The sequence below is a fragment of the Salsuginibacillus halophilus genome, from assembly GCF_003014715.1.
Lineage (GTDB): Bacteria > Bacillota > Bacilli > Bacillales > Marinococcaceae > Salsuginibacillus > Salsuginibacillus halophilus.
The window spans coordinates 115,344-172,399 of sequence record NZ_PYAV01000003.1 but is presented as its reverse complement, the minus strand read 5'-3'; the positions used below and the strand labels follow the sequence as shown (position 1 = coordinate 172,399).

Here is a 57,056-nt window from a genome sequence, read left to right as displayed (position 1 = left end):
GAAAAGCAGAAAGCGCCCCTTAGACGGCAAATCGTACAAGAAGCGACGCTGATTGCGGTTCATGATATAATAAATACATGAAGATTCAACGGTTTAAGAAGGAGGATTACGAGTGAGTGAGCTTGATAAGCAAGCAGAACAAGAAGCGATGAAGGTTGACACAAACATCCCCGAAGACGTTAAAGAAGCATCTAAGTCTGAAGCAGCTTCATACTTTTCGAAATTACACGAAGAAGGCGGTACAAATAAGCTTCTCGACCAACTCGGCGGACTCGGTGAACTTGAACAAGAACAAGCCGGTGAATCACTGGAAGCTTTAAAACGTCCGGTTCGCGATATGATGAATCAAAATGACAATGAACTGCCTGATAAATTGTACGAACTAAAGCAAGTTGTTAGTGAGCTTGAACCTAACCATCTGCAGGAAAGCGGTTGGAAAAAAACAATGAACAAACTGCTTAGACGCAGCCCAATGGAACAATACGCAAAAAAATACGAAACAGTTGAAGCGCAAGTAGAAAACATTATTGAAACGCTCCTCGCAGGACGGGACAAGCTGCAAGAAGATAATGTGATGCTCGATCAGTTAAAAACAACTGCGATTGACAGGATTCAGGAGCTTGAACAACAAATTGAAACCGGAAAAGAATTAAACGAAATGCTTGAAGCTGAACAACAAAAAGAAGAGTGGAAAGATAATCCTGCTCCTTTGCAAAAGGCCCAGCAAAAAGTCATCACCCGCATTAAAAATATGGCTCAAGCTGTCATGGTTCTACAACAGTCACTTGCATCAGTAGATATTATTAAAGAAAATAACGAAAAACTTGAAGAAGCGATCTTTAATGCCATTACGATGACGAAAAACATCATTACGGTTACAGCTTCTATTCAAATGGCCTTAGGCAACCAGCGAAACGTAATTTCAGCTGTGCAGCACGTGAATGAAACGACAGAACAAATGATTTTATCAAACGCTGAAACATTAAAATCTAATACTGAAGAAACATTAAAAACGCTTGAGGAACCTGCGGTGGCGATTGAGACGTTTCGTAAAGCTTATGAGGACGTTAAAGCTGCAATCGAAATGACCGAATCATCAAATGAGCGCATTATCCAATCCGGGAAATCCTTTATTGCTGAACTTGATGAACTGAATCAAGAAATCCGGCGGGAACGCTTAGAATAGTTGTAAGCTAAAGAAGGTGAGATCTATGAAGTCGTGGATTCAGCACGGTTGGCTGCAGCCGTTTTTACCAGATCATTTAAAGCCGGTAGATGATCACATTTTCACCGACCGGCATGGTACTCGTTTAATTGAAGATGTCGAGCACGCCCTTGAGCAGGCAGTAGAACATGCTTCTACTAAACCAACTGGACGTCAATATTATACATTTAAACGAAATCGTCAAACAATGCGCTTTAAATTAAAAGTAAACAAAAAACGAATGAAACTTACCGCTTATGAAACCCAGCATGCTGAAGCAGCTGTAACAAAACGTATTGTGATCGATTACACCCGTAAATACTACGAACCAAAAAACCAGTCGAAGCGTTTAAAAGAAGCGTCCATTCATTACATTAAAAACGGCCGCACTTACGCCCGCAGTATTCAACATTCCGAGCGGTTCACGACCGTGTTTTTATTGATTGAACAGCTGGATGAAATGCTGCTTGGGACACTTTCACCTGAAACAAGAAAGGCTGGAACACCGACGCAGACCCCGGCTGCTGAAACTGAACAACCATTAAAACGAAGTCATGAACTTGATGAAAAGCTATATGCTTGTGAACGGATTGTCAAAACCTATAATGAACGCATCCCTGCACCTGTCAGTGAGCGATTGCGGCGTTTTTTAAAGGCAGCTTCCGATTTAAGCCCATTATACGAACAACTTGATGTTGAAGAACGTTACAACCTCCGCCGCATGCTTGATAAAGATATACCCGAGTTGCTCTCAACATTTAATGAGTTAACCGAGCAAACGCAGCAGGAAGAAACTGAAAACTTATATGCAGCCCTGGTGCAAATGGAACTCACTGTGCAACGAATGCAGGAGCGTATGAAAACGGATTATGCAGAGCGGTGGGAACAGCTGATGAAACTAAACGAACTCCGCTACCGTAAACCTTAATTTAGGAGTGAGTTTTCATGGAAACGAACGTTTATGAGCTTGATAAACAAACACATCTAATTGACGGATTTGATATGAAAGTCCCCGGCCGAACCGGCACCTACGTATTAAGTGGAGGAGATTTAACGTTAATTGAGACCGGCCCAAGTCTATCTATACCTTATGTAAAACAAGGGCTTGAAGAAATAGGTTATCAATTAGAAGATATTCGTTATATCATATTAACCCATGTCCACTTGGATCATGCAGGTGGCGCCGGACTATTATTACAAGACTGCCCTAACGCTGTTGTACTCGCCCACGACAAAGCCATTAAACACCTGAACGATCCAAGTCGTTTAACTGCCGGGGCCCGCGCAGTTTATAGAGATTGGTTTGAAGAGTTGTTTGCTCCTGTTATTCCAATTCCTGAGCAACGCTTGCAACCTGTCAAAGATATGGAATCTTTAGAACTGGGCGGGCGCAAACTGACTTTTTACAACAGCCCTGGGCACGCTTATCACCACATTAGTATTTATGACAATTTAACAAATGGAATTTTCACAGGAGACACAGCCGGCATCCGCTACCCTGCACTTGAACATTACGGCGTAGAACTATACCTGCCCTCAACTTCGCCTAACCAATTTGACGAAGAGGCAATGCGTACAAGTATGAAGCGGCTGTTCTCTTTAAAACCGAGCACAGTATTTTTTGGCCATTTCGGCGAATCACGTGAACCTGAAGAAGTTTTCGCCGCTGTTAATGATCGTTTAAGCCGGTTTGTTGCCTTCGCTGAAGAAACAGCAAAAAACGGAGGAACCAACGAACACCTCGCTGCAACCCTTGAAAATGACCTGCAAAAATCACAGGCATTGCAGACAGTCCCAGATGATCATCCGATTCGAAAAATCATCCGGCTTGATCTTGATATTTCTGCTATGGGGTTAATGCACCGGCTCCGTCAGGATTGATGCTTGCAGAATCCCCTTTTTTTTCAGTATAATCAATGCTGAACGATGAGATATTGACAGTTTGGCGTTCACCGACTTTTTATGTACAGGCGTCGAACGATTACAGCTCGATGCAGACAACTATGGATATCGATCAAGTGGAGGTTTCAAAATTATGGACCGGAAACAAGCATTAGAACATCAAGGTGGTTACGTCATCGCAGACACCGGCGGAGCTGCCCGTTATATAGGGAAACTTTTAGAAGTAGAGACTCCGCCGCGAAAGACTTGGCAGGGACGGGTGGAAATTCTAGGCGTTCATTCGCTGCACGATATCGTTTCGCTGCAAGAGCTTACGTATCAAGGTAAAGATGAAGTGACCCTTTCCGGTGCGAAGATCTCGCCGGCTGACGAACAATCAATCGATGCAAACCGTTCTTTTCAAAATAGCTTTTATGATGCCCTGGGCGATTACCGCGTTTTAATTGCCTCTGAACTTGAAAACACTGAAGCGCGCCTACAACAAATTGACCACGAACTTTATCCTGGTCAACCTGCAAAGCAAGCAAAAACAGAAACAGATGAAGCATATGTTTACTATCAACTCGGCACGCTACATCAAAAGCCAGCCTTAATTGATAACGACAGCGGTGAACCTATGGACCTTGAGGGCTGCCCTTTTGAACTTGAGGTTTTGCAAAATGATAACGAGTGGCTCCGGGTATACCATCAATCCGGCTACAAGTTCCAAGCCGAAGATGGTTCACTTGTTGAACCAGCAAAAGGTGACACCTTGCGTATTCACCGCCGTCATTTTGACCCTTATCAAATTTTATTAAACGAACTTGAAGTTCCTGCACGTCAGACGTTAAGTAATGCTTTAGGTTCGTTTGGATTCACTGAAGAAGACTTAACAACATGCCATAACCAATTGCTGCACCAACTGCTTGCCTCTAGTAATGAAGATCGTTTCTCCGGTGTTAACTTTTTAATGTATCAAAAACAAGGAACGACGTTACTTGTTCAACATCAATATGAGCGTGAATTGAAAAACACAGAAGACGATATTGTATTTGATCGATTTGAGTGCACAACCGATAAAAATAAACGCTCAATTGTCACGTATACAAATCAATTTGCCGCAGGAAAATAAAAGCCTTTTTTGTTCATAATAAAAAACCTCCGCTAGTCAAAGCGGAGGTTTTAGACTATCGACCAACTTTCTAGAAAGCGGGGGCTGACGTCGCTTTTCGGCGGACGCTTGCCCCAGCCACGACCTCAACTCCCTCGGCAGAAAGTCACTGCCTGCGGGATTTTTGGCTCGCGCTGTTCCTGGTGGCGTCGCCGCCGATGCTTGTCAGCCTTACGTCATTTGATGGTCATGAATGGTAGCAATCTTTTCGATCGAGCAATCGAGCAATAGTTATATGAATCAGTTTCATCATGATGCTTCATGAACGATCAAGTGAACCATACACAAAAGACAAATGTAACAGTGACCGAAACGAAAGACGGCGACTCCCGGAGGATTAAGCGCAGGCTGAAGATCCACTTGTTCGATTAGCAATTAAATCGAACAAGTTAGCTGAAGCCAAGCCCTCGGGAAAGCGTCCGTCTGGCGTGAAGGTTACGTTTATGGTTCGGTTTTTTATTCTCTTATGCGGCAGCCCGCGGCTCGGAGCAGTAAGCTGTCCGTGAATCTTAGGTTTTGTACTTTGTCGACAGTCTGAAGCCTCCGCTACTCAAAGCGGAGGTTTTTTAGTGTAGATATAAATCGTTATCATGCTGTAGCCGGTTATGATAAGAGTACCATGCTAAAAGGTGTGAAGCTTCACCTTCGTCCAAATCCCTAACGGAAAAAGCTCGACCGCTTGTCGTGTTCTGCACAGAGACAGTATACGTGTTAAGCTTCATCTGCCGCTGTAAAAGTGACTGACTTGCTGTTGCATCCTGTACTTTATGTCGAGGTATAATAACGAGCGAAAGCTGCAGCACCCGGCGTTGTAAAAAGACGTAATGATTCGTCGATGCTGAACCACTATCCTTAAACTGACGCCAACCTAACAACGCAAACAACCCGCTTAATCCAAGCAGCCAAAACGATGCTGGGGTGAAATAAGCAAGCAGCCCGAGAATTAGAAGGGGCAGAACTGTCATACGAATGAGAAAGCGCGGCAACGCTCGTTGTGGAAGCGCCGTTTGTTCATGCTCAAACTGAAATTGTGGTAATAGCCGCTCTAAATGAGCTACAACAGTGGCGCGCTTTGCCATCGGCAAGAGCACCGTCGACTGTTGCTCGTCTTCTGAACCCCCACCAGCGCTTTCTACATAAACCGTACAAAAACCAAATAATTGTCGTACCGGGTTTTGCACAATGCGCACAGCCGTAATTCGGTGTTCTTTTAAGGTTAACTGTCGGCGCTCAAGCAAGCCGCGTTGCAGAAGAATCTCATCGGCACGCTTTTCTGCACTAAAACGGCCATATTTCACAGCTGTCATGGCTATTGATATGATCCATGCCGCAAGAAATACAAACACAGCTATACCTGCTAAAAATAAAATACTTGAGGTTATAATAACGCCGATCGCTTGATCGAACAATGTTTCCCGCCAAGCCATCGGTATCAATTGTTCCACTTGAGAAAGCAAAGCAAGTAAAGCTGAAAAAACGATTCCAATACTGCTTGATGTGGCAGCCATTAACATTAACCAGCCCACAGGGAGGTGCCAACGGAAACTCGGAAGTTCTTCATCTGTACGCGCCTGAAGGTTTTCTTCCTCCAAATTTTCTTCATCACCGCTGTTTATCCCCTCTTTTAACAACAACCGGCGGATCCGCTCAGCTTCATCCTTTTGCAGAGCTACAATCTCAACTTCAGGCGCCTGCCCGCCGCCTGCCGTTTCAACTTTCACTTTTACCAAGCCGAACATCCGCTGGAGTACCCCAGCAGTCCGGTCAAAACTTTGAATCCGTTCGCGCCTTATGTATCGGTGCTTTTTAATAAAATAACCCTGCTGGACTTCAAGCTCCTGTTCACGTGCATCGTAACGATAAACAAACCACTGCCAAACGCTCGTTACAAGGATAAATACAAAGAAAGCGCCAAAAATCCAGAGCGCATAATTATTAAAACCACCTGTGAAAAAGAAAACAATGACAAGTGGTAACAATAACTCACGGATACGGCTTAAAAACAAAATGAGCATCGCTGCCGGATGCATGCGTCTACCTTGGTTCATTCGTATCGTCATCCTCTGCAGTTTCTGCTAAATTTGAAATCCGGTCGCGAATACCTGCGGCTACTTCTTCTGTTAAAGCAGGAATTTGATGAATTGTAGCTGCTGTTGAAATCGTGACGGCTGATAATTTATAGCGCCTGTAGATCGGTCCCTGCTCAGTGTCTACGTGCTGGACCCGCGACATTGGAATTAATGTGCGGCGAACAATTATCACTCCATACTGCAAGTCAACTTCTTCCTCTAAAATTTCGTAACGCCACCGTCGCCACCTCACTGCAGGAATAATAAAAGTTAAACTTACCGCCCAAAGAACCCAGGCGGCGCTAAGCACATACATAAGCCACAGTGGATACTGAAAAGCATTCATTAAAAAGTAATAACCAACAGGTACAGCTAAAAAGAACAAACTCTCAAGTCCGCCTTTAAAGCGCCAAACCGGCAGCGCTTTTTTTGATATGCGTTCTTTCGGTGCTGCCCGCATGGCGCCGCCGGTATGATCATTATTCATCATCGTCGACATAAATGATATCCACCTCATAAGCTTCAAGCAGCTTTAATACTTCAGCGTTTAATGTTTCGTCACGCAAAAGGCCAAGTGGTTTTGCAAGCTCAAGTTCTCCAAGCTCTCCGGTTTTTGCTTCTTTAATCAATTCTAAAACTTCTTCTAGTCCACTACTTTCTAGAGCTTCAATTATTTCTTGTTCAGTCATGAATAATTCCTCCTTTAGATCATTTATTTTAATTAGATTATTCACGATTTTGTACAGCTTCTGTCATCTGTTTCCAAATCGACCCTTTAGCTTCTTCTCCGCGCTCAATACGTTCTTTAGCGATCTTTGCCTGCATCGCTACTTCAAATGCACTATCTTCTTCAGCTTTCTCAAGTGCCAGTACAGCACGTTCATCTCCAGCTTCATATAAAAACATCGCCGCGCGCCAGCGTACAAGTTTATTTTTATCTTCAAGCGCATGAATCATTTCATCCATTGCTGAAGGATCACCAATATCTGAAACACAGTCACCAGCTGTGCGACGTACGGTAACTGAACTGTCCTTCAAAGCTTTGTACAAATAAGGAAGTACAACTGGCTTTTCGATCATGCCTAAATATGCCACAGCTAAACGACGGACCGCTGGCTTTTCATCTTGCAGAGCTTTCTCAAGCACTGGCAAATCCTCTTCACCTGGGTCCATCCGATCAAGGGCTGCATAACGATTTTTCCAATCCGGGTCATCGAGCATCTCTTTTGTGACTTTCATGTAACGTTCTTGCTTTTGCACTGCTGCTTCTTTTTCAGTACGGCCAAGTTCAGCAAGCGTCTGCAGCCGCTCTTCACTGTAAGCAGCCGTTATTTCTTCATAAACTTCAGCAGCAATCTCTTCTAAATCACTGCCGTAACGAACGCCACGCTCTTCCCACTTTCGCTGCATGACGACATTATCCTCATCAGTTTGCGCCGCAAAAGCTGCATTAGAAAATCGCTCCGGCAAGCCGACACGCTTTTCTTCTTCACCGGAAGTAAGTTTAATCTGCATCGGGATACCTTTAAACACTTGCTGATGGACTTGGACTTCACCAAAATTGTCACCTGTTGCTGATGCATCATTCACCGTTTCTTCACCGCTGCCAAAGAGTGAGCGAACATTTTGTAAAACAACTTGCCAGTCAGCTTTGGGATGCCGTTCTAAGGCAATAAAATCAGCAACATGATAAACACCTTTAATGCCTTCAATGTCAAATAAGCGCTGAACCATCTCAGGCGCTTCATGTTTTGTTTCATGGGTATAATTATTTGCCTGTCCCGCCGGCAGTGCTGAATCCAAATTCAATTTCATTGTATTCGGGCTTGGGGTCGGCTCAATTGAAACGATATTCATGATTATCCCTCCAGTTTAATTTATCAAAAAACAACAATTCGAGCACATTTAAATTTTAACATACAAAAACGGACAAAAGCAGAGCTTCCTGCTTAGGGTTAGTGAACTCGGTGAAACTTTTAGCGAAAACTTGGATGTAAGCCTTCTCCTACGTTTATGAAGGTCTAAAACATTACGCTTGGTTTGAAAATTCGATGCATGGCGTAAAGGTTGTTTTTCGAGAATTTTCATTCTTTCGTGTATAATAGGCATAGAAGTTACATAAAAAGGGAGAGTGAAACATATGAAAATTGCATGGCTTTCTGATATTCACGGAAACGCTCGAGCTTTAAAAGCAGTACTTAACGACATTGAAAAGCAGCAAGTGAATGAAATAAATGTCCTTGGCGACCTTGTATTCCGTGGTCCTGAGCCGAAAAATGCTTTAGAAACAGTTCGTTCGCTCCCTGCCGGGGTTATTCAAGGCAATGCGGACTTATGGGTCGTGCGCGGTATTCAAAACGGTGAAGTTCCTGATAAAGCACGCCCTTTAATGCAGCAGGAAAATGAATGGACTGTGGAGCGCTTAACAGAAGACGACTTGAATTATTTAGAAAGACTACCGCATTCAATAACGAAAGATGTGCATCACTTAAAATTTCATGCTTTCCACGCAATTCCGGGAGATTTATTTCATCCGGTAAAACGTGAAGACTCAACAGATGAAAAGCGGAAGTTCATTCTTGAACAAGCTGACGCTGATGTCTACATTTACGGTCATGTTCATACACCTTACGTCGAAACCATTGATGATAAAACATTAATCAATACCGGAAGCGTAGGCTTGCCATTCGACGGGGATTCGCGTCCCTCTTACGTTATTACAGACTTAAGTGACGGGAAACTAACGACTGAAATCCGCCGGGTAGATTACGATTATAATAAAGTGCTGCTGCAGTATGATGCCAATGATTACCCAAATAGCGAACAAATGAAATCCATTATATCCACCGGACGAATCAATTAAAAGAACGGCAGGATTTTTCCTGCCGCTTTTTATGCTTCTTCAATCAGTTCATGAATCCCCTGTAATATATGATAAAACGAGCTTTTATCATGATAAGTGTTAAGGATTTCACCATTTCGCTTAATTAGAACCGTTGTCGGTACGCCCATTGCCCGGTACGCATCATACGTTTTTGTTCCTTCATCAAGAAGAACGGTAAACGGTATGCTTTCGTTTTCAGCATACCGTTTACCATCACCCTCTTCTCGTTCCCTTCCAGTGACGTTAATGGCAACAAATGTCAAATCAGAATGATTCATTTGTTCAAAAAGGGCTTTTTTCTTATTTAAATCAGCTTGAGCATCCGGACACCATGAAGCAAAAAATGTTAATACAACTGGAGATCCGGTAAAGTTAGAAAGTTTTTCCTCGGTCATAGTTTTAATATTGTAAAGTGAAAATTCTGGAGCCTGCATGAAACTCACCTCATCTAAGAAACTGTGCATACAGTATCTCAGATTGCTCTAGATCGTTGCAAATTAATCACCTTGTTCTTGGCAAGATTTGTTATAATACATCACCGCATACATTGCTCCTTCATCAAGCATACGGCTTTCTTCATGAACAACTGGATCGAGCACCCAGCTCATCACCATCGGACAAGCAAGTGGAAGTGGTGTTTTCGCACTTTCAGGCTCGGCCATGTAATATTGAATAGTATACAGTGCTCCTTCTTCGATCATCCGGCTATCTTCTTCCTGTTCCGGCCATAATGCACGAACTCGAGTCATTGAGGCATGCGTTTGTTGATTTTTTTCTAATTCTTTATGATTAAAACGCATGGGCACAACCTCCTTTATAAATGTTACTTTATCATTACCCGAAATCTGAATTTTCTAAACTTATGTAAGTGTTCCACACCCAGTTGATTACATCATTTACAGGAGACATTCTGTAGCGCGTATGTAAAACTTCACCTTCATTGATCACGAGAAGAGCCGGCACACTCTGCACCTGAATAAGGTCACTTACATAATTAATATCAACTGTATCAATTGTCATCTGATAATAAACTTCAATTCCTTGCAGCACTTTTGCAGCTGCTTGACACGTCCCGCAAAACGAACTTTGCACAAATAATAAAAATGCAGTTTCTTCCTCAAGTTTTGCGTTTAACGTTTCACGCTCTAAAACCTCCATAATAAGTGCACTCCTTCCTCAAAGAAAAACGGAAAGCAGCGATAATGAAATCAGCTTGCTTTCCGTAAATTTGAGCCTTGAGCAATCATTTTACAGCATCTCGCCATTTCATAATATCATCAACAACTTCTGTCAATTCTTTATCAAATGGAAACTGTCGTTTATAATTTTCTTTCTCAAGCTCGGTTAATCCAAGCCAAGCTTTCTTTAACTCTGCAGCTGCCTGTGTAAACTCATCGATTTCCCTATGAAGGTTTCCCATATGAATCCGCTCCTTTCTACACTCGAAACTTCCCCGAGTTTTAAAGAGCTAAACGTCATTACTTCTTCTTCTGCGCAGCAAAACCTTCAACAAGCGCCCGACCATAAGCCGGAATATCCGGTGGACGACGACTGGAAATGATATGACCGTCGACAGTCACTTCTTCGTCATGCCAAACAGCACCAGCATTGATTAAATCATCTTTAATTCCAGGCGTGCTTGTTACATTAACTCCTTTTAAAATATCGGCAGAAGCAAGCACCCAGCCGGCATGACAAATTTGACCAATAACTTTTTTGTTCTCATCCATGTGCTTTACAGCATCGAGCACTTCCTGGAAACGTCGCAGTTTATCCGGTGCCCAGCCCCCCGGTACGAGAATGCCGTCATAGTCTTCTGGTTTCATCTCTGTAAATGAAATGTCACTTTCAACAGGTACACCATACTTCCCTATATACGTTTTACCTTTTTCCTGTCCGGCAACTTCAACAGTTGCTCCTGCTTCATGCAGCCGGTAAATCGGATACATTAACTCTAAATCTTCAAATTCGTGATCTGTTACTGTAAGTACCTTTAAACCTGTTAAATCCATGATAAGCCTCCTTTCACTTCGTTCATCCATCATAACATAAAAAAATTTATCCTACATTGAATGAGAACCACAAAACCTTAAACGACGTTGACCGGGTACGGCTTCTCGTAGCGCCTGCTCTTGCGAATAGCTCGCGATTTCACGATTCACATGCAGCACATCAATATGAGCATCAACCGGAGCGGAGAATGGAAACGGAGACAGCTGAATCGTCCAGCGATTACACCATTTCGCTTGAATAGTTTGATGTTGTAAAAACGAAAATACTTGTCTAAACCCATGCTTAAACCATGGCCACTCGCCTGCTTTATCTATACCTGGAATATTTAATAGCGCATACAAAGACAGATCATCACAAAACTGTAAAAGATCTAAATGAGCTTGTAACGAAGCATTTCCAGCAAGGCGGTACTGCCGCCTTTGTTCAACCGACTTAAACTGCGCCGCCGGAGAAGGTAGCTCCCCTTTTAAAAAAGACGTATAATGCAAGCTTACGAGCGCAGCACTGTATCCATTTTCTTCTTCAAGTGCTGTAACACCACGCTTATAAGCCTTAAGCTTCTCATCCAATGGATATTCGTAAAAAGATAGAAACGTCTGCTTTTCATCATCCCATCGCGGCTGTTGATCGAGCGGGAGCCAGCTTTTATCATGATCATATACGGCTTTGATGACTGCCTCCCGCTGTCTGTCCTGCAAAAAATCTTTGTCTCCCCAAGCTTGAGCCAGCTTACCGGCAAGACGCCCATGATCGTGTTGTGCAATCAATTCAAAAGTATTCAACCAGGAGTTCACAATCACTAGCAGCCCTCCCTCTCTTTAATAATAAAAGCTGCCCGAAATATTACGGACAGCTTTTGCAGATTTAAATCAAGAAATTGAACATGCTTTTATCTTTTGTGATTTCTTCGTAATGAAAACCTTTGTCTTTCATGTTTTGAATTAACTGTTGATACGACTCATTTGAGTGCGTTTCAATCCCTACAAGCGCTGGACCAACCGATTTGTTGTTTTTCTTATTGTATTCAAACCGGGTAATATCATCATCAAGCCCGAGAACTTCATCTAAAAATTCCCGTAAAGCACCAGCACGTTGCGGAAATGTAATAATAAAGTAATGCTGCAAGCCTTCGTAAATCATCGAACGCTCCCTCATTTCCTCCATGCGGCCGATATCGTTATTTCCACCGCTAATGACACATACCACAGTTTTTCCTTTAATTTCATCTTGGTAAAAATCAAGTGCAGAAATCGGCATAGCTCCTGCAGGTTCAGCAACGATCGCGTTTTGATTATAAAGTTCTAAAATGGTTGTACAAATTTTCCCTTCCGGTACCAGCACGATATCATCAAGCACGTTACGGCAGATATCATATGTAACGTCACCAACTTTTTTAACTGCAGCGCCATCAACAAATTTTTCGATTTCATCAAGCTCAACAACTTCTTGTTTTTCCAAAGATTCGCGCATTCCTGGTGCACCAAGGGGTTCAGTACCAATAATTTTTGTGGATGGGCTAATGGATTTAACATACGTACCAACACCGGAGACTAAACCTCCACCACCAATCGAAGAGAATAAATAATCAATTCGCTCTTCGATATCATTCATAATTTCCATACCTACGGTCCCTTGCCCAGCGATAATTTTTTCATGATTAAAAGGATGAATAAACGTACGCCCTTCTTCTTCACAACACTCCATCGCTTCATTGTAGGCATCATCGAACGTATCACCGGTAATGATAACTTCGATGTAGTCTTTACCGAACAACTTCACTTGATCCACTTTTTGCCGCGGCGTGGTTGTCGGCATAAAAATCTTGCCATGCACCTTTAGTTCCTGGCACGAATAAGCAACACCTTGAGCGTGGTTGCCCGCTGAAGCACAAACCACACCGTTTTCAAGTTTTTCTTTCGGAAGGCTGTGCATTAAATGAAACGCACCGCGAATTTTAAAGGAGCGTACAACCTGCAAGTCCTCACGTTTTAAGTAAATGTTCGCTTCATACCGCTCAGATAGCACTTGGTTTCGCTGTAACGGCGTGTGATGAACTACATCTTTTAATGTTTGATTTGCAATAATAATATCTTCAATTTGAATACGACCCATCATACATAAGTCCTTTCGTCTCTCATTTCAAGCCTTTTTTATTATAACACGATTTTGACTGCGTGAAAGCCGTTCAATTTGACTTATGATAAACAAGTATTTCGGTATTAATTTCAAAGTAAGCCAAAAAAACTTTGACAGCGGTGGATTCAATTGATTTTGAATTGAAAAAAGCGTTTGGAAACTCTATAATGATGAGTGACACATACATTGTTTGAACGGCTCATTCATATTTATCCGCCGTCCTACGTACCTATAGAGAGGAGGCAGTACAATGTTAACATCATTTCGCGCAGCAATTGCCGCATTTCTTCTGTTTGTTGTTCCGGCAGCAACTGCAGCAGCTGATAACGGAAACTCAGATCCGGACGCTTTATTGGTTTGGTCACTTGGTGCTCTTTCGTTTCTCACCCTCGCCTTTTTAACTTACGCAATGTTTAAAGACAATGGTTAATGTAGCTAAAACACGGTTCCTGTGCAGGTGCCGTGTTTTTTGTCACTGCAGGACACGTTTAAGTCTCCGTGAATTAGGGAAAATATTGTAGCGTGAAATGAAAGTATTTAAGGAGGGGCTGTAATAATGAATGATGTATTAAAAAAAGGTTTTTTTCTTGGCATTGGTGCTGCCGCAGCCGGGCGTGAAAAAGTAGAACAATACGTAAATGACTTAGTTTACAAAGGCCGTTTAACCCCGAAAGAAGCCGAAGAATGGGTCGAAATGATGGTTGCAAAAGGGGAAGAAACTGAGCAGGAATGGACAGAAGCGAACCGCGAACGCCTCCAGGAGATGCTTAAGGATGCTGGTTTTGCTACTCAAAAAGAAGTAAGCCAGCTTGAAACAAGGATTGCTGAACTCGAAGCTAAACTTAATGAAAACAGCTCTTCCGAAAAAACGGATTCATAATTAAAGGTAGCTGTTTAAAATGAAAATTACAAAAGGTTTCCGCCATGCGAATCACTACCGAAAAATTGCTACAGTCCTTGCACGCCATGGATTTGGTTATATTTTAAAAGAGGTCGGACTTTTTCATGTTCTTTCCTTACCTAAACGCATTGCTACAGATCCGACAGAGTTTGATAATCGCTCAGTCGGGACACGTATACGCAATGCAATGGAAGAGCTAGGTCCGACCTTTATTAAACTCGGACAGATGATCAGCACACGTAAAGATGTGTTTCCACCATCCATCGTTCGTGAAATTGAAAAATTACAGGATGACGTTGCTCCCTTTTCATTTGAAAAGGCTAAGGCAATGATCGAAGAAGACTTAGAATCACCGCTTGAGAAGCTTTTTTCTCGCTTTGACGAAGAGCCACTCGCTGCAGCGTCAATCGGCCAAGTGCATTACGCAGAACTCCATGATGGCACAAAAGCAGCAGTTAAAATTGCCCGTCCTAATATTAAAGAAATTATCGAAAAAGATATTGAAGTGCTCCGGGATCTTGCCCGGTTATTAACACAAAGATTCCACTGGGCCCAATATTACAAACTTGAAGGTATGGTTGAAGAGTTTGCTGAAGCAATCAGAGCCGAAGCAGACTACGATACTGAATGGCGCAATACCGATAAATTGCAAAAGAATATGGAGAAGTTTCGAAACATTCACGTCCCTGACGTTTATGAAACATACTCCAGCCGACGCATTTTAACGATGGAGATGGTCGAAGGTGAGAAATTTTCTTCGTTACATAAATTAGATTTCAACCTTAACCGTAAAAAGCTTGCCCGCTCTTTAGCTGATGCTTTTTTACACCAAGTTTTAATCGATGGCTTTTTCCACAGTGATCCCCATCCAGGCAATATTTTCATTACCGGACCTGAAGAAGCTGCCTTTATAGATTGCGGGCAGATCGGCCGGTTAAATCAAGAAATGCAGCGGCAATTTGTCGACTACGTGATCGCTTTGACACGTAGAGATCCAGAAGCAATTGCAAAAGCGATTTACAATATGGCCGAGATCCCAAAAGATATGGATGAGGATAGATTTGCTGACGATGTAGAACATTTATTGTTTAAGTATTACAACCGCCCATTTAAAGAAATTCGTCTCGGTGAAGCGATCAATGATATTTTTTCCACGGCACACCGTTACCAAATCTTTATATACAAAGAGTATACCCTGCTTGCAAAGGCGATTATTACGATGGAAAGTGTCTGCGCTCAGCTTGATCCGGAGCTTAGCATTGTTGAAGTTGCTGAGCCGTATGGTAAAGAACTTGCTAAACAACGATTGAAACCGCAATTTTGGATGTCAGAGATTCAAGAGGAACTTAAAGCCCAGCAGCAAGTCATGCGTGATATTCCAACTGAGTTTCGTGACGCTTTAAAACGGTTGAATGAATCTCATGTTGGCGTGGAAATGAAAATTCCGAAAATCGATATCTTCTTAAACAAGTTAGACCGCATTTCTAATCGAATTTCATTCAGTATCACATTGCTTGCTTTCAGTATTATTATGGTCGGCTTAATCATTGGCTCTTCCTTTGGTGCGCCTTCTTCATTTCTTGTGAACCTGCCTGTCATTGAAATCAGCTTTGTTGTGGCGTTTTTTATGTTCCTATGGTTGTTTTTTGCAATCTTCAAATCAGGCAGATTTTAAAAAATGTTGTTTTTAAAAAAGCCAGCTTCTCGTTTAAGAAGCTGGCTTTAGCGTGTAGACAAACTTTTTAGATAAGCGTGGACTGACGCCGCTTTTCGACGGACGCTTGCACCCGGAGGGCACAAGTGCGACATCGGTTTGATCTACGCTTACGCTTGATCTCACCGTGTCTTCCCACCCCCGTGACGGCCTCAACTTCGGCAGAAAGTCACTGCCTGCGGGATTTTTGGCTCGCGCTTTTCCTGGTGGCGTCGCCGCCGATGCTTGTCAGCCTTGTGTCATTTGATGGTCATGAATTGTAGAGATCTTTTCGATCAAGCAATAGCTACATGAATAAGTTTCATCATGATGCTTCATGAACGATCAAGCGAACCATTCACAGAAGACAAATGTAAAAGTGACCGAAACGAAAGACGGCGACTCTCAAAGGATTAAGCGCAGGCTGAAGATTCACTTGTTCGAATGGCAATCAAATCGAACAAGTTAGCTGAAGCCAATCCCTCGGGAAAGCGTCCATCTGTCGTGAAGGTTACGTTCATGATTCGGTTTTTATCCTCTTCATGCGGCAGCCCGCGGATCGGAGCAATAAGCTGTCCATGAATGTTTGGTTTTGTACTTTGTCGAAAGTCTGAAGCCAGCTTCTCGTTTAAGAAGCTGGCTTTTTATTTAGAACCTTGATGTTTTTGTAAAGCGATCCATTCACTCCAGCTGCCTGGATACAGGTATACATCCTCTAATCCTGCTTCTCTTTGTGCAAGTACATTTACACAGGCAGTAACCCCGGAGCCACAATAGTTCATGAGTTTCTGGTCTTGCCGGTGCTGTAATTGTTTTTTCAAGCTGGCAGCATCAAGGAGACGTCCACGATCAGTTAACATCTGTAAGAACGGCTCGTTTACTGCGCCGGGAATATGCCCGGCCACTTGATCAATAGGCTCATCTTCCCCTTGATAGCGTTCCGGTGTACGAGCATCGATGAGCACCACTTCCTGATCCTCATGCTCACGTTCAATATCATCTGCAGACACAGGTTGCTCAAGTGGCTCCCTTAATTCGTAATTTACAGGAGCATCCTTGCGAGCTTCACGCTCAACTGGTAAACCTGCAGCTACCCAATCTGAAAATGAAGCATTCATAACATAAACATGGCGGTGACCGAGATAACGCAGCACCCACCATGCTCGAGCAGCCATCGCTAAATTTTGATCATCATAGACGACCACTGCTTCATCGCTACTTATGCCGTATTTACCGAGCTTCTCAGCCGTTTTTGCACGATTTGGCTGCGGGTGACGTCCACTTTCGATTGTTACCGGAGCAGACAAGTCTTTTTCTAAATCCAAATGCACAGCTCCAGGTAAGTGGGCTTGCTCAAAAGCGGCAAGCCCTGCCTCTGGTTGACCAAGTACAAACCGGCAGTCAAGAGGTTTCAGTTCACCGTCATTGATGCGTGCTTTTGTTTCCTGCATGCTCAACAAAAAGCTCATGTGCCATTTTCCTCCTCAACTTCTTCGACAGCTTGAAGGAGGCTGTTTAACACATACTCCACCGATTGCACCATCTCTTTAAAGCGGCGCTCTTTCGTGTCGTGCTGAAAAGCTTTAACAGCAAGAATTGTTATATTTTCATGGGTATCATTAAGTTGGGATGGATAAACCTCACGGGGCTGATGCGTCTTCACCCACTGCTCGGCTGATTCCAGCCACTGGTCAGCAGCTGCTTGGACACGATCAACAAAAGGCTTAACTTCTACAAAAAAATCAACTTCTCTTTCAGAATTTCGAATTTCATTAAACGCACTCGCCGCCTCTTCATTGTAAGCCTTCAACGTATTCGTTTGTTGCTTTAAATTCTCTGCCGGAGGTGACATGTTATTACCCTCCCTTTCTATTACCCTTTTAATTCGAGCGTCATTAATCCGTTATTTTCCGTTCGGCTTACCGTCATTTCAGATTCAAGCACTTGAACAGCCTTTTTTAAATCTTCAATGTCATGCCGGTGTTTAAGCAGCTGAAATGTTACAACCTCATCTGCTTTCGACTCAACTAAACGTTCTACATGAGCTAGGCGGATCAGAACGTATTCCAGTTTTTCTTCGAGCCGGTCTGTATGTTCTAAACCATGATCATTTCGTGCTGGTTTTTCTGTACGTAACGTCTTCTCATCATGTAATGCCGCTTCGATGCTTTGAATATCTTGATCACTGAACTGATAGTGACCAGAAGCATTGTGTTGAATATTTAAATTAAATCGTTTAATCCAACTTTGCACCGTCCGAGCGGAAACTGAGAAATGATCAGCCACTTCTTTTGTTTTGTACATACAGTACTCTCCCCTTTCAGTGATTCCTCACTATGCAAGATTAGGGAAGAAAAGGAAAACTCCTGCATGCCTGACAAAAGTCGTGTCTATCAGTGTAAGTTTTCACGCCCGGCACATCTTTATTGAAAGCGCCAAATGAAGACAACGCGTCATTCTATATATGTTATTCTTCCTCGTCTGTTGTATGAAGCCGTTGTGCTACAGTTTCAGGCTGAATCGCAGAGAGGATGACATGATCGCTGTCAGCTAAAATAATGCTGCGCGTTTTCCGGCCGTTTGTCACATCAATCAACATCTTCCGGTCGCGCGCTTCTTGAATCAATCTTTTTGTCGGTGCAGAATCTGAGTTGACAATTGATACAATCCGTCCTGGCGGCATCATATTGCCAAAACCTAAATTAATTGGCTTTTCATTCATTCTATCCCTCACTTTCTCGAACTAATAATATCATAACACGTACCTACCTAACGTTGTCTATGACAAGGGTTTTGCTTGCAGCATAGGTCAATCGAAGGTTCTTTTTGTCGAAACGATATGCTAGTATATACGATTGAGGTTGCACATATATTGACATGATAAAGGTGATGCTATGGCATTTCGGTATCCTAACGGCAGACGTTACAATCAAAGCAGCCAGCAAGGACGTAAAAAAGAAAACTATAACAATCGCGGCATGCGGTTTGAAGAAGACATTAATTCTTCAATTAACTATTACCGTGAAACCGGACGCGCGCTTATTCACAAAAAGCCAACACCTGTGCAGATTGTATCTGTTGATTATCCAAAACGAAGCGCTGCCAAAATCACAGAGGCCTACTTCCGACAGCCTTCAACGACAGATTATCAAGGGATTTATCGCGGTATGCCTGTTGACTTTGAAGCAAAAGAAACGAGATCACATACCTCTTTTCCGTTAAAAAACTTGCATTTGCATCAAGTAAAACACCTTGAAGAAGTAAAAGCGCATGGTGGGCTGGCATTTTTACTGCTTCGCTTCGGTGGTGAACAAGCAATGTACGTCATTGATGCAGCCCATGTTATACCGTGGTATTATGATCAATCTGAACGAAAATCTTTAACAAAACGTTATGTGGCTTCTCATAGTTGTATCGTGCCTGAAAAACTCCAGCCGCGCTATCCATTTCTTGATGCGGTTGACGAACTTTATTTTACAAATGATTCATAAAGCGTAAAGCAATGTGTAACCTTTTTAAAGCTCTGGCGTCTAACAAGTTGGAAAGTGTAAATATAGAAAGGACGAATGACAATGGCGAACGAGTATAACAGCCGGACAGAACGCCGGCGAGCTCAAGAATCTGGAAAATCAAAACAGAAAAAAACGAACAATACATCAAATAAACGAGGCTGGCTTAAGAAAACACTGATCGCTTTTCTTATTCTTGGCATCATCGGCATCGTCGCCGGTGGAGTTACCGCTTTTGCCATCATCCGTGATGCACCACCATTAGATGAAGACGAACTCGTTTTCTCTGAAGCTGCCGAATTTTATGATGCAAACAATGAATTTGTTACACAGCTTGAAGGAACAGAAAACCGAAGTCTTGTTGATATTGAAGAAGTACCTGAAGATGTAAAAAATGCATTTATTGCGGTCGAAGATGAACGGTTTTACAGCCACAGTGGTGTCGATGTACGCCGTGTATTTGGCGCAGTATTTGCTAATATAAGTGAAGGCTTTGGTGCTGAAGGCGCCTCCACCATTACGCAGCAGCTCGTAAAGCATGCTTTCTTGTCACCTGAGCAGACGATGAGTCGAAAACTTCAGGAGCAGTGGCTTGCCATTCAGCTTGAACGTGAATATTCAAAAGATGAAATATTAGAGATGTATTTAAACGCCATCTGGCTCGGCAATGGTGCTTACGGTATTGAAAAAGCTGGAGAAACTTACTTTTCTAAGTCTGTTGAGGAGCTTTCAGTCGAAGATGCTGCGGTGCTCGCTGCGATCCCTCGACGCCCTAGTTATTACGATCCGATTGCAAACACCGAAAACGCTGAACAACGCCGCAATTTAATTTTAAATATGATGCACGAGCAGGAGCTAATTGACAGTACTTCACTTGAAGAAGCACAAGCAGTCTCTTTAGAAGAACAGCTCAACGTTGATACTTCCGAGGAGGGTATGGTATATCAATCATTTATCGAGCATGTACAAAATGAACTTGAAGACATTCCAGATATAGAGTCTTCTGATTTATACAATGCCGGACTTGAAGTATATACCACCTTGGACCCAAATGTGCAGGAAACAGCGGAAACCGTTATTCAAACAGATCAATATATTCAAAATTACCCTGATCATGAGAACCACCAAATCGGGATGACGTTGATGGATACGAATAGCGGTGCAGTCCGGGCGATTGTTGGCGGTCGTGAGCCATCCGAAGTTCAACGGGGAACGAACTATGCAACGGCCCCGGTCGGTCAACCTGGCTCAACTGCGAAACCTTTAATCAGTTATGCACCTGCCATTGAAACTGAACAAATGCCTTCAACCGGTACAATTATCGCCGATGAAGAAATGACTTATGAAACGCAAGACGATGTACCTGTGACCAACTTTGATAACAATTACCTAGGCGATATGACGATGCGCGAAGCTTTAATTCGTTCGCGCAACGTACCAGCAGTAAAAGCCATGAATGCAGCAGGCCGCGAAGAAGCTGAAAGGTTTGCAGAAGATATTGGATTTTCTTTTGAATCCTTTAACGAATCGTATGCCCTTGGTGGATTTGATAGTTACGTGTCTACAAAACAAATGGCTGGCGCCTACGCTACCCTTGGTAACGGCGGACGTTATAATGAACCTTACGCCGTTCGTAAAATTGTCTTTCCTGATGGCAGAGAAATGACACTTGAACACGACAGCGAACCCGCTATGCAAGATCATACCGCTTATATGGTTACGGATATGTTGAAAGATGTTTTCCAATCTCCTGGCACAGGTACAGCGGCAAATGTTCCTGGACTCCCGATGGCAGGAAAGACTGGAACGACAAACTTTAGTCAAGATGAACGTCAAGCAAATAACATTCCAGCTGGTGTTGCGCCGGAGACGTGGTTTGCCGGCTACACAACCGAGTACACGGCTGCTGTATGGAATGGCTTCTCGCAACGTGGTTCCGGCTATTTAGAACGAGGTGCACAGCGACAAATTCCACAGGACATTTTCCGGCATGTGATGGAGGACATTCACCAAAACCAACAAACCGAAGATTTTGCTCGCCCTGATTCAGTTGTTGAGCTTGAAATAGACAGTTCAACCGGTTTGCTGCCAGGTCCACTTACGCCATCAGATAATGTCATCAGCGAGCTGTTCATCCGTGGTCACGAGCCTTCCGAAGAAACCGAGGCAGCAGAACTTGATCCAGTCAGCGGTTTAACCGGGAGCTTCGATGAAGATACGGATCAAATTACAGTCACCTGGGATTATGATGCTGCAGTAGAAGATGTTGAATTCCGTATCTCACACAGCACTAATGGCGATGAACCGCAACAGATTGATGAACAGTCAGAGATGCAGTTCTTGCTTGAGGAACCTGAACTTGATACGACCCACACATTTGAAGTTACTGCCTTTCTTCCAGGCGAAAATTTAGAAAGCAGTCCGGCATCTGTTGAGATTTCAACACCTGATGAAGACGCCATCGAAGAAGACGACGAGGATGATGAAGATGAAGATGAAGATGAGGATGAAGATGCGACTGAAGAAGAGGATGAAGATGGTGTAGAAGAAGAAGAACCAGATCCTGAAGAAGCACCAGGTGAAGCTGAAGAAGAGAATAACAATGGCGCAGAAAACGGAAATGGCCCTCCTGAAGACACACCAGGAGAAGGTCCGCCTGAAGATGATGAAGATGATACCGAGGATGAAAATGACGAAGGTGAGAATAGCCTAGAAGATGAAAATGAAGAATAAATGAAGCGCAGCATTAAAAAGAAGGGACTCTCCCAACAGAAAGAACCGATCATCTTTTTTTGATGATCGGTTCTTTTTGTTTTGTATGTCAATGTTATATAAGCATACATATAACAAGTTGACCCTTAATTGCTTCACTTTTGTAAATGAACCACTTGCGTCTTTTCTTCAAGAAAGCGCTCATGTGCATCTGCATTGTGCATCGCTTGCAGCTGGGTACGTTTATGATTCCAGGCTGAAAGCATTTTTTCTTTTTCATGCTGTAAAACGTATTGTTCAAGCGCTTCTAGCGACTGCAGGAGTTGATGACTAACTTGTTGCAGCCAAGTATGCAGCCGTTTCGTTTCTGCTTCTATGACCGCATCTTTTAACGACGCACGGCCACCTTGTTCAAAAAACTGCTTCGGAGAAGCAAAATAATCAAGCCATCCATCGTTAATCATGGACGCAGGAAAGGCCGGCACATCCCGCTTTATAACATAAGCTTCTGTTCTCCCAGAGGGCGCAGGTGCTTGAAGATTTTTTAAATCTACAGCTTGCAGCATATGCTGCAAGGCGCTTACTTTTTCTTCGACGGCTGCTTCTAAACGAAGGACTGTAGCTTCAACTTCCTGACGGGCAAATTGTTCAACTGTCGTCTCCCAATCATTTAAAGCAGACCGAAGCTGGGCTTGGCCATTTTTTTTGCTTTTGGCATCGATGGCTGCAGGATTAATGGTGTAATTGTAATAGTCATTCATTACAAAGATTAAACGGTTTTCTAAATAATGCACAAGCTGAGCAGCATCTTCTTGAATTCCGCTGAACAATCCGGTAGCTGATTCGTTTTGCACGTGCGCTTCAGCAGTTTCAATTTCCTGTTCAAGAGCTTGTAAATATGCGCTGCGCTCGGCTTCAGGCTGGGTAAACAGCGGCTCTGCATCACTTAGTGCCTGCTGCCAACTCGTAAGCGATGCTTGAATCTGACGGTAGCTCGCCTGCTGCAGCTCGATTAAAAGCTCGTCTTCCATATGCGTTTCAAACTGGGCAAAATTCGAATTCGTTTTCAATTCGTTTTTCTGCTTAGCTGTTAAATGATCTTTACTCGCCACAGCAAGGACATTAGGCTGTTGTAAATCATTTGCGGAAAGCTCTTTTGTCACATGGCGCACAACTTTTTCAAGCTCTGCTTCTGTTTGTGCTAAATCTGCTGCATTGATGAAAAAATAAAACGGAAAGTGCGGACGCGTTTTTTGCACACTTGCAATTTGTTGTAAAAAATACTCATCTGCTTTTGAGAAAGCGTGATGATAATACGTGACGTAAAAGATGGCGTGTGAAGCGCGCAACTGTTCAAAGGCAACATTTGTATGCCGTCCGTTAATTGAATGAACCCCCGGCGTATCAACCCATTCAATTCCGCTTTGTGTCCAGTACGTGTCTACATACACATCGACATGCTGGAGCATACAAGCACTTAATTCATCTGCCGCAATAGTTTTCATTTCATCTAAAGCAACAACCCTGGACTCGCCCGGCATAAATACTTGTTTTGACAGCGCAGTTTTTAGTGCACGTAAATAGTCAATATACGCCTGTTCACGGGTTGTAACACCTTCAGCACGCTTTAAATCAGCTTTAAGAAGCTGTTTAATCTCCATGGGACGACCAATTGCTGTGGAGACGCTTTTCACTTCCTCCTGCAGCATTTCTTCGGGCTTTACGAACAATTCTGCTGTTCGGTCCGGTCGTTTTTCAGTAGGTGCTTTCACTGTTTGAACAACTGCAGTCGTCGGATGCGGTGAAACCGGAAGGACATCTTCGCCGAGCAGTGCATTAATAAAACTAGATTTCCCGGCACTAAAAGCACCAAAGAGCGAAATGGTATACGTTTCTTCTTCGAACTGTCGGATCGTTTGATAAGCCTCTTCTGCTTCTTCGGGTAATAATCCGTTTGTTTTATATGTCTCTGCAGCTTGCTTTACTTGCTCAATCCATAAACGGTCAATCTTTTCATAAGCACTTCGTTCAAAACGAGGTTGTTGTACTTCTTCTTCAACAACCATTTCTTTTGTTTCAATGTGTTCAGGCATCCAACCATCACTCACCTGAAAAACGTACGCAGGTACTTTCGTGTTCATAGCTTCGCGAAGGCGCTCAGGAAATTGAGAAGCATCTTGTGCTTTTAGCCACTCGGAAACTGCAGCCTGTTTTTCATGAATCTGTTGCCGCGCAGATTCAACTTGAGCTTCAAGCGAAGCACGCTCAGTCTCATCAAGCTGAGCTTCATACAACGGCGCCAAATCTTTTTCAAAAAGGGTTTCCCACTGTTTCAAAGCTTCTTCGGCAATTGGTTCTACTTGCTGTTTGACCGCACGAATGATTTGTTGCCTAAGCTCATCCAAAAACGTATAAACAAACTGACGACTAATTTGATCTGTGTTTACAAGTGGTGCCAACCACGTTTGATCCACTTGTACGTTTACTTCGTTCATTTCTGTCTCAATTTCTTTTTCTTGTTCAGGATGTTGTTGAAAAGGCGCTTTTAACAAACTTCGCAAATGATACAACAGCTCCCGGTCAATATGGTGCTGCAACTCTTGAAGCAGTAAGTTTTCACGCCGGTCTTTTTCTTCAGCCGTCTTTTTTTTCTTTTGAAACCATCCACCTGTTTTAAACCCTGGCATTTGTGCTTCAAGCCAGTCACGGGCTGCTCCAGTAACTTGATTAGACATTACATTTGCATTTTGATATAAATGCTTGCGATCCTTTTCCCAGCGAGCCTTTTCTTCTTCAAATGCCGATTTTCTTTCAGCAATTTCTTTTTTCGTTTCTTCATGTGCATGAAAACGTCTAGCATCTTCAGGCGGGAGCACATCTTGAACAGCAGTTAAATGTTCTTCTTTTAATTCTTCTAGGCGAGAAGCTGCTGCACTAATTTGCTGATGAAACATCGCTTCATTCAAAAGGTTTGTCCCTTGATAAAGCAAGCGCTTTAAATCCTGTTCCAGCGCCTGCATTTGATTAGCCGGATGTGTTGGTTCATAAACAGACGTGTAATAAACTTCAAGCGGCTCAAGCTGCCACCGGTTAAGCATTTCTTTAATACCGTTATGAAAAACTTCAAACCTAAGCTCATTCTCTTGATGTTTATCAATTTGATTAATCACAAGTAGAAACGGTGTTCTTTCTCTAGCAAGCTGAGCAAGAAAGCGTAAGTTTGTTTCTGACTGCACGTGATTGTAATCGGTTACATAGACGACGAGGTCTGTTTCATTGAGTGCATCGCGTGTTAAACGTTGATGATCCGGATCGGTGGAATCCACACCCGGCGTATCCAGAAGCCGAGCCTTTTCATCTAAAAATGGCAGCGGCGCTTGAATGTAGAGATGTTCAACTGAACTGCCGTCTGTGCCAAGGTCAAATAAATTGACAGCTTCTTCTGTGTCAAAATGGTGGGTGCCTTCCTTCGTCTCAACAGCTACGTGAAAATCGCCATAAGCTAAGTGAATGACATTTGCACTTGTCGGGATCGGACTAGCAGGCAGCAGCTCGCGCCCGATAAGCTCATTTAACACAGAGGATTTCCCTGCAGAAAAATGACCGCAAAAGGCAACGCGGAACGTAGGGTCTGCAGTTTTTCTCTCGATCGCCTGCAGGCGTTCATCATCTGCAGCGAACGGTAGTTGGTGTAGCTTGTGTAACGTGTCTGCGGTTGTCATAATTCATCTCCTTCTTTAGCTGAAAACTTAAGCTTTCATCCGCTTTTGGCCTTCGCGACATAAGTGAAGCAACGGACACTCCGGACAAGCTGGATTTTTCGCTGTACAATGATACCGGCCGAAAAAGATGAGCTGGTGATGTGTTTTTGACCAGCGCGCCTCAGGAATTTTTTTCATTAATGTTTCTTCAACCTCTTTGACAGAATCTTTCCACCTACAAATACCAAGCCGCTTTGACACCCTTTCAACATGCGTATCTACAGCGACTGCCGGCACATCAAAAGCAACTGATGCTACAACGTTCGCTGTCTTTCGGCCAACACCGGCTAAAGTTTCAAGTTCTTTGACAGTCCCAGGTACTTCCCCGTGAAAGTGATCGATTAGTGAGCGACATAGTTTCTGAATATTTTTTGCTTTGCTGCGAAATAAACCAATCGAGCGAATATCTTGCTCAAGCTCTTCTTGAGAAACATCTAGAAAATCGGCCGGGGTTTGATATTTTTTAAACAAACCCGGAGTAACTTTATTTACAAGCGCATCTGTACACTGAGCAGACAATACCACCGCAATAAGCAATTCAAAAGCGTTATTATGGTGAAGTTCACACGCTGCCTCTGGATACATCTCATCGAGCGTATCGAGAACTTTATGAATTTCTTTTTTCGTAAGCATCTATTTCACGCCTTCTAAAATTAATCCTGTTCTAACCAATTGTATGTTGGGTACTTCGGTGCTGCTGCTGTCTTTTCTGACTCCGGCCGTTTCCTAGTCCGGAACTTACTGCTGTGAGCCCGGGCTTGTGCCACCGTTTGTATATTGTTTTTCTGCCACTCAAATAAAATTTTATCAATATAGCGTAAGTTTAGCTTACCCGAAATGACCGCTTCTTTTAAAGCTTCTTGAATCAATTGAAAATCGTAACGATCCTGGTCTATCCACATCGAGATCGTTTCACATTCCATTGGTGATAAAGGGCGGCTGAATTCTTTTTCAAACATCTCATACAACTCGCGTTCACCGGCTGCTGCAGCTTCATCTTCTGCTGTGTTTGTCTCAAAAGTCATTGCAGCAGCTATTTGTTCGTATAACCCATCAAGCGTGTAATATTCGTATCTGACGCCGCGTTCATCCTGCTTTTCTTCGATCGATAAGTAACCGCGTTGCATCAGGCGTCGCAGTTGATGCATACACGTTTCCACAGAGACTGCCATGCAGCTGCTGATCTCTTCCGGCGTCGGGAAGTTTCTTCCCTCATCTTGAAACCGGTATACATGTAAAAGCAGCATCATCTCCTCATCTTTTAAGCCGATCGTTTTATAATAATCCAGCATAAACTTTGGCACAGCGAGTGCTTCCTGCTTTAGTAGATTCACAATTTCTTGTTGTTTCATTTCGACAACACCTCGACTGCCATTATATCATGAATCATTTCTAAGATTGATCCCTGCCGAATGAAAAAACGGATGCAGATGTTGGATATCTGCATCCGCTTTCCCACCTAATATTTACGGATATAACCGGTTTAAAAGGCGTGGAAAAGGTATCGTTTCGCGAACATGTTCTGTTCCTGACAGCCAGGCGATCGTACGTTCAAGTCCGAGCCCAAAACCTGAGTGCGGCACAGATCCGTAACGGCGCAAATCAAGGTACCAAGCATAAGCTTCTGAAGATAAACCTTCCTTCTCAAGGTTTGCTTCCAACAAGCTTTCATCTGCGATCCGCTGACTTCCTCCAATAACTTCACCGTAACCTTCTGGTGCAATTAAGTCAGCACAAAGAACAACTTCGTCATTTTCAGGGTCCGGCTCCATATAAAACGGTTTAATTGCTTTTGGATAATGTGTAATAAACACCGGCTTACTGTAATGCTCTGCAATCGCAGTTTCTTCAGGACTGCCGAAGTCATCTCCCCATGTCACATCAAAACCCTGCTCCTGCAGCCAGGCGACTGCATCTGTATATGTGATCCGTGGAAACGGGGCTTGAATGTTTTCGAGCTTGGATGTATCACGTTCAAGCGCAGCCAGGGCCTGCGGGCAGTTTCTCAAGACGCTTTCTGCAATATATGTGACATATTGTTCTTGAATTTGTAAGTTTTCTTCGTGCTCAACAAACGCCATTTCCGGCTCAATCATCCAAAACTCAATTAAATGACGGCGCGTTTTTGATTTTTCCGCGCGAAACGTTGGGCCGAATGAGAAGACACGGTTGAAAGCAAGCGCTGCAGCTTCCATATACAACTGACCAGACTGAGACAAATAAGCATCCTCATCAAAATATTGCGTGTGAAACAAATTTGTTGTTCCTTCCGGGGAACTGCCGGTTAAAATTGGCGGGTCAACTTTTGTGAATCCTTCTTGATGGAAGAATTCATATGTGGCGCGGATCACTTCATGTCTAATCGTTAAAATCGCGTGCTGTCTCGGCTGACGAATCCAAAGATGGCGGTGGTCCATTAAGAATTCTGTTCCGTGCTCTTTTGGCGTAATCGGATAATCTTTAGCTTTATGAAGCACTTTTAAACCTGTCACAGTAATTTCATAGCCTGATGGAGCCCGGTCATCTGCTTGAACAGTACCGGTGACATACAAAGCACTTTCCTGTGGAAGGCTCTTCGCTTGTTCAAATGTACTTTCATCTACTGCACTCTTCACAACAACACCTTGAATAAAGCCGGTGCCGTCTCGTAATTGTAAAAAAGCAATCTTACCACTCGAGCGCTTATTTGCAATCCAGGCACCAATTGTTACTTCTTGATCAACAAAGCGCCCGATCGTCGAAATCGTCGGTTTCACGTTTTTTCCCTCCTTGATCAGCTGTGATTATCAATAAATCGCTGGATACGTTTTAACGCTTCTTCTAAAACATCAAGCGACGTTGCGTAACTTAAGCGTACATTTTCAGGACTGCCAAAGCCAGAGCCCGGCACGAGCGCAACTTTCTCTTCTTCAAGCAACGCTGTCACCCAGTCATCAACAGATGAAAAGCCGTTCATTTCCACCGCCTTCTGTACGTTTGGGAACAAGTAAAATGCGCCTGCCGGCTTCACGCACGTTACGCCCGGCAGCGAGATGAGCTGTTCGTAGACGCGGTCAAGCCGGTCTTCAAACGCTAGACGCATCGTTTCAATTTCTTCGGTTACTTCTTCATAAGCACTAATGGCCCCAAACTGTGCCGGTGCAGTTGGGTTTGAGGTTGAGTGGCTTGCCAAGTTCGTCATTGCTTGAATGAGAAATTTCGGACCTGCTGCGTAGCCGATCCGCCAACCTGTCATTGAATGTGACTTAGAAACACCGTTAATAATCACCGTTTGATTTTTTAAAGCTTCAGACTGCTCAGCAATTGATGAATGCGCGCCACCGTGGTACACAAGTTTTTCGTAAATCTCATCAGAAACGATTAATAAGTTAAGTTTAAGTGCTGTCTCACCTAATGCTTTTAACTCTTCAGCTGTATACATCGTACCTGTCGGGTTGCTTGGCGAATTAATGATAACAGCTTTCGTATTTTCAGTTGCAGCTTCCTCAAGCTGCTGTGGGGTTAATTTAAAGTCGTTTGCTTCGCTTGCTTGTACAACAACTGGTTCACCGCCGGCTAGTTTTACCTGTTCCGGATAGCTGACCCAGTAAGGGGCCGGAATAATAACTTCTTCACCCGGGTCAAGCAGTGCTTGAAACAACGTGTAAAGGGCATGCTTTGCACCGGAACAAACAATAATCTCATCGATTGCATATGTAAGCCCTTGGTCTTGCTTGAATTTCTTTGCAATCGCTTCTCTTAGTTCCGGCAGGCCGCCTGCAGCTGTATATTTTGTATGACCTGCGTGCATCGCTTCTGCTGCACGTTGAATAATCGTTTCAGGTGTATTAAAGTCAGGCTCACCGGCACCTAGACCTAACACATCGTGACCTTCTGCTTTCAATGCTTTCGCTTTTGCTGTAATTGCAAGTGTTGACGAGGGTGTTAGCGTTGCTACGCGTTCTGCTAAGTTCAAAATCATCATCCTCCTCATCGCACAATGTGCGATTTTCTAGGTATCAAACGTTACTGCTCATACTTAAGTTTACGAAATGCGCTGAACAGTTGCAACCGGCGAGCGTAATAAATGACGAAATAACTTGTTTTCTATTCTTATGAAGACCGCTCACGATTTAACCGGTACCGTTTGATGCGTTCACCATTTTCAGCATCGTAATAATCGAACCCGTACCTTCCGTCATTTAAATCGTATGTAACTTCAAAAACCGGAACGTTGTCGTAACCGAGTCGGATTGAACGAAGGCTTGTAGTTTCATTTTGTTCAGTAAAAACCTCTCGAATTTGACTGCGTGAAAGCAGCTCGTCTTCATCAACTTCGGCGAGCACACCGTCTTCAAAAGTGAAAAAGAATAGCTGCGCTTCATTTTCATCTGAAATGGTGTAAACCGTTTCTTCACCACGGTAAACATCATGCACTTCACCATGGCTCATTTCAGTTTCAGCAAGTACTTCTCTTAAAGCTGCTTCTTCTGCTTCATACTCTTCATTAATGATTAAATAATAAAAATAAGTAAGTCCAGCTGTTGTGATTAAAGTAAATACGATTGCAAACGTTATGATCCACTTCCCCATGTACGTACCTCCATAAATTTGACTTTCGTCTTTTAACAAAAATAGGAGAAGTGCGCGGATTTTAACGGGAATGATGAACAGAAGTTTTGCCATGCTAAACATATAATCATCCACCGCAGCACCTGTGTTGAGCCATCCGGTCTACAGGCAGTCTGAGGGCATTATTTTCTGCCTATTGCCCGCTACTGATCAACCTGGATGGCTTTTTTTTATGACGATTGTGCCGTTTCAACAGGCGGCAGCGTAAACGACTCATAACTTGTGCCCTTCCATTTAAAAGAAACAACACCTTCCCGACCTGCCTGCCGTATATCCACCCAGTGGTCCTCAAGCCGCTCAAGCAATGCTTCATCGGCTTTATGATCTTTTTGCAGAAACACGACGGCTACTTGAGGATCAACTTTCTCTAAAAACGGCGGCCATGCACCAAACGGCGTACCAAAGTCCCCTACTTTCAACAGCGTTGATTTTAAGTTCATTGACTTCGCAAGCTGCTTTTCAACTTCTGCATCGGCTGTGCCCATATATAAAAGTTGTTGCCCGCCCGCTTGAAAAGCAATCACAAGGGTGTCTTTGACCACACCTTCTTTTCCTGCAAATAATACTTCAGCTTGTAAGTCAGGAAATAACGGCCACTCATCTCCATTTTCAACTTCAACGAGATGCAGCTCTTCTCCGAACGAACCTGCTTTTAAGCGCTCGATCATACCGCCAGCAGCAGCGATTTCTTTCACATGGTATTGTTCAACAACTTGTTCAACCCCGCTTGCATAAGCTTCGCCGGGATGTGTAATGATTAAATGGTCAATCTCTTCAACATTAAAAACTTCAAGTTGATGCTCTAAGGCGGGCCAACTTGCTGGTCCGCCTGTATTAATTAATACATGACGGTGATCAGCACCTGTAAAAAGCGTCGCTTCTCCGTCAGGAAGATCAAAAAATGAAACGAGATGTTCACCTTCTTCAAGCTGAACTTGCAACGTAACCTGCTCAAGTCCTGCTTGTTGAACTGCTTCATCCCCACAACTAACTAAAAGTATAAGTCCGATAAACCATACACATGCACGCAAGCTGAAGCCCTCCTTTAACATTACAGCTATAGCGTACGTCCATGGTTTTCGTTTTATGATTGTCTATGCTTATGCAAAAAATCCTCTGCATCGTGAAGTACTTCATCTGTTGTGGCTGCTTTCACCGACACATTTGACAGGGAGCGGAGAAAATCCCGGCCATAGCGCGCTGTCGTAATTCTGTGATCGAGTACAAACACGACACCAAAGTCATCAGCCCGGCGAATTAACCTGCCAAAGCCCTGTCGGAAGCGGAGAATCGCCTGTGGGAGCGATAACTCACGGAAAGGGTGACCTCCGGCAGCTTTAATTTCAGCAGCGCGTGCTTCCATTACCGGATCGTTTGGCGGGCTGAATGGCAGGCGTACAATTAACAACCCTGTTACGTACTCACCAGGTAAATCTACACCTTCCCAAAATGTGCTTGTACCAAGCAGGATGCCGCGCTCATGCTGCTTAAACGTTTTCAGCAGCTTTGCCCGGCTGCCGCTTGTTACTCCTTGCCCGACTGGAACGTACGGGCCTTCTTCAGCATATACTTTCAATATATCATACGTTTTTTTCAACATATCAAATGAGGTGAAAAGGACAAGCATCCGGCCGTTAACCGCTTCAGCTGCCAAGTGTATAAACTCCGCAGTCCGCTCAATAAATTCAGCCTCTTCTACATCTTTAATACCCGGCATATCAACTGGTACGTAAAGCCGCGTCTGCTCTTCATAAGCAAATGGCGACGGCAACTTGAGACAGTCTGGATCAAAATCGCTTAATCCGAGCTGCTTTTCGATATAATGAAATGAATCTTTAGCTGTCATTGTTGCTGAAGTTAAAACGACACTTTCTTTTTTACGGAAAAATGTATCTGCAAGTAAATCAGCAACCTCTACCGGACGTTCGAACAGCGCAACGGCATTTTTTGCACCGCGGCTTTCCGCTTCCATCCAACTGATATGATCTGGCTCTTTTTCTAAAATTAAGGCGTGCAGCGTCTTTTGCAGCTCCATTAAATCTTTCACAAGATTACTTACATGTGTGTACAATCGATGCTGTTTCACAGCAGCAGCTACAGCTTTTTCATAAGCCTCAGTTTCCTCACGAACGTGCAGATCAAGCCGGTGCACAAGTTCTTGAATCGGCTGCCACACATGAAGCGGCTCATTAGAAGCATCAAACGGCACGGAACGGCGGCCGATGTCTGAGTGCTTCCGTGTTGACTTTTTCATGCAAAAATCATGGAGCAGGCGAAACAACTCATTCCATTCTTGATCAAGCTTTTCTGCACCTTTCTGCCGGTTTTTCAACCAGTCTTGATCAACAGCTCCATCTTGACGAAGTGCTTCGAATACGGCAGAAGCAAAACCATCTGCCTGCTCCGGCTCAAGACGGTGCAGCCAGCGTTTAAACGCTTGATAATCAATATCGCGTCCAAAAAAGCGGCTCGCAGATTCCTCTAAATGGTGCGCCTCATCAATAACAGCGTACGCATAGGCCGGGAGTACTTGGTGCTCTTCTGTTAAGTCTGTGAGCAAAAGTGCATGGTTTGTCACGATTAAATCAGCTTTTTTAGCTCGTTCGCGGGCCCGTTGATAAAAACAACGGAAAAACCACGGACACTCCGGACCGCTGCATGAGCCAGGTTCAGATTTCACTTCATCCCAAAAACGTCCAGGACCGCCTGGTAAATTCAATTCTTCAACGTCTCCATAGTCCGTTTCAGTTAGCCAAATAACAATTTGGGCAAGGGCGAGTATATCTTCAGCTGAATGTTCAAGCGGAAACGTCAGCTTCTGTTCAAGTTTTTGTAAACATAAGTAGTGGTTGCGTCCTTTTAATAACGCACTTTTCACCGGTACAGGAAACGCTGACTGTAAAAGCGGGAGGTCTTGATACATCATCTGTTCCTGAAGCGTAATCGTTTCTGTAGCAATAACGACAGGTTCTTTACTTTCTTTTGCATGTACCGCTGATGGGTATAAATAACCAAGGGTTTTTCCGGTACCTGTTCCTGCTTCAATTAACAAGTGCTCGTTCGTTTGAAAAGATTGATACACCCGTTCAGCCATATCAACTTGTGCCGGACGGTATTCAAAAGAAGATACATTTGCAGCAAGGCTGCTTTGATCTCCGAAAAAATGAGCAGCATGAAAGTCAACTTGTTCTTCATGTTCAACAACCGAAGTGTCGGTTTTTTTTAATGCTAGCTGCCGGTAAATATCATAAGCTTTGTCATCATTTTGCCGCCAGCCGGTCAGTTTTTTACGAATTAAATCAGATACGAGCGGTTCAAGATCACTTTCAAAGCCTGCAAGCAGTTTTTCTAGCTGCTGCAGCGTAACAAGCGGCAGTTGATACATTTTTTTGCGCATTTCAATCCAAAGCTCAGCTGTGACATACGCATCACTATCCGCCTGGTGCGGTCGATCATGATCTATCGCAATATTTTCAGCAAGCATATTCAACCGGTAACCTTCAGCTGTTGGAAACAATATACGAGCGCATTCTACAGTGTCGATCACCGGACCTTGAAACGATGTGTAACCTGCGGCTTCTAATTCCTGGTTTAAAAAGCGAAGATCAAACGCCGCATTGTGCGCCACAAAACAAGCCCCATCGAGCAGCTGTAATACATCAGGTGCGATCTCTTGAAACAACGGGGCATCCGCAACATCTTCTTCTGTAATTCCGGTTAGCTCCTGAATAAACAGTGGTATCTCACTTTCAGGGCGAACGTTTGAGGCGTAAGTTTCAATTACTTCGTCATTTTGTACGACGGCCGCACCGATTTGAATAATTTGATCGCCTTTTTTCGGTGCATTGCCGGTTGTTTCTACATCAATTATCACATAACGGCGGTTCATTTTGTTCACTCCTGCCTTAAGCCTTGAACTGCGCTGTTCCTTCGTTATCCGGCCACGTAAAAATGAGATTGTCAATTAAACGTGCATGCCGAAACTTCAACGCAGCTGCAAGAATTACGGTTTTACCGGGAGCTATATCTTTTGTAAGCTCCGGATACGTTAACAGCTCAACATAATCCACCGAACCGCGCGTATGCGTCGTTAAGTGTTCGCAGGCTGCAGCTTCAATCATTTCAGCACTTATACCAACGCCAGCTTGAGCGCTCGCTGTATAAAGTGCTTGATAAAGTTCAGGCGCTTCCTTCCGCTCTTCAATTGTTAAATTTTCATTGCGGCTGCTTTTGGCTAAGCCGTCCGCTTCACGTACTGTCGGCACACGACCAATTCGTACACGGCTGTTTAAGTCATGTACCATATTTTCAACAAGGGCAAGCTGCTGGGCATCTTTTGTGCCAAAATATGCAGTGTCCGGATCAATAATATGAAACAGCTTCTGTACGACTGTGAGCACACCATCAAAGTGCCCCGGGCGGCTCCGGCCGCATAAAACATCCGTACCTTGTGCCGGTAGAACGCGGACCGACATGGAACGTGGATACATCTCATCAGCCGAAGGTGCAAAAATGACTGAACCGCCGGCTGCTTTCGCTGCTCGTTTGTCAGCTGATAAATCGCGCGGATACGTTTCATAATCCTCGCCGGGAGCAAACTGCAGCGGATTGACGAAAATGCTGACGACGACAATATCGTTTTCTTCTGCTGCCGTTTCAATCAGCTGCTGATGACCTGCATGAAGAAAGCCCATTGTCGGGACAAAGCCGATACGTTGTCCGGATGATTTTGCTGTTTCGGTATAGTGTGTCATTTCCTGGATCGTTTCTATCACCTTCATGATTCTACCCCTTTATACAAACGTCCGGCTACGTCTTCATTCATTTGAAATGTATGCTTCTTCTCTGGAAATGCACCGGATTTCACATCTGTGACATACGTTTCTACAGCTTCAGCCACCGTTTCATAAATGTTTGCATACGTTTTAACAAACTTTGGTACATGCCCCGTTCCGAAGCCGACCGCATCATGAAATACTAGTACCTGCCCGTCTGTATGGGCTCCAGCACCGATACCGATCACCGGAACACTCACGTGTTTTGTCACTTGTTCAGCAAGCTGCGCAGGAATGCACTCGAGTACAATAGCGAAAGCCCCGGCTGCTTCAAGCGCTTCTGCATCTTTTAGCAGCTGCCTGGCAGCCTCTTCTTCTTTCGCCTGCACTTTAAAGCCTCCAAGAACATTGGCATGCTGCGGGGTAAGACCAAGATGACCCATGACCGGAACGCCGCCTGCTGTCAAACGTTCAGTAAGCTGCATAACTTCTTGAGAGGCTCCTTCAAGCTTGATTGCATGTGCGCCGCCTTCCTGCATCACCCGATAAGCTGCACGCATGCTTTCAGCAATATCCATATGCGCTAGTAAAAACGGAATGTCTGTCACGACAAATGTATCTTTTGCTCCGCGCCGCACCGCCCGTGTATGAAGCAGCATATCCTCAAGGGTGACAGGAACAGTTGAATCGTATCCGTGAATCACCATGCCGGCTGAATCACCGACTAAAATTAAGTCAATACCGCCTGTTTCTACAACAGCAGCGCCTGGTGCGTCATAAGCTGTCATCATTGCAATCTTTTCATTGTTTTCTTTCATCGCTTTTAAGGTTACCGTGGTATGCATCGGTTCCTCCTTTTCTGTTTTAACCCGCTTGAAAAATTGTGCTAGACTGCAGCGATCATTTATCATTTCTGCGGGTGAACTTTAACTTTAATATTTCAGTGTGCTGTGCCGTTCATATAGATACAGCCGGCACACCGCGTCGGTTTCATTTTACGAATCGGAGCGGGTAATTTCAACATCAGCGCTGTAAATTTTATGAATCGTGCCTGTTTCATCACGAAGCAAGAGCATCCCCTCTTCGGTAATGCCTTCAGCCTTTCCGGTAATTGTACTTGTGGCCGACCTTGCTGTAAGTTCGCGGCCGATCGAAACAGCATAATGCTCCCACGCCGCTTTGATCGGGGCAAAACCTTCATGGATGTATGTAACATACCAGTGCTCTAGACGAGAATAGACCGCTGCTAAAACTTCTGCACGGTTATAAGTTTCCCCTGTTTCTGCCCGAAGCGATGTAGCTATATTTTGAAGCTCTTCAGAAAAATCTTGCGGTTGTTGATTAATGTTCATCCCTACGCCGATAATTACAGCTTGAATCCGGTCTGGCTCGGACTGCATCTCAGTTAAAATGCCGCATGTTTTCCGGCCGGAAAACAAAATGTCGTTCGGCCATTTAATTTCAGGCGTAACACCAGTGACATCTTGAAAAGCTTCACACATAGCGACTGCAGTGACAAGCGTAAGCTGCGGCGCTTGATACGGCATGACATCCGGCCGGAGAATGACACTTGTATAAATCCCATGTTCCGGCTCGGAATAAAACGGGCGTCCGAGGCGACCTTTCCCTTTTATCTGACGGTCACTTACAACAGCCAAGCCTTCTTTAGCCCCGGCCTGCGCTTTCGTATGAGCAATATCCTGGGTAGAACTCACTTCAGGTTCGTAAATAAGTTCACTCCCGAGCCACGCTGTTTCAAGCCGTGCATGAATTTCTTCGTGCGATAAACTGTTCGGTGATGAAATGAGCTGATAGCCTTTACGGGGCACGGCTTCAATCTCATAGCCTTGTTTGCGAAGCTCTTCGATGTGTTTCCATACCCCCGCCCTTGAGATGCCGAGCGTTTCACTTACATGCTGACCAGACAAATACTGTGGATAAGCTTGGCGCAGCAGCTTTAAAAGTTCATCCCGCTTCATGTCCATTCCTCCTGTATAAAAGCTTCAACCGCTTCTCTTTCCAACTGCAACCGGTTGTTTAGCACTTCTTTTTCAACCGAGCGCAGCACATCTTCGATCCACGCACCTCCAGAGCGGTTGCACAACTTCATCAGCCGTATTCCATCCACCGGTAAATCTGCCCTGGTTTGAATCGGAAGCTTGTGGTACATATATTTAAGCTCGCAATGGTCATAAGCAGCCCCAGGGGTTCGGACCCGAAGCCAGTGTTCAGCTGCTTCAACTAACGACCATCCCGCTTGATATAACGTTTCAGCTGTCCAATCATTTACCTCACGCCAAAGCACCCAGTCGATTAACCGAACCGTGTTTTGAACCTCCTGCGACGGTCGGGCAAGATTTTTTAGCCCGCGCCGCGTTTCTTGTGAGCTGCAGTTAAGACTCCACCAAATGCCCGGCCAGTTCGCCCAGAGGCTTAGAGATGGATCAACGCCTTCATAATACGTGAATGCGACACGCTTGTTTTGCTTTAAAAGCGAAGCAAACACACCAGAGTGCGCCATTTGTTTTAACGCCGCAACTGCATAAGGGGAAGACAATAGTTTTTTCCACTCTTCTCCCACCCGTTCGGCTGCGACTTGGTCAAACCAAGGCAGCTGCTTCTGTACAGCTGATGCAAGTTCTCTTGAGAATTGAAAATGATAAACTGCCTGAAAACGAAACGCACGCAGCAGGCGAAGTGGGTCTTCTTCTAGCCGGTCACTGCAAGCACCGGGACACGCTAACTTCCGGCTTTGAATATCAAACTTTCCATGAAACGGATCATAAATCGTGCCGTCGATGAGGATTGCCATGGCGTTCATTGTAAAATCCCGGTGCGCTAAATCATCTTTTAATGTCCCATCTCCTTTGTAAGGCGTTACTTCATAAACCGTGCCGCAAGCTTTTACGAGCAGACTTTCAGTTTGACGCCCCACCCGTCTGGCGCTTGGAAATACGTCTACTAAAGATGAAACTTCGGCTTTTGCTGCAATATCTACATCTTTTGGTGTTTGGTTCATCACTTCATCACGGACCGCACCACCGACAACCGCCGCCTCAATCCCGGCTTTTTGAAGCTTGTCAATAATGAAACGTGCGCCTGCGTCCATTATAGAGCCTCGCTGTCCACGTTAAGCTGTCGTTCATAAATCGCTTCATACTGTGAAACCACCACTTCAGCAGAAAATACGTTCACTGCACGGTCCTTTGCCCCGGCGCCCATCAATTCAGCTTTGTTAGGTGAGGTTAATAACTCCAGCGTACACCGGGCTGCTTCTTCTGCCGCCCCAAGCGGAACAATATAGCCGGTTTCTTGATCAACAATAACTTCCGGAATCCCGCCAATGTTTGTCCCGACAACCGGAACGCCTACAGCCATCGCTTCTAACGCAGCAAGCCCGAAGCTTTCTTTCTCCGACAATAAAAGCATGACATCTGCAAGTTGTAAAAGCTCAGGCACCTGGCGTTGACTGCCGAGAAACAATACGTCTTCTTCAAGGCCGCGGGCAGCCGCTTCATCCATAACAACCGAGCGCTCAGGTCCATCACCGATCAATAACAATTTCGCTTTTTGTTTCTGCCGGACCATGTGAAAGGCTTCGAGTACATCCGGGGTTCGTTTCACCGGCCGGAAGTTAGACATATGCACAATGACAGCCTCGTCATCTTGAATCCCAAACTTCGCTTTATTAAGCGGCTGCTCAGTGAAATCATATAACCGTGGATCGACGAAGTTATGCACCGTTTCAATCGGCACTTCTGTATGAAAAATATCCTTTGTTTGTAACGCTAAGCTGTCCGACACGGCCGTGACTGCATCCGAATTGTTGATCCCGTAGCGAATAACACTTTTTAAAGACGGATCATCTGCTAGTACGGTAATATCAGTCCCATGCAGCGTTGTGACAACTTTCACCGGGTGCCGGGCCATATCTTTTGCAAGCTTGGCACATACAGCGTGGGGCACAGCGTAATGAACGTGAAGTACATCTAGCGATTCGTGATCAATCACTTCCGCCATCTTACTAGCAAGTGCTAAATCATACGGCGGGTAGCGAAAAACTTGATAATGATTCACTTCAACTTCATGAAAATAAATGTTTGGGTCGACATGCTCTAAACGAAACGGCAGGCTAGAAGAAATAAAATGCACTTCGTGTCCTCGCTCTGCAAGCATTTTTCCAAGCTCTGTTGCCACAATACCGGACCCGCCGATGGTTGGGTAACAAGTAATACCGATTTTCATTAGCTCACCTACTTTCTTACAGTGAACGAAATACGATAGGGTACTCGCTCATAAATCCTTCTGCGTACGTTGTTCCTGCCTGGCGCCCGTACGCCCGCTCCCGTGCTGTAACCGCTTCAATATAACCGTCCGTTAACGGCGTTTGCACACTGTCAGCCCCGCCTTCGAACTGGCTTTGATAACAGTTTAGCGCCTGCTTTTTTGCGTGCATACTGTTTGATACATCAACAAAAAACTGTGGTTCTGGCATACCGTTGATAAAGTAATAATACAGTTTTTCAACAGTTTTTACCGCTGGTGTAGCTGTTTCGTAATGGCGAATGCGCGCATTAAAGACCGCTTCACGTACAAGCGATGCGGCCGCACCGTGGTCCGGATGCCGATCTTCGTGCCACGGTGCAAATACAAGCCGGGGCTGGTACTGACGAATCACTTCAGTTAGTTCTTCGATGATACCCATCTGCTGCACCAAGCCCCGGTCAGGTGCCTCTAACTGTATCCGCTCATCAACGCCGAGCACCGCTGCTGCAGCAGCTGCTTCTTCCTGGCGCATTGCAGGCGTGCCGTTAGACGATAGCTCTGCGCAGGTGATGCTGCAAATCGCAGTGCGGGCCCCTTCTTGTTTTTTTTGGTGAAGTGTTGCTGCCATGCCGATTTCTGCATCATCCGGGTGTGCACTAAAAGCAAGCAGGTCCACTGGTTTTGTCATGTTACCTCATCCCTTTTGTCAGCCATTTCTCAACTAACGCCTCGGCTGTTTTTTCATTTGTCGCCGCAGCCACACCGTGGACATCGCAAACACGGAGAAGCGCTGTAATATCCGGTTCATGAGGTTGAGCTGTTAATGGATCGCGGAAGAACAAAACAAGCTCAATCTCCCCTTGAGTGACAAGCGCACCAATTTCTTGATCTCCACCGAGCGGACCAGACTGTTTCCGGGTAATTTCAAGCCCGGTTTCTTCCTGCAGGCGCATGCCGGTCGTGCCTGTAGCTACAAGCGTATGACCGGTAAAAGCCGGCTGATGTTTTTTCACGAACGCGACTAAGTCGTCTTTTTTTTCATCGTGGGCGATAAGCGCGATTTCCATATGGATCACTCCATGACATTTTCTAAACCGTAAACGAGTGTATCAAGCTGCATGACAGCATCAACAGCGAGACGAACGCCGGGCATAAAGGAAGCGCGGTTCATTGAATCGTGCTGAATGGTTAACGTTTGACCTTCACCGCCAAAGACGACTTCTTGATGGGCAATTAACCCGGGCAGGCGCATGCTGTGAATGTGCATGCCTTCATAGTCTGCACCACGGGCGCCTGCAAGTTCTTCTTTTTCTTCCGGATGTCCCTGCGCTTTCTTTTCACGTACCTCATCAATTAACTTCGCTGTTTTAACAGCAGTCCCGGACGGAGCGTCAAGTTTTTGATCATGATGCTTTTCAATAATTTCAACGTCTTGAAAATACTTTGCAGCCATTTGCGAAAATTTCATCATTAAAATCGCACCAACAGCAAAGTTCGGCGCAATAATGGCGCCAAGCGCTTTTTCTTCTGCTTTTGCGCGAATACGTTCAATGTCTTCATCGGAAAAACCAGTTGTACCAATGACCGGACGAATATAATGATCAAGCGCCTTATCCATATGTACCCGGCCCACATCCGGTGTCGTTAAGTCGATCAATACATCCGCTTCAACCTCGCTAAAACATGTGTCTGCTTCACCGTAAACCGGCACGTCAAGTGACGGCATACCCTCAATGTCTTTTAATGAACTTCCGCCGTAACGGTGGTCAAGTGCTGCAACAAACGTGAAATGAGATGTATTGCTAATAAGATCCACAGCTTCACGGCCCATTTTTCCGCGCGGCCCTGCTAAAATAATACGTACATTGTTATTCATGATTCGTTTCTCCTTTCGATTTTAACGTCCAGCGGTTTTGATCACGGGTACGGAATTTATCCATCACTAAATGATAAGCTTCTTCAAGGTCGATGTTTTGTTCATTTGCAAAGCAGATTAATACAAACAATAAGTCCCCTACTTCCTGTTCAAGGCTCCGTTCACCTTCTTCAGCTTTTTTCGGTTTCTCTCCGTAATAATGATTGACTTCACGAGCAAGTTCGCCAACTTCTTCAGTCATGCGGAGCGTCATCGCAAGCGGGGAGAAATAGCCTTCTTCAAACTGACTAATAAAGCCGTGTACTTCTTTTTGCATATCTTCTGTCGTTTTCTTTGCCACAAGCTTCCCTTTCTTCTTCTATCCGTTTCACGTATAATAATCAACGTCGATTGTTTTGAAAAGGCTGGTGGAGCATTATGATTCATATCAAACGATTATTTTTTATTGCGCTCGGTTGTGCGGTCATGGCCTTTGGTCTTGTGTACTTTAACATGGAAAACAACCTCGCTGACGGAGGATTCACTGGAATTACCCTCATATTATATTTCATATTTACGATTGACCCGGCGTTATCTAATTTAGTCCTGAACATTCCGCTCTTTTTTATTGGTTATAAAATTCTCGGTCGAACATTGTTTTTCTACACCATTTTCGGCACATTCGGGTTGTCTTTCTTCCTTTGGTTTTTTCAGCAGTATCAAGTGATGCATTTACCTCTACAGGATGACATGACCCTTGCCGCCTTATTTGCCGGGCTTTTTATCGGTACAGGACTCGGCTTTGTCTTCCGTTACGGAGGGACAACCGGCGGCGTTGATATTATTGCAAAGCTTGGGCAGCGCTACCTCGGCTGGAGTGTCGGCAAGACATTATTTGCTTTTGATGCAGCTGTAATTACTTCATCTCTTGTTTACTTAAATTACCGCGAAGCCATGTACACGTTAGTTGCTGTATTTATTGCCGCTAAAGTCATTGATTTCATTCAACAAGGTGCTTACTCTGCCAAAGCTGCCTTTATTATATCAGAAAACGCTCCGGCCATCTCGGATGCTGTGCTGCGTGAAATGGAGCGGGGAGCGACTGTCCTTGAAGGCCGCGGTACCTTTACCGGTTCAAAAAAAGAAGTCCTTTACTGTGTCGTCGGACGAAATGAACAAATGCGGTTGAAAAACATTGTTACAAAAATCGATCCACTCGCATTTGTCACCTTTAGCGATGTGCAGGACGTTGCCGGTGAAGGTTTTACACTTGATGAAAATAAAAAGCCCCTCGGACCGCCTTAACTTGAACCAATGGTAAATGACTGTTTACGGAGCGTCGCCTTATTGAGGCGGCGCTCATTTACATCAACGCCGATCCCAGGCTTTTTCGGCACTTGGACACACCCTTTTTCGACTTTAATTGCCGATGTAATATCTTCTTCCCAGTACCGGCTTGATTCAGCAATCTCATTTGGAAGCGTAAAATGAGGTAAGGAAGCTAGCATGACATTATGCGCACGTCCGATCCCGGTATCAAGCATCCCGCCGATCCAAAGATCCACCTTCGTATTGCGGCTTAGCTCATGGATCTGTAACACTTCTTTCGCCCCGCCGACCCGGCCGGGCTTTACGTTAATGATGCTGCATGCACCAAGCTGTACCGCTTGATATGCATCATGAGCCGAACGTATTGATTCGTCTAAGCAAACCGGTGTTGCCAGCGTTTGCGCAAGCCGGGCGTGCTCAATGAAATCATCTTGACGAAATGGCTGTTCGATCATGGCAAGATTTAACTGATCTAGCTTTTGTAAATGCAGCATATCTTTTTCCGGCGTGTACATGCCATTGCCGTCAAACATAACAGGGGTATCTTGACCTACCATCTGACGCAATTCATTTACTGCTTCTTTTTCACGCCCCTTTTGCACTTTAACCTTTGCCCGTTGATAGCCGTTTGCATGAAATTGCTTCGCTTGTTTCTTCGGGTCATCTGTCAATGAAAATACAATACCTGCTGGCACTGATGTTTTTGTTCCCCCGTATAAACGTGCGAGGGGAACGTTTTGCTGTTTGGCATCTAAGTCGCGAACAGCTGCTTCTACGGCTGCTTTTGCCATTTGATGCCCTTGTACACCTTGGAAACGAACAATTATATCTTCCGGGGATTCCGGTGGATCACGCTGCAGCATCGGGAGCAGTACGGTTTCGAGCATCAGCCATGCAGTTGCTGTCGTTTCTTCGGTATAAAATGGTTCGCTAAACGCAGCACACTCTCCGTAGCCCACTTTACCGGATGCATCATATGCTTCTACAAGAATGACATCTCGCTGCACAACGAGGCCATTCACCGTTTGAAACGGTGTTTTTAACTTCAAAGATGCATGACGTACTGTAAACGTATCGATGTTCAAGATTGTCCTCCTTTTTGAAGCCGTTCTTTTAAGACGTGGCGCTTCAACTTACGAGCAGCCGTGCGCGGAAGCTCTTCGCAGTAAATGACCGTCTTAGGAACCTTATAGCCGGCAAGCTTCTCTTTACAAAATGATTTAACAACCTCTTCACTTACAGCCTCACGTACAACAATAAACGCAGCCGGCACTTCTCCATATACTTCATCTGCTTGCGCTGCCACCCCTGCTTCTAGCACTGCCGGATGTGCCTCAAGCACGCCTTCCACTTCCGCCGGGTATATATTTTCGCCGCCGGAGATGATCATATCACTGCGCCGGTCGGCGATATAAACGTCCCCGTCCTCATCAATCCAGCCAAGGTCTCCGGTATAAAACCAGCCATCTGCGCTGAAAGCTTTCTCGTTCGCTTCCGGGCGCCGAAAGTACCCCGGTGTAATTTGCGGACCGAACAATACAAGTTCGCCGACTTCAAACGGTTTAGCTTGTTGCCCGTCTTTTACAATTTTAAGCTCACTGAAAAATAACGGTTTACCTGCGGTGCCTGCTTTTGTATCTTTTGAAGCGGTATCTTGTGTACAAAACTGTGCTGCGGTTTCTGTCATGCCATACGTTTGTTGCACCGGTACCTGTAAATGAGCCGCCCGCTCAAGCAGCGTTTTTGACGCGGGCCCGCCGCCAAGAACAACCGAACGGATTGATGCAAGCTCATAACCCTCTGTTACATAATCGAGCATGCGGTCGAGCATAACTGCGACTGCTGACATTATAGTGATCTTTTCTTCATATACGATTTCGACTGCTTTTTCAGCATCAAAACGCGGTAGTAAATGAACCGGCATGCCGTACAGCACGCCACGGTATAATATCGACATGCCGCCGACATGAAACATCGGAAGCATTAAGAGCCAGCGGTCATCATTATGCAGCCCGAGGTTCAATACCGAACCACTTGCACTGTAATAATGATTGCCGAGGGTGTGCCGAACGCCTTTCGCGCGTCCAGTCGTCCCTGAAGTAAACATCATCGTTACTTCATCCCTTAAATGCCACTGTGAGCGCACCGGCTCAGGCTGCTCCATCTCAAGCGGGAGACCTTGCAAACAAACCGAAGAAATCTCGTTTAAAGTAGTGAGCTCTTTTCCGGCTAACGCAAGCGTTTCATCGAAAATGAGTAAAGAGACATCAGCATCATGAAGCTGCTTGTGCAGTTCTGTCACTGACAAACGTGTATTTAAGAGCACTGCTTGTACGTGCACATCATGCAGTGCCCATACACAAGCGGCATACCGAAAACTATTCGGAGCGTATACAGCTACACGCTCACCATCTGCCGGCAATAGATGCTGTATCGTATGCGCCATCGCACAAGCTGCTTCAAACAACTTCTGAAAACTCCAGCGTACACCGTATTCATCAATGACCGCTTCACGCTCCGGTGTTAACCGGGCTCGTTTTTCAAGCCAGTTCGGCATTTGTGTCATCGCCATGTTCTCCCTTCCATTCCGAACAAAATGCAGAAATAGACCGCACATTCGTGCGATCTATCGCTCTACGTTTATGGAAAACGCGGGAACTGATGAAAGTCCGGATCGCGTTTTTCTTTAAAGGCATCACGGCCTTCTTTTGCTTCGTCAGTCGTGTAATATAAAAGGGTGGCGTCTCCGCCCATTTGCTGCAGACCAGCAAGTCCATCTGTATCTGCGTTAAACGAAGCTTTCAAAAACCGGAGCGCTGTCGGTGATTTTTCAAGCATTTCAGTGCACCACTGCACCGTTTCTTTTTCAAGCTCATCCACCGGTACCACAGTGTTTACGAGCCCCATTTTTTCAGCCTCTTCTGCACTGTACTGTCGGCATAAGTACCAAATCTCGCGCGCTTTTTTATGACCAACAATTCGTGCAAGCAGTCCGGCACCGTAGCCTGCATCAAAGCTTCCAACTTTTGGGCCGGTTTGGCCAAACACGGCGTTATCCGCTGCAATCGTTAAGTCACAAACGATATGAAGCACATGCCCGCCGCCGATGGCATAACCTGAAACCATTGCAACGACCGGTTTAGGAATCGTACGAATTAAACGCTGTAAATCAAGCACGTTCAAACGCGGAACTTCATCTTCGCCGACGTAACCACCGTGACCACGCACGGACTGATCGCCGCCGGAACAAAATGCCTTCTCTCCTTCGCCGGTTAAAATAATGACACCGACATTTGAATTATCGCGGGCCCGCATAAATGCATCAATTAGCTCCTGCACAGTAAGCGGCGTAAATGCATTCCGCTTGTCCGGGCGGTTAATTGTTATTTTTGCCATACCCCCGTATGTTTCATATTTAATCTCTTCGTATTCGCGCTGGGTTACCCATTCTACTGCTGCCATATGTCTTCTCCCCTTTTCATTATAATAAAAATTGCTGAATTTCATCAGCTAATGCTTTTGGCTGCTCAAGGTGTGCCGCATGCCCTGCACCTGACACGATCACTTCGGCGGCACGGGGCAGACGCGCTGCCATCTTATGTTGAATTGCACAAAATTTCTCGTCTTCTTCACCGGCGGTAAGCAGTACAGGGTGCGTCACTGCTTCTAGTCGATGCCACAATGGCGGCATTGCACCTGTGCCCATCGTCTTTAAAGACTGAGCAAGTCCTCTCGGCGTTTGACTGCGCCGCTCATTGCGCTGGGCATGAAAAGCACCCTCATCGAGACGTGATTTTTGCGATTGAAACAACGGCAGCTCTTCCCAGTACGCTACAAAAGCGTCTATTCCCTCGCACTTAATCCAATCGGCAAGGTCATTGTCAGCTGCTTGGCGCTCATTTCTGATTTCACCTTCAAGTCCAGGGGACGCACCGATTAAAATGAGCCGCCGGACACATTCAGGCTTATGTACCGCCATCGAAAGTGCGATACGTCCCCCCATGGAATAGCCTAGCCAGTCGGCCTTTTTAAAACCCAGTGCCTCTTGAATCACAGCCAGATCAGTACAAGCTTGATCCATTGACGTCACTTTAGGTGCATTCGTTTCTCCGTGACCAGGTAGATCAACTGCAATCACCGTGAAGTTTGTTTCTAACTCACGGTGGAGGCGAGATAAAGAAGCTTTCGTTCCGCTAAAGCCGTGGAGACTCATAAGCGGCGGACCATTGCCTGTAACAGCCACTGCGTAAGTTTGACCGCGGACTTCAATATATTTTTTCATCGTCTCACCACTTCTGCAGCTGCCTGCACAGCAGCTTCACTTACCTTCTCATGCCATACCCGGTTTTCTTCGCGATCGGTGACGATCTCAATGATTTCAATGCCTTGAAGCGGTTCGCTTAAAAGAGATGTGAACTCATGAAGTGCAGCTACACGTTTGAAGCTGGCGCCACTTGCAGCGGCCAGCTCAGCCACTGGCGGCTGAAACGAGGTACTAAACACTTCTTCAAAATGGGGCGTCCCTTCTCGTTGTGGTAAAAAGGAAAATATCCCACCACCGTCATTATTTATAACAACCACACGCAAGCTTAAACCGGCTTTCTTGGCAAAAAACAACGTCGTATAGTCATGTAAAAATGCGAGATCCCCGATCAAAAGCGTCACTTCATAACCGGCTGCTGCCGCCCCGAGCGCAGTTGAAATCACCCCGTCAATCCCGTTTGCGCCACGGTTCGCCATGATACGCGTTTTTGTTTCTTCAGGGTGATAAAACGTATTTAAATCACGTACCGGCATGCTGTTACTCGTAAAAATTAAACCGTGTTTTACACTGTTTAACGCTGAAGCAGCACCAGCTTCAGTCAACCCGCCGCCGGCAAGCGGTTCCATAAATGTTTGTAACACACTCTCATGCACCTTCTGCCACGCCTCAAGCCAATCTGCTTCTAATTGATAGAGCCGGTCAGAAACTTGCTGAACGAAATGATGAGGCTGCACCGGCAATAATATTGTCTCAACGCCTGCCGGCTCACGGTAACCACCATCTGGGTCAACGACGATATGTGTGGACCAAGGGGTGCGGCTCAGCCAAGCTGCATATGACTTTGCCACCGGCATCGTCCCAAACCGAATAATCACATCCGGCGTCAGTTTTTCGGTTACTTCGCTTGATTTCAGTAACGTATCAAACGTTGAAATGACACCAGCTGTTTTGCTTTGGCCGCGCAGATTGGAAAGAACATCTGCAAAAACCGGTACCTGCCAACTTTCAGCGAGACGAAGCACAGCTGCTTCATCAGCACGGTCATCCAGCTCGCCACACACAATGATAGGACGCTTCGCTCTTGTCAGCACATGCTCAAGCGCTGTAACGTCTGCGAGCGCTCTGCCGCGAACAGAAAACTGCTGTAAATGTATCTTAGATGCCCCCCAAAGGTTCGGAAGGCTCGTCTCTGGCAAAAGCGGTTCGCGAAGCGGCACGTTTAGGTGTACAGGGCCGGGGGTGCTTGTTGCTGCTTCTTGACAGGCCCGAGCTGCTTGGCTTCTGGCGTAAGCTAGCATGCGCTCTGTCGGATCGGGCACATCAAGTTCATGAAAATATTTCACAGCATCCCCAAACATTTTTAATTGATCAATCGTTTGCGGTGCGCCGTTGTCACGGAGCTCATTCGGCCGGTCGGACGTTAATACAATGAGAGGCACCCGGCTTTGTTTTGCTTCAATAACAGCCGGATAATAATTCGCCGCAGCTGTACCGGATGTACAAATCAATGCAGCAGGTGTTTGTGTCGCTTTAGAAATCCCTAGTGCAACGAAGGCAGCTGCCCGCTCATCAAAATGAACGTGAACGTTTATACCCGGATGCTCTCGCGCTAATAGAGACAGCGGCGTTGAGCGTGAGCCAGGTGAAATGACTACTTCGCGTACACCTTGCTGGTATAGTTCATCAATCATATAAGCTAAATAATACGTTCCCTCGCCCATATTCATTTCATCCGGCCTCCAAGCACTTGCAGCATCGGCTGAAACTTCAAATTGGTTTCTTCATATTCTTCAAGCGGCGTCGAGTCTGCGACAATCCCGCAGCCGGCGAATAAAACCGCCGTCCGCTCTTGAATCAGCATTGAACGAATCGCTGCTGCAAAATCACCACCACCACTGCCATCAACCCAGCCGATCGGCGCTGCATACCAGCCTCGTTCAAGCGGCTCATTTTCCTCAATATAAGTGAGCGCTTCTTTTTGTGGGACACCGCCCATCGCAGGGGTTGGATGCAGGCGTTCAATATAATCAAAAATATGTGCCTCAGCAAGAGCTTTACCGTGCACCGGGGTGTATAAATGCTGGATCGTTTTTAAACGCATAATCTCCGGTGATTCAGGAAGCTTTACCTTTTCGCAGAGCGGCGCAAGCGCATCTTGAATCATGTCGACAACATATTGATGCTCTTCACGATTTTTCTCATCATTCAATAATGCTTCAGCTTTTGCTTCGTCCTCCAACGTGGTAGCACCCCGCCCGATTGATCCGGCGATACAGGCCGATCGAACACGTGAACCTTCAACTTGGACAAGCCGTTCAGGTGTGGCACCGGCAAAAACCGTCTCACCGTATTCAAGTAAAAACACGTAATCATTAGAACGGCGGGCGTACAATTCTTCAAGCAGTCGCTCAACTGCCACCGGCTGAGTGAAAATGGCCTTCAACTGCCGAGCAAGCACAACTTTGTTAAGCGGTCCGTCTGTAATATCTTGAACCGCTTGTTCAATAAACGTTTTCCAGTCCGTATAACTTAAACGATCGTGAAGTTCAAGCGGACCAAACCACGGCGCCTCTTGTTTTTCACCATGAAGTAAATTCTCTTTTTGACACTCCAGCCGCTCAACCACTTTTTCCGGATCTGTTTGTTGATCGATATTCACATGATAAGTTATAAAATATTGACCATTTGCCTGCGTTAATAATATTTCAGGAAGAATAAACAAAGCTTCCGGGACTTCCTCCCAAGGCGTTTGATTCTCTCCGGGGAAAAACGAAAAGCCACCAAAAAATAAAGGCCCTGTCCCACGGTGCTCTGCTTCTTCTGTCCAGCGCATGTTTTGCTTGTAAGACGCAATTTTTGACTGTGCATCTTGAAAGCGTCCGGCGCCGGATGCAGCTTCAAGCGTTGCAAACGCCCCAGCACCAGCGAGCGTTAAATCTCCTTCGGCGCTCTGCCAGAAAAAGCGGCTGCCGGCGTAATCGGCTGCCTTTTGAAAAAAACAAACAGCGCTTACCGGCTGAATATGCTCAACAAGCGAAACCGATACCGAATCCGCTTCAGCAGGTAGTTGTTCTTTTAAATGGATTATCTGTTCATAAATTGACAGCTGTTTCATCTGCAGCATCTTAAACCCTCCACATAATTTCAAGGGCCTTTATCGGGTCCACCCCACATTATATGTCTTTTTTTATGAATCGACAAGAAAAACAAGCCAGGTTTGAATTGACACTTTTGCCCGTGTTTTCTAAACTATTTGAAGGTACGTACACCACAACTTTACAAAGGAGCCGTAAAACAAACGATGACATCTTCAACAAATGTAAAACAAGCCTTAGGTGAAAAAGAGGGCTGGCAGATTTGGTGGCGGATGATTCGACCGCATACATTAAGCGCTTCTTTTATTCCTGTATTTGTCGGAACCGCCGCTGCCAGTGCTGAAACTTCAATTCATTTCGGCCTGTTTTTTGCCATGTTACTTGCTTCCCTGCTCATTCAAGCTGCAACCAATATGTTTAATGAGTATTACGATTATGTACGTGGACTTGACACCGAGCATTCTGTCGGCATCGGCGGTACCATTGTACGCGATGGCTTTTCGCCGGCGAAAGTAAGAAATCTTGCTTTTCTATTGTACGGGATTGCCTTGCTCCTTGGGTTATATATATGCTTAACTACATCCTTTTGGGTTGCTGCTATCGGCGTCATTTCTATGTTGTTTGGTTATCTTTATACAGGCGGTCCCTACCCGATTGCTTACTCACCGCTTGGTGAATTAACAGCTGGCTTTTTTATGGGCACTGTAATAATTGGCATCAGCTTCTTCATTCAGTTAGAAACAATCAATGCGGCCATCGTTTATATTAGTTTACCAGTCGCCTTACTGATCGGTGCAATCTTGATGGCAAATAACATTCGCGACCTTGATGGGGATAAGTTAAACGGGCGGAAAACATTAGCCATACTCGCTGGAAAACAAGGAGCCATCGTGATTCTCACCCTCTTTTTCGGTGCAGCTTATGTAATCACAGCCGCACTTGCATTTACCGGCATTGTCCCTTTATGGGCATTGTTAACTTTGATTTCGATCCCTAAAGCCATACAGGCGGTTAAGACTTTTCAAACATCACACACGCCGCTTGAGATGATGCCAGGCATGAAATACACCGCCGATACAAATAAACGATTCGGCTGGATGTATGGGTTTGCTTTCATTTTAGAACATCTTTTACCGACGACAATGATGTAAAAAAGCTTCCCGGAAAATTTCCGGGAAGCTTTTTCTTAATCGTCTCCCATACCGAGGTAAATGAGGACGAAACGTGCTAGTTCAAGCACAGCTACAAGTGCAGCGGCAACGTATGTCAACGCTGCTGCATCGAGCACTTTGCGTGTCTCTTTTTCTTCGTTGTTTTGAATAATGCCTGTGCTTACCATTTGACCCATCGCCCGGCTTGAAGCGTTAAATTCAACCGGAAGCGTAACGAGCTGGAATAAAACTGCTGCTGACATAAATACGATACCGAGCAGCAGCATGCCCTGCGCCTGAATCAAGATACCTGCAATGATTAAAATGAACGAAAAGTTCGATCCTAAATTCGCCGCTGGTACAAGTGCATGACGAATGCGGAGAAACGCATAATCCTCTGCATCTTGAATCGCGTGACCGACTTCGTGTGCGGCAATCGCAGCCCCTGCGACAGATTCACGGTAATAGTTTTCCTCCGAGAGACGCACTGCTTTCGCTTTTGGATCGTAATGGTCACTTAATTTACCTTTCACAGGCTCAACATTGACATCATAGATCCCATTTTCCCGCAGAATTTTTTCTGCAACTTGTGCACCTGTCATCCCGGCGGTATTTTGGACTTGCGAATATTTCTTATACGCGCTTTTCACCCGGCTCTGCGCCCAGAGCGGAATCAAAAGTAAAAGCGCAAAATAAATGATAAACGCCGTTAAACTCACGATGCTCCACCTCCTCAAACCAGTTCATCTTCATACTTTATTTTATGCCAAACCTATGTTCACGTCAATTCTAGTGCAGTAAGGTTCAAGAAACCTTCACCGTTCCTCTTCTTTTGCTTTTAAGCGTTCCTTTTCCCCCCGGTATTTTTTTACACCTGCATAGGTCAGCCCTGTTAATACAAAAGCAGCCATCGTGCTGATGACAAAAAATAAAGAAGGATCTGTGCTTGATTGTTTCTGCTCACTTTCAAATAAAAGCTGCTGAAACGTTTGTAATTTAGCTGCCAGCTCGTCCTCTCCTGCTTCTTCATGACGGACGCGCTCATTGATATGGGCAGCGAGGGACGTAACTTCCTCCTGCCAAGCAGGCGATGTCCTTAAAAACATTGCCGGCTGAACTTGGAGGAGCTCTTGCTGCACACCCGCCCAAAGCTCGCGACGCTCTTCTACAGGTGCACCCGGCAGTTTAGCTTGTGTACGCTGCAGACGATGTTCAAGCTGAACGACGCCGCCTAGACTTTTCACAGCTTCCTCATCAAATACCGCCTGTACGGTGTAGTAAAACGCACGAACGTAGGCCTTACGCTCAGCATCACTTAACTGAACCGCAGCAAGAGAACCTTGTGCCTGCTGCAAGCTTTCCACAATTAAGCCTATATCATCCGAACTTAAATTCTTTTCTTCAAACCGAAGTTCAGGAAGATACTGCCCGGCTCGCTCAAGTGTTTTTTTAGCTTCAGCGTATGACGCCTCCTGCGTTAGACGGTCAGCTGCAGCAGCTGCTTCAAGCAGCGGTTCGTTTTCACTATAAGCTTGTCCAGGTACAAGCAAAACACAAATCATTAAGGTAGTTAGCCCCCATTGTTTCCACATGATGCATCCGCCCTCCTCTGCCTGCTGATACCAACGTATGCAGTAAAGGACAAGGTTAGACCCTGTAAGCGGAAAAGGAAGCTAGACCTAAGACGGTACATCCACCGGCTGCCTGCGCACATGAAGCACATATATCAAACCGATTGAAAGCAGACTTAACCAAAATGTGAAATAACCAATGTGATGAATACCATCCAATAAATACGGACTCACCCACGGATAAACATTATACATGTAATCGATCATATCGTTATGCACCGTCCATACTGCTGCTACTGTTAAGTGCCAACGTCGAATGTGATAAAAGGGTAAGTAAAGAAGTGCCTGCACTGCCATTGCCCCGTGTGAAACAATCAACATGTAATTTTGCCAGTTTAGCTCATCACCTGCGAATCCGGCACCTGCATTCATTACAACCGCCCAGATCCCGTACTTGATTAACGTTACCGCAGCAAGTGCTTCGATGAGCCCGCTCCGGCGGTTCAACAGCCATAGAAACAAAACGATACAAAAAAACAAGCTTGCTGTTGGACTGTCTGGTACAAAGATTAAAAATTGTGGTGGTGTGATCATCAGTTGATCAATGTACCATATGTAACCGTATAAAGTGCCAACTGCATTGATCACTAACAACAGCCCGAGCACCTTTGGAGACATCAGCAAGGCTTTAAGCCGCTGCTTCATCGGAAGCTTTTGCCCTGTTCTCAAAACGTTCCCTCCTCACCCAGCCGGTTTAAAAAAAGCTGTCCCGGCGAACCGGATTTTCCGGTTACCGGGGACAGCTTTTTCTTTAAGCTACCACTTTACTCATCTTCTTCATCATCACCGTTGTCATCCTCATCATCGTCTTCTTCACCGTCGTCGCCGTCATCCGGCTGACCGTTGGCTTCGATGTATTCCGAGAGGACTTCAAGTTCTTCATCATCACCGTCAAACAAGCCGGCTGGCATATCGCCAATACCTTCTACAGCAATTTCAGCGATGTCTTCTGCCCCATAAGGTAGATCATAAAGATCCGGTCCTGCAGCGCCGGCACCTTCCATCTGGTCACCGTGACACTCAATACAGCCTTGCTCTTCGTAAATCTCATAACCTCTGGCGTCTTGATCAACTTCGATGATGTCGTCATCAGTAATGATTTCACCCTGCTCTTCAGCAGCTTCCCAGTCGTGCTCTTCTACAGACTCCCAGGTTAAATAAATGGTAGCAATCGTCCCGAGCATCATCATTGCAGTTGCAATCGGACGACGTGATGGACGACGTTCCGGACCATTATCAAGCCAAGGTGCAATCAGCAGTGCACCAAAAGCGATGCCCGGAATAACCACGTTTCCAATCAATTCGAAATCCCCGGAAGCAAACTGATACTTTAAGAGCTGATACAAGAATAAAAAGTACCAGTCCGGAAGCGGAATGTAAGCGGAGTCAGTCGGGTCGGCAACGCCTTCAAGCGACGCCGGATAAGCTGTTGCCATACATAAAAACCCGATCAAAAAGACCGCACCTACGAGCCATTCTTTCAATAGAAAGTTTGGCCAGAAAGCTTCCGTTTTTCCAGGGAACTCCGAATAGTCTTTAGGAATGTTCGGTTTCTTTTCGGCAGGGACACGTGAATCCCCGACGAACTTCATACCTTTTCCTCGATGCATCGGACTCCCTCCTTCACCCGTTTCTAAATAACTTATAACGTTTTACAATGGACCGGAGATACCTTGACGGCGGATCATAATAAAGTGGGCTGCTAACAGACCAAGTAATGCCCCCGGCAGGAAGAATACGTGAATCGCAAAGAATCTTGCCAAGGTTTGTGCCCCGACAATTTCACCGCCCTGCAGTAAAGTTCGCAGCGATTCACCAATAATTGGTACCGTCTCCATAATTTCAAGTGCAACTACAGTCGCAAAGTAAGCTTTCATGTCCCAAGGGAGCAGGTAGCCGGTCAAACCAAGACCGAGCATAACAAAGAATATAAGTACACCTACAACCCAGTTCAGTTCACGAGGTTTTTTGTAAGCCCCGGTAAAGAAAACCCGCAATGTATGTAAAAACATCATTACGATGACAACGCTCGCTCCCCAGTGGTGCATCGCACGCACAATAGCACCGAACGCTACTTCACTTTGTAAATAGTAAACGGATTCATACGCATTGATAATATCAGGTACGTAATACATCGTTAAAAACATGCCGGACAAAATCTGAATGACGGTGACAAAGAAAGTCAGCCCGCCAAAACAGTAGATAAATGCCGAGAAGTGGTGCGCCGGGTTGACGTGTTCAGGCACTTCGTGATCGGCAATATCCCGCCAGAGCGGCGTAATGTCCATGCGTTCGTCAACCCAGTCGTAAATACGCTGTAACATTGCAAACGCCCCTCCTATTATTGTGGTTCAGACTGACCTACATACACGGCCCCGTCACGGATTTCATACTCATAGCGGTGCAGCGGCTCGGTTGGAGGTGTTCCTTCCACGTTCGTACCGTCACGCTCGTACAGCCCAAAGTGACATGGACAATAGAACATTTCCGGATAATCCTCACTACCTTCCCAGCTGACTGTACAACCAAGGTGTGTACAGACGGCAGATAACGCTACAACGTCATCGCCATCGCGGTAGACATAAATGGTTTCAATTTGTTCCGATTCATACCAGCCGTCATCTGCTTCGTACGTTAACTCTCTACGAATCGGTTCTTCGCCTAATTCATCAAACTCAACAAGGTAGTTCATATCACCTTCTGCAGCAGCATCAAGTACCGGGTCAACTGCCATACGGACCATCGGCATCAGCATACCTGCAGCCATAAAACCGCCCACACCTGTCAGCGTATACGTTAAGAACTGACGACGCGAAACATTATGATTCTTCTCACTCACCGTTTTTCCCTCCCTACTTTCCAGGCTGTGTCCCTAAACGGACGATGCACACATATGAAGACTAAGACATATTAATAATAGCCTAAGCAATAAATTCATGTCAATCGTTTCACGAGGCTGTCACGAATGTTTCGTTACTGTGGGGACTTTTTCCACTCTTCCATAATGATCGGAAGAATTTGCTCAATTTGATCAGAGATCGTTTTCCTTTTCAATTTAGGATCCAAATCTTCCACCGGAAGAAGTGGCAGCCATAAAAGCGTACCGGTCAGCTCTTCTTCATACTTTTTCCATGAGCTGTCTGCTGTTAAATAAATGACATGCTGTTTACCGGCTTCAACTGCGGTTTCGTGCCATTGTTTTAAGCGCAGTACGGCTTGTTCACCTTCAGCTGTAACCATATATGTAAACGGCGGCAGCTGCAGCACACGACCATGAAATTGACGCTCAAGTTCATCTGTCATTAAGTTTACATATTCGCCCATAGCGGCTTTTGACTTCATATCTTCGCCAAAATCAACGGGCATTAACGGGACAATAACAGTATCAACATAAGAAGCAGCTTCTTTATACCTTGCTACATCCTGGGTGCTCCATTTCATGATTTCCACTCCTTATTAAAATTTTTGTTTAACGCCTGCCATTCACTGCTTAAACGTTCAAAACGACTTTGATCACCTGCATCTAAAGCTTCATCAATTGCTGTTTTTAGACGCTTTACTTCCTTCTCATAAAGGGACCATGCGGCAACGGCTTCCGCCCCCTGCTGCAGGTATCTACGCTCAGGATGATATGGATTTCCTTCTAAGATCGTTTGATAAGCTTCTAATTCAAAAAGATCCGCTGCCTGCAGTTCAATGTACAAAGGAAACTCCGGCCTCGCCTGCAGCCGGTGATAACAAGCTTCAGCATCATGGGCGACGGTTAAACCTTCTTGAAAGTATACATGACATTCTGCGTCGTTTAACCGCAGCAGGCGCGGCGCCTCGCGCGCATCCGGCACGAAACGCACTTCTTCAAGTAAAGTATTGTGCGCTGCCATGTACTGCAAAAGCCAGGTGATCCGCCGATCCTGCAGTATATTGTAAGCTAACAGCCACTCGATAAACTTTCTTTTTTCTTCTCTTTCAATTACACTTGCCATCACATTCACGTCCTGTCGTTACATTTCATCTTCTGCAAATGTTTCAAGAAACGCCTGTAGTTCCGGCTGTTCTTCTAAGTTGAGAGACTGTTTTAATTTATGGATTCCGTCTTCACGGCGCCCTCCTTCAAGCAGCGCATACCCGTAGTCACGAAGGAAAGC

At 45.1% G+C, this 57,056-nt stretch carries 59 protein-coding genes (1 of these 59 only partly in view); 12 read left to right on the top strand and 47 right to left on the bottom strand.

Annotated features, from left to right (window positions below):
• Window positions 1-112: 112 nt before the first annotated feature.
• The 4 genes from B0H94_RS03650 (at window position 113) to B0H94_RS03635 (ending at window position 4,217) form a co-directional block, all read left to right on the top strand.
• The gene (locus B0H94_RS03650) at window positions 113-1,186 is read left to right on the top strand and encodes a toxic anion resistance protein (RefSeq protein ID WP_245893892.1); all 1,074 of its coding nucleotides are present in this window, start codon (window positions 113-115) and stop codon (window positions 1,184-1,186) included.
• Window positions 1,187-1,211: 25 nt separating this feature from the next.
• Entirely contained in the window at window positions 1,212-2,132 is a 921-nt protein-coding gene (locus tag B0H94_RS03645) for a hypothetical protein (protein ID WP_106587886.1), read from the top strand.
• A 17-nt stretch (window positions 2,133-2,149) separates the two neighbouring features.
• The gene (locus B0H94_RS03640) at window positions 2,150-3,085 is read left to right on the top strand and encodes an MBL fold metallo-hydrolase (protein WP_106587885.1); all 936 of its coding nucleotides are present in this window, start codon (window positions 2,150-2,152) and stop codon (window positions 3,083-3,085) included.
• Window positions 3,086-3,239: 154 nt separating this feature from the next.
• Window positions 3,240-4,217 carry a DUF2777 family protein gene (locus tag B0H94_RS03635; RefSeq protein ID WP_106587884.1) on the top strand — a complete coding sequence of 326 codons (978 nt, stop codon included), beginning with the start codon at window positions 3,240-3,242 and terminating at the stop codon, window positions 4,215-4,217.
• 605 nt (window positions 4,218-4,822) lie between these two features.
• Here the strand turns inward: B0H94_RS03635 and B0H94_RS03630 are convergent.
• The 4 genes from B0H94_RS03630 to B0H94_RS03615 are packed head-to-tail and all read right to left on the bottom strand — an operon-like array spanning window position 4,823 to window position 8,182.
• Complete coding sequence (locus tag B0H94_RS03630; protein WP_181315240.1) at window positions 4,823-6,304, bottom strand: PH domain-containing protein; 1,482 nt, start codon at window positions 6,302-6,304, stop codon at window positions 4,823-4,825.
• Complete coding sequence (locus B0H94_RS03625; RefSeq protein ID WP_245893891.1) at window positions 6,291-6,824, bottom strand: PH domain-containing protein; 534 nt, start codon at window positions 6,822-6,824, stop codon at window positions 6,291-6,293. The genes B0H94_RS03630 and B0H94_RS03625 overlap by 14 nt, the downstream gene beginning before the upstream one ends.
• Window positions 6,805-7,014 carry a hypothetical protein gene (locus B0H94_RS03620; RefSeq protein WP_106587882.1) on the bottom strand — a complete coding sequence of 70 codons (210 nt, stop codon included), beginning with the start codon at window positions 7,012-7,014 and terminating at the stop codon, window positions 6,805-6,807. The genes B0H94_RS03625 and B0H94_RS03620 overlap by 20 nt, the downstream gene beginning before the upstream one ends.
• Window positions 7,015-7,051: 37 nt before the next feature.
• The gene (locus B0H94_RS03615) at window positions 7,052-8,182 is read right to left on the bottom strand and encodes a conserved virulence factor C family protein (protein WP_106587881.1); all 1,131 of its coding nucleotides are present in this window, start codon (window positions 8,180-8,182) and stop codon (window positions 7,052-7,054) included.
• A 283-nt stretch (window positions 8,183-8,465) separates the two neighbouring features.
• On the opposite strand from B0H94_RS03615, the gene B0H94_RS03610 reads away from it, so the two are divergent.
• On the top strand, window positions 8,466-9,188 hold the full coding sequence (locus tag B0H94_RS03610; protein WP_106587880.1) for a metallophosphoesterase family protein: 723 nt from the start codon (window positions 8,466-8,468) through the stop codon (window positions 9,186-9,188).
• A 29-nt stretch (window positions 9,189-9,217) separates the two neighbouring features.
• Here the strand turns inward: B0H94_RS03610 and B0H94_RS03605 are convergent, their stop codons facing one another.
• From B0H94_RS03605 to ilvA, 7 genes are all read right to left on the bottom strand, one after another.
• Window positions 9,218-9,643, bottom strand: coding sequence for a TlpA family protein disulfide reductase (locus B0H94_RS03605; RefSeq protein WP_181315239.1), 426 nt, complete (start codon window positions 9,641-9,643; stop codon window positions 9,218-9,220).
• Window positions 9,644-9,706: 63 nt separating this feature from the next.
• Window positions 9,707-10,009, bottom strand: coding sequence for a hypothetical protein (locus B0H94_RS03600; RefSeq protein ID WP_106587878.1), 303 nt, complete (start codon window positions 10,007-10,009; stop codon window positions 9,707-9,709).
• Window positions 10,010-10,043: 34 nt separating this feature from the next.
• Window positions 10,044-10,367 carry a thioredoxin family protein gene (locus B0H94_RS03595; RefSeq protein WP_106587877.1) on the bottom strand — a complete coding sequence of 108 codons (324 nt, stop codon included), beginning with the start codon at window positions 10,365-10,367 and terminating at the stop codon, window positions 10,044-10,046.
• An 85-nt stretch (window positions 10,368-10,452) separates the two neighbouring features.
• Window positions 10,453-10,629 (bottom strand): hypothetical protein, encoded by a 177-nt coding sequence (locus B0H94_RS15090; protein WP_181315238.1) that lies wholly within the window; start codon window positions 10,627-10,629, stop codon window positions 10,453-10,455.
• A 58-nt stretch (window positions 10,630-10,687) separates the two neighbouring features.
• Window positions 10,688-11,221 (bottom strand): type 1 glutamine amidotransferase domain-containing protein, encoded by a 534-nt coding sequence (locus B0H94_RS03590; protein WP_106587876.1) that lies wholly within the window; start codon window positions 11,219-11,221, stop codon window positions 10,688-10,690.
• Between the two features lie 51 nt (window positions 11,222-11,272).
• The gene (locus B0H94_RS03585) at window positions 11,273-12,022 is read right to left on the bottom strand and encodes a DUF3891 family protein (protein WP_181315237.1); all 750 of its coding nucleotides are present in this window, start codon (window positions 12,020-12,022) and stop codon (window positions 11,273-11,275) included.
• 64 nt (window positions 12,023-12,086) lie between these two features.
• The gene (gene ilvA, locus B0H94_RS03580; protein ID WP_106587874.1) at window positions 12,087-13,334 is read right to left on the bottom strand and encodes a threonine ammonia-lyase IlvA; all 1,248 of its coding nucleotides are present in this window, start codon (window positions 13,332-13,334) and stop codon (window positions 12,087-12,089) included.
• A 274-nt stretch (window positions 13,335-13,608) separates the two neighbouring features.
• Between ilvA and B0H94_RS03575 the strand changes: the two genes are divergently transcribed.
• From B0H94_RS03575 to B0H94_RS03565, 3 genes are all read left to right on the top strand, one after another.
• Window positions 13,609-13,788 (top strand): hypothetical protein, encoded by a 180-nt coding sequence (locus tag B0H94_RS03575; protein ID WP_106587873.1) that lies wholly within the window; start codon window positions 13,609-13,611, stop codon window positions 13,786-13,788.
• A 126-nt stretch (window positions 13,789-13,914) separates the two neighbouring features.
• Complete coding sequence (locus tag B0H94_RS03570) at window positions 13,915-14,238, top strand: phasin family protein (protein WP_106587872.1); 324 nt, start codon at window positions 13,915-13,917, stop codon at window positions 14,236-14,238.
• A 19-nt stretch (window positions 14,239-14,257) separates the two neighbouring features.
• A complete protein-coding gene (locus tag B0H94_RS03565) occupies window positions 14,258-15,934 on the top strand; it encodes an ABC1 kinase family protein (RefSeq protein WP_106587871.1) in 1,677 nt (558 codons plus the stop codon).
• 662 nt (window positions 15,935-16,596) lie between these two features.
• On the opposite strand, the gene B0H94_RS03560 is transcribed toward B0H94_RS03565, so the two are convergent.
• The 4 genes from B0H94_RS03560 to B0H94_RS03545 all read right to left on the bottom strand — a co-directional run bounded on the left by B0H94_RS03560 (window position 16,597) and on the right by B0H94_RS03545 (window position 18,674).
• Entirely contained in the window at window positions 16,597-17,421 is an 825-nt protein-coding gene (locus B0H94_RS03560; RefSeq protein ID WP_106587870.1) for a sulfurtransferase, read from the bottom strand.
• The gene (locus tag B0H94_RS03555) at window positions 17,418-17,804 is read right to left on the bottom strand and encodes a YppE family protein (protein WP_106587869.1); all 387 of its coding nucleotides are present in this window, start codon (window positions 17,802-17,804) and stop codon (window positions 17,418-17,420) included. Before B0H94_RS03555 ends, B0H94_RS03560 begins: the two co-directional genes overlap by 4 nt.
• A 20-nt stretch (window positions 17,805-17,824) precedes the next feature.
• Window positions 17,825-18,256: a MerR family transcriptional regulator gene (locus B0H94_RS03550; RefSeq protein ID WP_106587868.1), complete on the bottom strand. Its 432-nt coding sequence runs from the start codon at window positions 18,254-18,256 to the stop codon at window positions 17,825-17,827.
• 163 nt (window positions 18,257-18,419) lie between these two features.
• Entirely contained in the window at window positions 18,420-18,674 is a 255-nt protein-coding gene (locus tag B0H94_RS03545; protein WP_106587867.1) for a DUF370 domain-containing protein, read from the bottom strand.
• Window positions 18,675-18,846: 172 nt separating this feature from the next.
• Between B0H94_RS03545 and recU the strand changes: the two genes are divergently transcribed.
• Together recU and B0H94_RS03535 are read left to right on the top strand one after the other, a co-directional pair.
• A complete protein-coding gene (gene recU, locus B0H94_RS03540) occupies window positions 18,847-19,443 on the top strand; it encodes a Holliday junction resolvase RecU (protein ID WP_106587866.1) in 597 nt (198 codons plus the stop codon).
• 81 nt (window positions 19,444-19,524) lie between these two features.
• Window positions 19,525-22,194, top strand: coding sequence for a transglycosylase domain-containing protein (locus tag B0H94_RS03535; RefSeq protein ID WP_106587865.1), 2,670 nt, complete (start codon window positions 19,525-19,527; stop codon window positions 22,192-22,194).
• Window positions 22,195-22,328: 134 nt separating this feature from the next.
• Here the strand turns inward: B0H94_RS03535 and B0H94_RS03530 are convergent, their stop codons facing one another.
• From B0H94_RS03530 to B0H94_RS03450, 17 genes are all read right to left on the bottom strand, one after another.
• Window positions 22,329-25,895: a dynamin family protein gene (locus B0H94_RS03530; RefSeq protein ID WP_106587864.1), complete on the bottom strand. Its 3,567-nt coding sequence runs from the start codon at window positions 25,893-25,895 to the stop codon at window positions 22,329-22,331.
• A 27-nt stretch (window positions 25,896-25,922) separates the two neighbouring features.
• Window positions 25,923-26,567 carry an endonuclease III gene (gene nth, locus B0H94_RS03525; RefSeq protein ID WP_106587863.1) on the bottom strand — a complete coding sequence of 215 codons (645 nt, stop codon included), beginning with the start codon at window positions 26,565-26,567 and terminating at the stop codon, window positions 25,923-25,925.
• Window positions 26,568-26,587: 20 nt separating this feature from the next.
• Window positions 26,588-27,286 (bottom strand): DnaD domain-containing protein, encoded by a 699-nt coding sequence (locus B0H94_RS03520; RefSeq protein ID WP_106587862.1) that lies wholly within the window; start codon window positions 27,284-27,286, stop codon window positions 26,588-26,590.
• Window positions 27,287-27,400: 114 nt separating this feature from the next.
• A complete protein-coding gene (asnS, locus tag B0H94_RS03515; RefSeq protein WP_106587861.1) occupies window positions 27,401-28,690 on the bottom strand; it encodes an asparagine--tRNA ligase in 1,290 nt (429 codons plus the stop codon).
• 17 nt (window positions 28,691-28,707) lie between these two features.
• Window positions 28,708-29,889 carry a pyridoxal phosphate-dependent aminotransferase gene (locus tag B0H94_RS03510; RefSeq protein ID WP_106587860.1) on the bottom strand — a complete coding sequence of 394 codons (1,182 nt, stop codon included), beginning with the start codon at window positions 29,887-29,889 and terminating at the stop codon, window positions 28,708-28,710.
• Between the two features lie 137 nt (window positions 29,890-30,026).
• On the bottom strand, window positions 30,027-30,506 hold the full coding sequence (locus B0H94_RS03505) for a PepSY domain-containing protein (protein WP_106587859.1): 480 nt from the start codon (window positions 30,504-30,506) through the stop codon (window positions 30,027-30,029).
• Window positions 30,507-30,715: 209 nt separating this feature from the next.
• Window positions 30,716-31,576 (bottom strand): ComEC/Rec2 family competence protein, encoded by an 861-nt coding sequence (locus B0H94_RS03500; RefSeq protein WP_106587858.1) that lies wholly within the window; start codon window positions 31,574-31,576, stop codon window positions 30,716-30,718.
• A gap of 53 nt (window positions 31,577-31,629) precedes the next feature.
• Entirely contained in the window at window positions 31,630-34,434 is a 2,805-nt protein-coding gene (gene dinG / locus B0H94_RS03495) for an ATP-dependent DNA helicase DinG (RefSeq protein WP_106587857.1), read from the bottom strand.
• Window positions 34,435-34,450: 16 nt separating this feature from the next.
• Complete coding sequence (gene panC / locus B0H94_RS03490) at window positions 34,451-35,326, bottom strand: pantoate--beta-alanine ligase (RefSeq protein WP_106587856.1); 876 nt, start codon at window positions 35,324-35,326, stop codon at window positions 34,451-34,453.
• Window positions 35,323-36,165 carry a 3-methyl-2-oxobutanoate hydroxymethyltransferase gene (panB, locus tag B0H94_RS03485; protein ID WP_106587855.1) on the bottom strand — a complete coding sequence of 281 codons (843 nt, stop codon included), beginning with the start codon at window positions 36,163-36,165 and terminating at the stop codon, window positions 35,323-35,325. The genes panC and panB overlap by 4 nt, the downstream gene beginning before the upstream one ends.
• 150 nt (window positions 36,166-36,315) lie before the next feature.
• A complete protein-coding gene (locus B0H94_RS03480) occupies window positions 36,316-37,299 on the bottom strand; it encodes a biotin--[acetyl-CoA-carboxylase] ligase (protein ID WP_106587854.1) in 984 nt (327 codons plus the stop codon).
• Window positions 37,296-38,429 (bottom strand): tRNA nucleotidyltransferase/poly(A) polymerase-related protein, encoded by a 1,134-nt coding sequence (locus B0H94_RS03475; RefSeq protein WP_106587853.1) that lies wholly within the window; start codon window positions 38,427-38,429, stop codon window positions 37,296-37,298. The genes B0H94_RS03480 and B0H94_RS03475 overlap by 4 nt, the downstream gene beginning before the upstream one ends.
• Complete coding sequence (gene bshA, locus B0H94_RS03470) at window positions 38,429-39,565, bottom strand: N-acetyl-alpha-D-glucosaminyl L-malate synthase BshA (RefSeq protein WP_106587852.1); 1,137 nt, start codon at window positions 39,563-39,565, stop codon at window positions 38,429-38,431. The genes B0H94_RS03475 and bshA overlap by 1 nt, the downstream gene beginning before the upstream one ends.
• Before the next feature lie 16 nt (window positions 39,566-39,581).
• The gene (gene bshB1, locus B0H94_RS03465) at window positions 39,582-40,274 is read right to left on the bottom strand and encodes a bacillithiol biosynthesis deacetylase BshB1 (protein ID WP_106587851.1); all 693 of its coding nucleotides are present in this window, start codon (window positions 40,272-40,274) and stop codon (window positions 39,582-39,584) included.
• Between the two features lies 1 nt (window position 40,275).
• Window positions 40,276-40,653 carry a methylglyoxal synthase gene (locus B0H94_RS03460; RefSeq protein ID WP_106587850.1) on the bottom strand — a complete coding sequence of 126 codons (378 nt, stop codon included), beginning with the start codon at window positions 40,651-40,653 and terminating at the stop codon, window positions 40,276-40,278.
• 5 nt (window positions 40,654-40,658) lie between these two features.
• A complete protein-coding gene (gene dapB, locus B0H94_RS03455; RefSeq protein WP_106587849.1) occupies window positions 40,659-41,462 on the bottom strand; it encodes a 4-hydroxy-tetrahydrodipicolinate reductase in 804 nt (267 codons plus the stop codon).
• The gene (locus tag B0H94_RS03450; protein WP_106587968.1) at window positions 41,455-41,778 is read right to left on the bottom strand and encodes a nucleotide pyrophosphohydrolase; all 324 of its coding nucleotides are present in this window, start codon (window positions 41,776-41,778) and stop codon (window positions 41,455-41,457) included. Before B0H94_RS03450 ends, dapB begins: the two co-directional genes overlap by 8 nt.
• 101 nt (window positions 41,779-41,879) lie before the next feature.
• Here B0H94_RS03450 and B0H94_RS03445 point away from each other — a divergent pair, with 101 nt between their 5' ends.
• Window positions 41,880-42,746 (top strand): YitT family protein, encoded by an 867-nt coding sequence (locus B0H94_RS03445; protein ID WP_106587848.1) that lies wholly within the window; start codon window positions 41,880-41,882, stop codon window positions 42,744-42,746.
• Here the strand turns inward: B0H94_RS03445 and menC are convergent.
• The 6 genes from menC to B0H94_RS03415 all read right to left on the bottom strand — a co-directional run bounded on the left by menC (window position 42,743) and on the right by B0H94_RS03415 (window position 50,158).
• On the bottom strand, window positions 42,743-43,855 hold the full coding sequence (gene menC, locus B0H94_RS03440) for an o-succinylbenzoate synthase (RefSeq protein ID WP_245893890.1): 1,113 nt from the start codon (window positions 43,853-43,855) through the stop codon (window positions 42,743-42,745). The genes B0H94_RS03445 and menC overlap by 4 nt on opposite strands.
• The gene (locus tag B0H94_RS03435) at window positions 43,852-45,342 is read right to left on the bottom strand and encodes an o-succinylbenzoate--CoA ligase (RefSeq protein WP_181315236.1); all 1,491 of its coding nucleotides are present in this window, start codon (window positions 45,340-45,342) and stop codon (window positions 43,852-43,854) included. Before B0H94_RS03435 ends, menC begins: the two co-directional genes overlap by 4 nt.
• Before the next feature lie 68 nt (window positions 45,343-45,410).
• A complete protein-coding gene (gene menB / locus B0H94_RS03430) occupies window positions 45,411-46,232 on the bottom strand; it encodes a 1,4-dihydroxy-2-naphthoyl-CoA synthase (RefSeq protein WP_106587846.1) in 822 nt (273 codons plus the stop codon).
• A 19-nt stretch (window positions 46,233-46,251) separates the two neighbouring features.
• On the bottom strand, window positions 46,252-47,052 hold the full coding sequence (gene menH / locus B0H94_RS03425; protein ID WP_106587845.1) for a 2-succinyl-6-hydroxy-2,4-cyclohexadiene-1-carboxylate synthase: 801 nt from the start codon (window positions 47,050-47,052) through the stop codon (window positions 46,252-46,254).
• Window positions 47,049-48,761, bottom strand: coding sequence for a 2-succinyl-5-enolpyruvyl-6-hydroxy-3-cyclohexene-1-carboxylic-acid synthase (gene menD, locus B0H94_RS03420; RefSeq protein WP_106587844.1), 1,713 nt, complete (start codon window positions 48,759-48,761; stop codon window positions 47,049-47,051). Before menD ends, menH begins: the two co-directional genes overlap by 4 nt.
• Complete coding sequence (locus B0H94_RS03415; protein ID WP_106587843.1) at window positions 48,758-50,158, bottom strand: isochorismate synthase; 1,401 nt, start codon at window positions 50,156-50,158, stop codon at window positions 48,758-48,760. The genes menD and B0H94_RS03415 overlap by 4 nt, the downstream gene beginning before the upstream one ends.
• Window positions 50,159-50,335: 177 nt before the next feature.
• Here B0H94_RS03415 and B0H94_RS03410 point away from each other — a divergent pair, with 177 nt between their 5' ends.
• Entirely contained in the window at window positions 50,336-51,280 is a 945-nt protein-coding gene (locus tag B0H94_RS03410) for a 1,4-dihydroxy-2-naphthoate polyprenyltransferase (RefSeq protein ID WP_106587842.1), read from the top strand.
• A gap of 35 nt (window positions 51,281-51,315) precedes the next feature.
• Here B0H94_RS03410 and B0H94_RS03405 read toward each other — a convergent pair whose 3' ends face one another.
• The 9 genes from B0H94_RS03405 to B0H94_RS03365 form a co-directional block, all read right to left on the bottom strand.
• Window positions 51,316-51,999 carry a zinc metallopeptidase gene (locus B0H94_RS03405; protein WP_106587841.1) on the bottom strand — a complete coding sequence of 228 codons (684 nt, stop codon included), beginning with the start codon at window positions 51,997-51,999 and terminating at the stop codon, window positions 51,316-51,318.
• Window positions 52,000-52,095: 96 nt separating this feature from the next.
• Window positions 52,096-52,872 carry a sporulation protein YpjB gene (locus B0H94_RS03400; RefSeq protein WP_106587840.1) on the bottom strand — a complete coding sequence of 259 codons (777 nt, stop codon included), beginning with the start codon at window positions 52,870-52,872 and terminating at the stop codon, window positions 52,096-52,098.
• A gap of 87 nt (window positions 52,873-52,959) precedes the next feature.
• Window positions 52,960-53,556 carry a DUF1405 domain-containing protein gene (locus B0H94_RS03395; RefSeq protein WP_106587966.1) on the bottom strand — a complete coding sequence of 199 codons (597 nt, stop codon included), beginning with the start codon at window positions 53,554-53,556 and terminating at the stop codon, window positions 52,960-52,962.
• Window positions 53,557-53,675: 119 nt separating this feature from the next.
• Window positions 53,676-54,521 carry a menaquinol-cytochrome c reductase cytochrome b/c subunit gene (locus tag B0H94_RS03390; protein WP_106587839.1) on the bottom strand — a complete coding sequence of 282 codons (846 nt, stop codon included), beginning with the start codon at window positions 54,519-54,521 and terminating at the stop codon, window positions 53,676-53,678.
• Between the two features lie 42 nt (window positions 54,522-54,563).
• Window positions 54,564-55,235 carry a menaquinol-cytochrome c reductase cytochrome b subunit gene (gene qcrB, locus B0H94_RS03385; protein ID WP_106587838.1) on the bottom strand — a complete coding sequence of 224 codons (672 nt, stop codon included), beginning with the start codon at window positions 55,233-55,235 and terminating at the stop codon, window positions 54,564-54,566.
• Window positions 55,236-55,252: 17 nt separating this feature from the next.
• Window positions 55,253-55,750 (bottom strand): Rieske (2Fe-2S) protein, encoded by a 498-nt coding sequence (locus B0H94_RS03380; RefSeq protein ID WP_106587837.1) that lies wholly within the window; start codon window positions 55,748-55,750, stop codon window positions 55,253-55,255.
• Window positions 55,751-55,884: 134 nt separating this feature from the next.
• Window positions 55,885-56,352, bottom strand: a complete 468-nt coding sequence (locus tag B0H94_RS03375; RefSeq protein ID WP_106587836.1) for a YpiF family protein — start codon at window positions 56,350-56,352, stop codon at window positions 55,885-55,887.
• Window positions 56,349-56,894, bottom strand: a complete 546-nt coding sequence (locus B0H94_RS03370; protein WP_106587835.1) for a YpiB family protein — start codon at window positions 56,892-56,894, stop codon at window positions 56,349-56,351. The genes B0H94_RS03375 and B0H94_RS03370 overlap by 4 nt, the downstream gene beginning before the upstream one ends.
• Window positions 56,895-56,912: 18 nt before the next feature.
• A protein-coding gene (locus B0H94_RS03365) for a tetratricopeptide repeat protein (protein ID WP_106587834.1) crosses the window boundary here: on the bottom strand, window positions 56,913-57,056 show its 3' end. It continues 1,248 nt past the right edge of the window; the window shows 144 of its 1,392 coding nt (coding positions 1,249-1,392); its start codon lies off the right edge, out of view; it ends in the stop codon at window positions 56,913-56,915.

What these genes read in the sequence shown, in the direction of transcription:
- B0H94_RS03645 (WP_106587886.1), top strand. Translation starts at nt 1,212, where the DNA reads ATGAAGTCGTGGATTCAGCACGGTTGGCTGCAGCCGTTTTTACCAGAT.
- B0H94_RS03640 (WP_106587885.1), top strand. Translation starts at nt 2,150, where the DNA reads ATGGAAACGAACGTTTATGAGCTTGATAAACAAACACATCTAATTGAC.
- B0H94_RS03635 (WP_106587884.1), top strand. Translation starts at nt 3,240, where the DNA reads ATGGACCGGAAACAAGCATTAGAACATCAAGGTGGTTACGTCATCGCA.
- B0H94_RS03630 (WP_181315240.1), bottom strand. Translation starts at nt 6,304, where the DNA reads ATGAACCAAGGTAGACGCATGCATCCGGCAGCGATGCTCATTTTGTTT.
- B0H94_RS03625 (WP_245893891.1), bottom strand. Translation starts at nt 6,824, where the DNA reads ATGTCGACGATGATGAATAATGATCATACCGGCGGCGCCATGCGGGCA.
- B0H94_RS03620 (WP_106587882.1), bottom strand. Translation starts at nt 7,014, where the DNA reads ATGACTGAACAAGAAATAATTGAAGCTCTAGAAAGTAGTGGACTAGAA.
- B0H94_RS03615 (WP_106587881.1), bottom strand. Translation starts at nt 8,182, where the DNA reads ATGAATATCGTTTCAATTGAGCCGACCCCAAGCCCGAATACAATGAAA.
- B0H94_RS03610 (WP_106587880.1), top strand. Translation starts at nt 8,466, where the DNA reads ATGAAAATTGCATGGCTTTCTGATATTCACGGAAACGCTCGAGCTTTA.
- B0H94_RS03605 (WP_181315239.1), bottom strand. Translation starts at nt 9,643, where the DNA reads ATGCAGGCTCCAGAATTTTCACTTTACAATATTAAAACTATGACCGAG.
- B0H94_RS03600 (WP_106587878.1), bottom strand. Translation starts at nt 10,009, where the DNA reads ATGCGTTTTAATCATAAAGAATTAGAAAAAAATCAACAAACGCATGCC.
- B0H94_RS03595 (WP_106587877.1), bottom strand. Translation starts at nt 10,367, where the DNA reads ATGGAGGTTTTAGAGCGTGAAACGTTAAACGCAAAACTTGAGGAAGAA.
- B0H94_RS15090 (WP_181315238.1), bottom strand. Translation starts at nt 10,629, where the DNA reads ATGGGAAACCTTCATAGGGAAATCGATGAGTTTACACAGGCAGCTGCA.
- B0H94_RS03590 (WP_106587876.1), bottom strand. Translation starts at nt 11,221, where the DNA reads ATGGATTTAACAGGTTTAAAGGTACTTACAGTAACAGATCACGAATTT.
- ilvA (WP_106587874.1), bottom strand. Translation starts at nt 13,334, where the DNA reads ATGGGTCGTATTCAAATTGAAGATATTATTATTGCAAATCAAACATTA.
- B0H94_RS03575 (WP_106587873.1), top strand. Translation starts at nt 13,609, where the DNA reads ATGTTAACATCATTTCGCGCAGCAATTGCCGCATTTCTTCTGTTTGTT.
- B0H94_RS03570 (WP_106587872.1), top strand. Translation starts at nt 13,915, where the DNA reads ATGAATGATGTATTAAAAAAAGGTTTTTTTCTTGGCATTGGTGCTGCC.
- B0H94_RS03565 (WP_106587871.1), top strand. Translation starts at nt 14,258, where the DNA reads ATGAAAATTACAAAAGGTTTCCGCCATGCGAATCACTACCGAAAAATT.
- B0H94_RS03560 (WP_106587870.1), bottom strand. Translation starts at nt 17,421, where the DNA reads ATGAGCTTTTTGTTGAGCATGCAGGAAACAAAAGCACGCATCAATGAC.
- B0H94_RS03555 (WP_106587869.1), bottom strand. Translation starts at nt 17,804, where the DNA reads ATGTCACCTCCGGCAGAGAATTTAAAGCAACAAACGAATACGTTGAAG.
- B0H94_RS03550 (WP_106587868.1), bottom strand. Translation starts at nt 18,256, where the DNA reads ATGTACAAAACAAAAGAAGTGGCTGATCATTTCTCAGTTTCCGCTCGG.
- B0H94_RS03545 (WP_106587867.1), bottom strand. Translation starts at nt 18,674, where the DNA reads ATGAATGAAAAGCCAATTAATTTAGGTTTTGGCAATATGATGCCGCCA.
- recU (WP_106587866.1), top strand. Translation starts at nt 18,847, where the DNA reads ATGGCATTTCGGTATCCTAACGGCAGACGTTACAATCAAAGCAGCCAG.
- B0H94_RS03535 (WP_106587865.1), top strand. Translation starts at nt 19,525, where the DNA reads ATGGCGAACGAGTATAACAGCCGGACAGAACGCCGGCGAGCTCAAGAA.
- B0H94_RS03530 (WP_106587864.1), bottom strand. Translation starts at nt 25,895, where the DNA reads ATGACAACCGCAGACACGTTACACAAGCTACACCAACTACCGTTCGCT.
- nth (WP_106587863.1), bottom strand. Translation starts at nt 26,567, where the DNA reads ATGCTTACGAAAAAAGAAATTCATAAAGTTCTCGATACGCTCGATGAG.
- B0H94_RS03520 (WP_106587862.1), bottom strand. Translation starts at nt 27,286, where the DNA reads ATGAAACAACAAGAAATTGTGAATCTACTAAAGCAGGAAGCACTCGCT.
- B0H94_RS03505 (WP_106587859.1), bottom strand. Translation starts at nt 30,506, where the DNA reads ATGGGGAAGTGGATCATAACGTTTGCAATCGTATTTACTTTAATCACA.
- dinG (WP_106587857.1), bottom strand. Translation starts at nt 34,434, where the DNA reads ATGAACCGCCGTTATGTGATAATTGATGTAGAAACAACCGGCAATGCA.
- panC (WP_106587856.1), bottom strand. Translation starts at nt 35,326, where the DNA reads ATGAAGGTGATAGAAACGATCCAGGAAATGACACACTATACCGAAACA.
- panB (WP_106587855.1), bottom strand. Translation starts at nt 36,165, where the DNA reads ATGCATACCACGGTAACCTTAAAAGCGATGAAAGAAAACAATGAAAAG.
- B0H94_RS03480 (WP_106587854.1), bottom strand. Translation starts at nt 37,299, where the DNA reads ATGAAGCGGGATGAACTTTTAAAGCTGCTGCGCCAAGCTTATCCACAG.
- B0H94_RS03475 (WP_106587853.1), bottom strand. Translation starts at nt 38,429, where the DNA reads ATGGACGCAGGCGCACGTTTCATTATTGACAAGCTTCAAAAAGCCGGG.
- bshA (WP_106587852.1), bottom strand. Translation starts at nt 39,565, where the DNA reads ATGAAAATCGGTATTACTTGTTACCCAACCATCGGCGGGTCCGGTATT.
- bshB1 (WP_106587851.1), bottom strand. Translation starts at nt 40,274, where the DNA reads ATGACAAAACCAGTGGACCTGCTTGCTTTTAGTGCACACCCGGATGAT.
- B0H94_RS03460 (WP_106587850.1), bottom strand. Translation starts at nt 40,653, where the DNA reads ATGGAAATCGCGCTTATCGCCCACGATGAAAAAAAAGACGACTTAGTC.
- dapB (WP_106587849.1), bottom strand. Translation starts at nt 41,462, where the DNA reads ATGAATAACAATGTACGTATTATTTTAGCAGGGCCGCGCGGAAAAATG.
- B0H94_RS03450 (WP_106587968.1), bottom strand. Translation starts at nt 41,778, where the DNA reads ATGCAAAAAGAAGTACACGGCTTTATTAGTCAGTTTGAAGAAGGCTAT.
- B0H94_RS03445 (WP_106587848.1), top strand. Translation starts at nt 41,880, where the DNA reads ATGATTCATATCAAACGATTATTTTTTATTGCGCTCGGTTGTGCGGTC.
- B0H94_RS03435 (WP_181315236.1), bottom strand. Translation starts at nt 45,342, where the DNA reads ATGGCGATGACACAAATGCCGAACTGGCTTGAAAAACGAGCCCGGTTA.
- menB (WP_106587846.1), bottom strand. Translation starts at nt 46,232, where the DNA reads ATGGCAGCAGTAGAATGGGTAACCCAGCGCGAATACGAAGAGATTAAA.
- menH (WP_106587845.1), bottom strand. Translation starts at nt 47,052, where the DNA reads ATGAAAAAATATATTGAAGTCCGCGGTCAAACTTACGCAGTGGCTGTT.
- menD (WP_106587844.1), bottom strand. Translation starts at nt 48,761, where the DNA reads ATGAATATGGGCGAGGGAACGTATTATTTAGCTTATATGATTGATGAA.
- B0H94_RS03415 (WP_106587843.1), bottom strand. Translation starts at nt 50,158, where the DNA reads ATGCTGCAGATGAAACAGCTGTCAATTTATGAACAGATAATCCATTTA.
- B0H94_RS03410 (WP_106587842.1), top strand. Translation starts at nt 50,336, where the DNA reads ATGACATCTTCAACAAATGTAAAACAAGCCTTAGGTGAAAAAGAGGGC.
- B0H94_RS03400 (WP_106587840.1), bottom strand. Translation starts at nt 52,872, where the DNA reads ATGTGGAAACAATGGGGGCTAACTACCTTAATGATTTGTGTTTTGCTT.
- B0H94_RS03395 (WP_106587966.1), bottom strand. Translation starts at nt 53,556, where the DNA reads ATGAAGCAGCGGCTTAAAGCCTTGCTGATGTCTCCAAAGGTGCTCGGG.
- B0H94_RS03390 (WP_106587839.1), bottom strand. Translation starts at nt 54,521, where the DNA reads ATGCATCGAGGAAAAGGTATGAAGTTCGTCGGGGATTCACGTGTCCCT.
- qcrB (WP_106587838.1), bottom strand. Translation starts at nt 55,235, where the DNA reads ATGTTACAGCGTATTTACGACTGGGTTGACGAACGCATGGACATTACG.
- B0H94_RS03375 (WP_106587836.1), bottom strand. Translation starts at nt 56,352, where the DNA reads ATGAAATGGAGCACCCAGGATGTAGCAAGGTATAAAGAAGCTGCTTCT.
- B0H94_RS03370 (WP_106587835.1), bottom strand. Translation starts at nt 56,894, where the DNA reads ATGGCAAGTGTAATTGAAAGAGAAGAAAAAAGAAAGTTTATCGAGTGG.